The sequence below is a fragment of the Streptomyces sp. ATCC 21386 genome (assembly GCF_018728545.1).
Taxonomy (GTDB): Bacteria; Actinomycetota; Actinomycetes; order Streptomycetales; family Streptomycetaceae; genus Streptomyces.
In genome coordinates, this window is sequence record NZ_JAAVVL010000001.1 from 8,014,579 (window position 1) to 8,063,997 (window position 49,419).

44 protein-coding genes and 7 pseudogenes (1 of these 51 only partly in view) are annotated in these 49,419 nt (G+C 69.9%); 25 read left to right on the plus strand and 26 right to left on the minus strand.

Translation table 11 applies throughout. The annotated features are described in order from the left end of the window. On the plus strand, nt 1–872 hold the end of the coding sequence (locus GWK25_RS34330) for a serine protease (RefSeq protein WP_215455431.1). It extends 3,931 nt beyond the left edge of the window; the window shows 872 of its 4,803 coding nt (coding positions 3,932–4,803); the start codon falls outside the window, past its left edge; the stop codon is at nt 870–872. A gap of 195 nt (nt 873–1,067) precedes the next feature. Here the strand turns inward: GWK25_RS34330 and GWK25_RS34335 are convergent, their stop codons facing one another. After that, nucleotides 1,068–2,006 (minus strand): LysR substrate-binding domain-containing protein, encoded by a 939-nt coding sequence (locus tag GWK25_RS34335; protein ID WP_251829164.1) that lies wholly within the window; start codon nt 2,004–2,006, stop codon nt 1,068–1,070. A gap of 71 nt (nt 2,007–2,077) precedes the next feature. Here GWK25_RS34335 and GWK25_RS34340 point away from each other — a divergent pair, with 71 nt between their 5' ends. From GWK25_RS34340 to GWK25_RS34350, 3 genes are read left to right on the plus strand one after another with little or no spacing between them, the layout of a single operon-like run. Beyond that, the gene (locus GWK25_RS34340; RefSeq protein WP_215455432.1) at nt 2,078–3,283 is read left to right on the plus strand and encodes a thiolase family protein; all 1,206 of its coding nucleotides are present in this window, start codon (nt 2,078–2,080) and stop codon (nt 3,281–3,283) included. Beyond that, nucleotides 3,280–3,975 (plus strand): 3-oxoacid CoA-transferase subunit A, encoded by a 696-nt coding sequence (locus GWK25_RS34345; protein ID WP_215455433.1) that lies wholly within the window; start codon nt 3,280–3,282, stop codon nt 3,973–3,975. Before GWK25_RS34340 ends, GWK25_RS34345 begins: the two co-directional genes overlap by 4 nt. Further along, nucleotides 3,972–4,643 (plus strand): 3-oxoacid CoA-transferase subunit B, encoded by a 672-nt coding sequence (locus GWK25_RS34350; protein WP_215455434.1) that lies wholly within the window; start codon nt 3,972–3,974, stop codon nt 4,641–4,643. The genes GWK25_RS34345 and GWK25_RS34350 overlap by 4 nt, the downstream gene beginning before the upstream one ends. 131 nt (nt 4,644–4,774) lie before the next feature. Here GWK25_RS34350 and GWK25_RS44900 read toward each other — a convergent pair whose 3' ends face one another. The 4 genes from GWK25_RS44900 to GWK25_RS34370 all read right to left on the minus strand — a co-directional run bounded on the left by GWK25_RS44900 (nt 4,775) and on the right by GWK25_RS34370 (nt 7,326). After that, complete coding sequence (locus tag GWK25_RS44900; protein WP_374200659.1) at nt 4,775–5,434, minus strand: peptidoglycan-binding protein; 660 nt, start codon at nt 5,432–5,434, stop codon at nt 4,775–4,777. A 14-nt stretch (nt 5,435–5,448) separates the two neighbouring features. After that, a complete protein-coding gene (locus GWK25_RS34360) occupies nt 5,449–5,625 on the minus strand; it encodes a hypothetical protein (protein WP_215455436.1) in 177 nt (58 codons plus the stop codon). Nucleotides 5,626–5,933: 308 nt separating this feature from the next. Continuing rightward, entirely contained in the window at nt 5,934–6,374 is a 441-nt protein-coding gene (locus tag GWK25_RS34365; RefSeq protein ID WP_215457802.1) for a VOC family protein, read from the minus strand. A 469-nt stretch (nt 6,375–6,843) separates the two neighbouring features. After that, nucleotides 6,844–7,326 carry a hypothetical protein gene (locus GWK25_RS34370; protein WP_215455437.1) on the minus strand — a complete coding sequence of 161 codons (483 nt, stop codon included), beginning with the start codon at nt 7,324–7,326 and terminating at the stop codon, nt 6,844–6,846. A 428-nt stretch (nt 7,327–7,754) separates the two neighbouring features. Here GWK25_RS34370 and GWK25_RS34375 point away from each other — a divergent pair, with 428 nt between their 5' ends. The 5 genes from GWK25_RS34375 to GWK25_RS34395 all read left to right on the plus strand — a co-directional run bounded on the left by GWK25_RS34375 (nt 7,755) and on the right by GWK25_RS34395 (nt 13,133). After that, complete coding sequence (locus tag GWK25_RS34375) at nt 7,755–8,312, plus strand: PadR family transcriptional regulator (RefSeq protein ID WP_215455438.1); 558 nt, start codon at nt 7,755–7,757, stop codon at nt 8,310–8,312. 151 nt (nt 8,313–8,463) lie between these two features. Beyond that, nucleotides 8,464–10,188 carry an acyl-CoA dehydrogenase family protein gene (locus tag GWK25_RS34380; protein WP_215455439.1) on the plus strand — a complete coding sequence of 575 codons (1,725 nt, stop codon included), beginning with the start codon at nt 8,464–8,466 and terminating at the stop codon, nt 10,186–10,188. A gap of 179 nt (nt 10,189–10,367) precedes the next feature. Beyond that, nucleotides 10,368–11,726 (plus strand): radical SAM protein, encoded by a 1,359-nt coding sequence (locus GWK25_RS34385; protein ID WP_215455440.1) that lies wholly within the window; start codon nt 10,368–10,370, stop codon nt 11,724–11,726. Further along, nucleotides 11,723–12,754, plus strand: a complete 1,032-nt coding sequence (locus GWK25_RS34390; protein ID WP_215455441.1) for an aspartate aminotransferase — start codon at nt 11,723–11,725, stop codon at nt 12,752–12,754. The genes GWK25_RS34385 and GWK25_RS34390 overlap by 4 nt, the downstream gene beginning before the upstream one ends. Before the next feature lie 223 nt (nt 12,755–12,977). After that, nucleotides 12,978–13,133, plus strand: a complete 156-nt coding sequence (locus GWK25_RS34395; RefSeq protein ID WP_251829165.1) for a hypothetical protein — start codon at nt 12,978–12,980, stop codon at nt 13,131–13,133. A gap of 147 nt (nt 13,134–13,280) precedes the next feature. Here GWK25_RS34395 and GWK25_RS34400 read toward each other — a convergent pair whose 3' ends face one another. From GWK25_RS34400 to GWK25_RS34410, 3 genes and pseudogenes are all read right to left on the minus strand, one after another. Continuing rightward, nucleotides 13,281–13,733 carry a hypothetical protein gene (locus GWK25_RS34400; RefSeq protein WP_251829166.1) on the minus strand — a complete coding sequence of 151 codons (453 nt, stop codon included), beginning with the start codon at nt 13,731–13,733 and terminating at the stop codon, nt 13,281–13,283. Nucleotides 13,734–14,132: 399 nt separating this feature from the next. Then, nucleotides 14,133–14,453 (minus strand): annotated as a pseudogene (locus tag GWK25_RS34405) (LysE family translocator); the annotation flags it as partial. Between the two features lie 72 nt (nt 14,454–14,525). After that, nucleotides 14,526–15,221, minus strand: a complete 696-nt coding sequence (locus tag GWK25_RS34410) for an alpha/beta fold hydrolase (RefSeq protein WP_215457803.1) — start codon at nt 15,219–15,221, stop codon at nt 14,526–14,528. Between the two features lie 227 nt (nt 15,222–15,448). Between GWK25_RS34410 and GWK25_RS34415 the strand changes: the two genes are divergently transcribed. Together GWK25_RS34415 and GWK25_RS34420 are read left to right on the plus strand one after the other, a co-directional pair. After that, the gene (locus GWK25_RS34415; RefSeq protein ID WP_215455443.1) at nt 15,449–16,453 is read left to right on the plus strand and encodes a YafY family protein; all 1,005 of its coding nucleotides are present in this window, start codon (nt 15,449–15,451) and stop codon (nt 16,451–16,453) included. A 59-nt stretch (nt 16,454–16,512) separates the two neighbouring features. Beyond that, the gene (locus tag GWK25_RS34420; RefSeq protein ID WP_215455444.1) at nt 16,513–16,776 is read left to right on the plus strand and encodes a hypothetical protein; all 264 of its coding nucleotides are present in this window, start codon (nt 16,513–16,515) and stop codon (nt 16,774–16,776) included. A 14-nt stretch (nt 16,777–16,790) separates the two neighbouring features. Here GWK25_RS34420 and GWK25_RS34425 read toward each other — a convergent pair. Then, nucleotides 16,791–17,725 (minus strand): IS5 family transposase gene (locus GWK25_RS34425; protein WP_374200707.1). Its coding sequence is split into 2 segments (ribosomal slippage): nt 16,791–17,350 and nt 17,350–17,725, totalling 936 coding nucleotides; the frame shifts between segments, so codons are not numbered across the junction. 138 nt (nt 17,726–17,863) lie between these two features. Between GWK25_RS34425 and murJ the strand changes: the two genes are divergently transcribed. The 4 genes and pseudogenes from murJ to GWK25_RS34445 all read left to right on the plus strand — a co-directional run. After that, nucleotides 17,864–19,546 (plus strand): murein biosynthesis integral membrane protein MurJ, encoded by a 1,683-nt coding sequence (gene murJ, locus GWK25_RS34430; RefSeq protein ID WP_215455445.1) that lies wholly within the window; start codon nt 17,864–17,866, stop codon nt 19,544–19,546. Nucleotides 19,547–19,895: 349 nt separating this feature from the next. Beyond that, a pseudogene (locus GWK25_RS34435) lies at nt 19,896–20,378 on the plus strand (DUF3626 domain-containing protein); the annotation flags it as partial. A gap of 132 nt (nt 20,379–20,510) precedes the next feature. Continuing rightward, complete coding sequence (locus GWK25_RS34440) at nt 20,511–21,749, plus strand: IS256 family transposase (protein ID WP_215451739.1); 1,239 nt, start codon at nt 20,511–20,513, stop codon at nt 21,747–21,749. A gap of 56 nt (nt 21,750–21,805) precedes the next feature. Beyond that, nucleotides 21,806–22,084 (plus strand): annotated as a pseudogene (locus GWK25_RS34445) (DUF3626 domain-containing protein); the annotation flags it as partial. A gap of 490 nt (nt 22,085–22,574) precedes the next feature. Here the strand turns inward: GWK25_RS34445 and GWK25_RS34450 are convergent. The 6 genes from GWK25_RS34450 to GWK25_RS44905 form a co-directional block, all read right to left on the minus strand. After that, a complete protein-coding gene (locus tag GWK25_RS34450) occupies nt 22,575–23,351 on the minus strand; it encodes a hypothetical protein (protein ID WP_308404384.1) in 777 nt (258 codons plus the stop codon). Continuing rightward, on the minus strand, nt 23,348–23,968 hold the full coding sequence (locus tag GWK25_RS34455) for a hypothetical protein (RefSeq protein WP_215457806.1): 621 nt from the start codon (nt 23,966–23,968) through the stop codon (nt 23,348–23,350). Before GWK25_RS34455 ends, GWK25_RS34450 begins: the two co-directional genes overlap by 4 nt. A gap of 219 nt (nt 23,969–24,187) precedes the next feature. Beyond that, on the minus strand, nt 24,188–24,850 hold the full coding sequence (locus tag GWK25_RS34460) for an alpha/beta fold hydrolase (protein ID WP_251829167.1): 663 nt from the start codon (nt 24,848–24,850) through the stop codon (nt 24,188–24,190). A gap of 175 nt (nt 24,851–25,025) precedes the next feature. Beyond that, nucleotides 25,026–25,220, minus strand: coding sequence for a hypothetical protein (locus GWK25_RS43980; RefSeq protein ID WP_251829168.1), 195 nt, complete (start codon nt 25,218–25,220; stop codon nt 25,026–25,028). A 293-nt stretch (nt 25,221–25,513) separates the two neighbouring features. Beyond that, entirely contained in the window at nt 25,514–26,830 is a 1,317-nt protein-coding gene (locus tag GWK25_RS34470) for a cytochrome P450 (protein WP_215455446.1), read from the minus strand. Between the two features lie 97 nt (nt 26,831–26,927). Then, nucleotides 26,928–27,011 (minus strand): cittilin family RiPP precursor, encoded by an 84-nt coding sequence (locus tag GWK25_RS44905; protein WP_215457808.1) that lies wholly within the window; start codon nt 27,009–27,011, stop codon nt 26,928–26,930. Nucleotides 27,012–27,493: 482 nt separating this feature from the next. Here GWK25_RS44905 and GWK25_RS34480 point away from each other — a divergent pair, with 482 nt between their 5' ends. Then, nucleotides 27,494–28,930 carry an FG-GAP repeat protein gene (locus GWK25_RS34480; RefSeq protein WP_215455447.1) on the plus strand — a complete coding sequence of 479 codons (1,437 nt, stop codon included), beginning with the start codon at nt 27,494–27,496 and terminating at the stop codon, nt 28,928–28,930. A gap of 123 nt (nt 28,931–29,053) precedes the next feature. Here GWK25_RS34480 and GWK25_RS43985 read toward each other — a convergent pair. After that, a pseudogene (locus tag GWK25_RS43985) lies at nt 29,054–29,167 on the minus strand (GNAT family N-acetyltransferase); the annotation flags it as partial. A gap of 60 nt (nt 29,168–29,227) precedes the next feature. Further along, nucleotides 29,228–30,067: a hypothetical protein gene (locus GWK25_RS34485; RefSeq protein ID WP_308404385.1), complete on the minus strand. Its 840-nt coding sequence runs from the start codon at nt 30,065–30,067 to the stop codon at nt 29,228–29,230. 283 nt (nt 30,068–30,350) lie between these two features. On the opposite strand from GWK25_RS34485, the gene GWK25_RS34490 reads away from it, so the two are divergent. Beyond that, nucleotides 30,351–31,304: an aminoglycoside phosphotransferase family protein gene (locus GWK25_RS34490; RefSeq protein ID WP_215455448.1), complete on the plus strand. Its 954-nt coding sequence runs from the start codon at nt 30,351–30,353 to the stop codon at nt 31,302–31,304. 31 nt (nt 31,305–31,335) lie between these two features. Here GWK25_RS34490 and GWK25_RS34495 read toward each other — a convergent pair whose 3' ends face one another. Next, complete coding sequence (locus tag GWK25_RS34495) at nt 31,336–32,061, minus strand: FadR/GntR family transcriptional regulator (RefSeq protein ID WP_215455449.1); 726 nt, start codon at nt 32,059–32,061, stop codon at nt 31,336–31,338. Between the two features lie 302 nt (nt 32,062–32,363). Here GWK25_RS34495 and GWK25_RS34500 point away from each other — a divergent pair. Beyond that, nucleotides 32,364–32,680 (plus strand): annotated as a pseudogene (locus tag GWK25_RS34500) (aldehyde dehydrogenase family protein); the annotation flags it as partial. On the opposite strand, the pseudogene GWK25_RS34505 reads toward GWK25_RS34500, so the two are convergent. Next, nucleotides 32,668–33,348, minus strand: a pseudogene (locus GWK25_RS34505) (helix-turn-helix domain-containing protein); the annotation flags it as partial. The pseudogenes GWK25_RS34500 and GWK25_RS34505 sit on opposite strands and share 13 nt — an antisense overlap. Nucleotides 33,349–33,350: 2 nt before the next feature. On the opposite strand from GWK25_RS34505, the pseudogene GWK25_RS34510 reads away from it, so the two are divergent. Then, a pseudogene (locus GWK25_RS34510) lies at nt 33,351–33,881 on the plus strand (SDR family NAD(P)-dependent oxidoreductase); the annotation flags it as partial. Nucleotides 33,882–34,344: 463 nt separating this feature from the next. On the opposite strand, the gene GWK25_RS34515 reads toward GWK25_RS34510, so the two are convergent. Continuing rightward, nucleotides 34,345–34,878 (minus strand): AAA family ATPase, encoded by a 534-nt coding sequence (locus tag GWK25_RS34515; protein WP_215457810.1) that lies wholly within the window; start codon nt 34,876–34,878, stop codon nt 34,345–34,347. A gap of 497 nt (nt 34,879–35,375) precedes the next feature. Continuing rightward, nucleotides 35,376–36,776 (minus strand): M1 family metallopeptidase, encoded by a 1,401-nt coding sequence (locus GWK25_RS34520; protein WP_215455450.1) that lies wholly within the window; start codon nt 36,774–36,776, stop codon nt 35,376–35,378. A gap of 340 nt (nt 36,777–37,116) precedes the next feature. Here GWK25_RS34520 and GWK25_RS34525 point away from each other — a divergent pair, with 340 nt between their 5' ends. Continuing rightward, nucleotides 37,117–37,923, plus strand: a complete 807-nt coding sequence (locus GWK25_RS34525; protein WP_251829169.1) for a hypothetical protein — start codon at nt 37,117–37,119, stop codon at nt 37,921–37,923. Nucleotides 37,924–37,990: 67 nt separating this feature from the next. Here the strand turns inward: GWK25_RS34525 and GWK25_RS34530 are convergent, their stop codons facing one another. After that, nucleotides 37,991–38,461: a MarR family winged helix-turn-helix transcriptional regulator gene (locus tag GWK25_RS34530; protein ID WP_215455452.1), complete on the minus strand. Its 471-nt coding sequence runs from the start codon at nt 38,459–38,461 to the stop codon at nt 37,991–37,993. A 35-nt stretch (nt 38,462–38,496) separates the two neighbouring features. On the opposite strand from GWK25_RS34530, the gene GWK25_RS34535 reads away from it, so the two are divergent. Further along, a complete protein-coding gene (locus tag GWK25_RS34535; protein ID WP_215455453.1) occupies nt 38,497–39,747 on the plus strand; it encodes a multidrug effflux MFS transporter in 1,251 nt (416 codons plus the stop codon). Nucleotides 39,748–39,875: 128 nt separating this feature from the next. On the opposite strand, the gene GWK25_RS34540 is transcribed toward GWK25_RS34535, so the two are convergent. Further along, nucleotides 39,876–40,684, minus strand: a protein-coding gene (locus tag GWK25_RS34540; protein ID WP_215455454.1) for an IS5 family transposase whose coding sequence is annotated in 2 segments (ribosomal slippage) — nt 39,876–40,345 and nt 40,345–40,684 — 810 coding nt in all. Because the reading frame shifts where the segments join, the coding sequence is not laid out codon by codon here. A gap of 160 nt (nt 40,685–40,844) precedes the next feature. On the opposite strand from GWK25_RS34540, the gene GWK25_RS34545 reads away from it, so the two are divergent. After that, nucleotides 40,845–42,425, plus strand: a complete 1,581-nt coding sequence (locus GWK25_RS34545) for a TIGR03086 family metal-binding protein (RefSeq protein WP_251830510.1) — start codon at nt 40,845–40,847, stop codon at nt 42,423–42,425. A gap of 18 nt (nt 42,426–42,443) precedes the next feature. On the opposite strand, the gene GWK25_RS34550 is transcribed toward GWK25_RS34545, so the two are convergent. Further along, nucleotides 42,444–43,343, minus strand: coding sequence for an aminoglycoside phosphotransferase family protein (locus GWK25_RS34550; RefSeq protein WP_215457811.1), 900 nt, complete (start codon nt 43,341–43,343; stop codon nt 42,444–42,446). 92 nt (nt 43,344–43,435) lie between these two features. On the opposite strand from GWK25_RS34550, the gene GWK25_RS34555 reads away from it, so the two are divergent. The 3 genes from GWK25_RS34555 to GWK25_RS34565 all read left to right on the plus strand — a co-directional run bounded on the left by GWK25_RS34555 (nt 43,436) and on the right by GWK25_RS34565 (nt 46,938). Continuing rightward, nucleotides 43,436–44,188, plus strand: a complete 753-nt coding sequence (locus GWK25_RS34555; RefSeq protein WP_215455456.1) for a GntR family transcriptional regulator — start codon at nt 43,436–43,438, stop codon at nt 44,186–44,188. A 34-nt stretch (nt 44,189–44,222) separates the two neighbouring features. Beyond that, nucleotides 44,223–45,389, plus strand: coding sequence for an FAD-binding oxidoreductase (locus GWK25_RS34560; protein WP_215455457.1), 1,167 nt, complete (start codon nt 44,223–44,225; stop codon nt 45,387–45,389). A gap of 106 nt (nt 45,390–45,495) precedes the next feature. Continuing rightward, nucleotides 45,496–46,938: an FG-GAP and VCBS repeat-containing protein gene (locus GWK25_RS34565; protein ID WP_251829171.1), complete on the plus strand. Its 1,443-nt coding sequence runs from the start codon at nt 45,496–45,498 to the stop codon at nt 46,936–46,938. 25 nt (nt 46,939–46,963) lie between these two features. Here GWK25_RS34565 and GWK25_RS34570 read toward each other — a convergent pair whose 3' ends face one another. After that, nucleotides 46,964–47,593: a class I SAM-dependent methyltransferase gene (locus tag GWK25_RS34570; RefSeq protein WP_215455458.1), complete on the minus strand. Its 630-nt coding sequence runs from the start codon at nt 47,591–47,593 to the stop codon at nt 46,964–46,966. 411 nt (nt 47,594–48,004) lie between these two features. Then, nucleotides 48,005–49,419: tryptophanase (locus GWK25_RS34575; protein ID WP_251829172.1), on the minus strand; the 1,415-nt coding region annotated here is incomplete at its 5' end.

Genomic DNA, 49,419 nt, shown 5'->3' on the forward strand with positions numbered 1-49,419 from the left:
TAGAGGGCGAGGCCGAGATCGACGAGGAGGTGAGCGAGGGCGCACTGCTCGTCCAGCTGGCCGCGGCGCTGCAGCGGGCGGGCGACACAGGGGCACCGGCCGCCGCTGTGGAGGCTCTTCGTCACCACGAGGATCCAGCAGGTCTGCCCATGCAGGGGCGCGAGGACGGCTACTGCCAGGCACTGCACCTGTACGCCGCCGCACAGTCGGCCGCCGGGCACTTCGAAGCGGCGGTGGACGCCTGCCAGCACCTGGTCGTGCTGCGCGCCCAGGAAACGGCCGGTGCGGCGGCCTCCGGTCTGGAAGGCAGCCGTCTGGATCTGGACGAGGCCCTGACCTCGCTGGCCTGGGCACTGCTGGACGCCGGCTCGTGGCCCCGGGCGCTGAGCCTGTCCCGCGGCGTACTCAGGTCACTCACCGCGCCCGAGGCTCGACCTGCGGACACCACACCGCAACACCGCGTCGCACTCGGCGGCGCCCTGCACGTCCTGGCCCTGGCCCTCACCGCGGCGGGCCACCACCGCGAGGCCGTGCGCACTGCACGGCGGGCGCTCGCCGTCCGTCGCCGCCTGGCTGCCCGGTTCCCCGGAACACACATGCCCGAGCTGGCGGAGACGATGGGCGTTCTCGCGCTCACTCTCCACGCCGCCGGCCTCGCCACAGAGGCCACGACCGTGATCCGTCGGGCCGTCGCCCTTGGCACCCGCCTCGCGACCACCGCCCCAGCCGCCCACCGGGACGGCCTCCGCCAACTGCTCCGACATCAGGCACGCATCGAGTCACCACCCCCTCGAAACCGCTCGGCCGGAGCGGATTCCACGGGCACGTGTCCCAAGGCCGCCGGTGAGGGTCCGGAGAACGCCCTGGAGTGATCGAGTCGGTCAGCACCGAGATCTCGGCGTTCACCTCCCCCCAGCGCATGCTCGGCGTTCGTTTGAGGAGGAGGGTGCGGGATCGTTCCAGGCGCCATGGCACGACGGGCGTCTGTCGATGGCGGGTGTCATCCGATGGCGGGTGTCAACGAATCTCCAAGCCAAGCGGCGGCGCGCAGCAGGCCCGGGTCTCCGCTACGAAGATCGTGGCTTAGGCGACACGACTCCCCCCGCATCAGAGGAACGGACCTCCCTCGTCGTCGCCCGGATGACCCCCACCGTGCGCGCCAGATGCGGCTCGGCGCGGTCGGCGCGATGGGCGACCGCCAGCTCCACTCGCGCGGCGGACCCGGCCAGTGGCAGGTAGGCCACGCCGTCGAGGGCCAGCGCGGTGACCGGCTCCGGTACGACGGCGACGCCGAGGCCTCCGGCCACGAGTGTGACGAGGGTCGAGGTCTCGCCGACCTCGTGGCGGATGTGCGGCTCGATGCCGGCGTCGCGCAGCAGGCCCAGGACCACGTCGTACATCACCGACCTGCGGTCGGCCGAGTGCACGATCAGGTCGGCGCCGGCGAGGTCCGTGACCCGCAGCCGTTTCCGGCGGGCGAGCGGGTGGTCGACCGGCACGGCGACGACGAGCGGGTCGCGGCGCAGGGTGTGCACCGTGAGGGAGAGGTCGGCCGCGGGCGGGCGCAGCAGCGCCACGTCGATCGCGCCGGCGCGCAGTGCCTCGACCTGGTCGGGCGCGAGCATCTCGCCGCGGAAGGAGAAGTCCACGCCCGGGAGCTCCTCCGTGAGCCGGCGCGAGAGCGCGGGCAGGAGACTGTACGTCGCCGAGCCGACACACCCGATCGCGAGGTGGCCCACCGAGCCGGCCGCGACCAGCCGTGCGTGCTGGGCGGCCTCGTCGACCTGGGCGAGGATCGCGCGCGCCCGCTCCAGGTAGGCCAGACCCGCCTCGGTCAGGTCGACGCGCCGGGTGGTGCGGTACAGCAGTTCCACGCCGAGTTCCGTCTCCAGTTGACGGATCTGCTGGGACAGCGGCGGCTGCGCCATGTGCAGCCGCTCGGCGGCGCGGCCGAAATGGCGCTCCTCGGCCACCGCGACGAAGTACCGCAGGTGCCGTAGATCCATATCCTGTCCATATCAATCGGCTGCCATATGCGTACTTCAGAATATCGCGGCCGACATTTAACGTCGTTGCCATGAGCGCTTTCCTCTATGCCGCGACACGGACACCGTTCGGCCGCTTCAACGGCGCGCTGGCCGGCGTCCGCCCCGATGACCTCGCCGCCGCCGCGATCACCTCGACGCTCGCGGCGGTGCCGGGCCTCGACCCCACCGCCATCGACGACGTGGTGTGGGGCAACGCCAACGGCGCCGGGGAGGAGAACCGCAACGTCGGCCGTATGGCGGCGCTGCTCGCCGGCCTCCCGGTGAGCGTGCCCGGCACCACGGTGAACCGCCTGTGCGGCTCCAGCCTCGACGCGGCGATGACGGCCAGCCGGACCATCGAGTCCGGCGACGCGGAGGTGGTGCTGACCGGCGGCGTCGAGTCGATGACACGGGCGCCGTGGGTGCTGCCCAAGCCGGCGAAGCCGTTCCCGGCCGGCGACGTCACCGCGGTCTCCACGACCCTGGGCTGGCGGCTGGTCAACCCGAGGATGCCGAAGGAGTGGACGGTCAGCCTCGGCGAGGCCAACGAGCAGTTGCAGGAGCGCTTCGGCATCTCCCGGGAGCGGCAGGACGAGTTCGCCGCCCGCTCCCACCGACTCGCCCACGCCGCCTGGGAGTCGGGCTTCTACGACGACCTGGTGGCGCCGGTCGAAGGAGTCGACCTGACCCGCGACGAGGGCATCCGGCCCGGATCCACACCGGAGGTGCTGGCCGGCCTCAAGCCGGTCTTCCGTACCCCGGAGCAGGGCGGCACCATCACCGCGGGCAACGCCAGCCCGCTCAACGACGGTGCCTCCGCAGTGCTGTTGGGCAGTGAGGCGGCCGCCGCCACGATCGGGGCCGACCCGATCGCCCGTATCGCCGGCCGCGGCGTGATGGCCCTGGAGCCGCAGGCTTTCGGCTACGCCCCCGTGGAGGCGGCGAACCGGGCGCTGGCCCGGGCCGGGATCGGCTGGGACCAGGTGGGCGCGGTCGAGCTCAACGAGGCCTTCGCAGTGCAGTCGCTCGCCTGCGTCGACGCGTGGAAGATCGACCCCAACCTCGTCAATCAGAAGGGCGGCGCCATCGCGATCGGTCACCCGCTCGGCGCCTCGGGCGGACGCGTCCTCGCCACGCTGGCCAAGGTGCTGCGCGAGACGAGGCAGCGGTACGGCGTCGCCGCGATCTGCATCGGCGTCGGCCAGGGGCTGGCCGTCGTACTGGAGAACTGCGACACCACGGAGGCGTCCCGATGAGCCGGGCGGAGATCGTCGAGAGCGCCGATGCCGCGGTCGCCGGGATCGAGGACGGCTCCACCGTCCTGGTCGGCGGGTTCGGCCTGGCCGGAATGCCGTTCGACCTGATCGACGCGCTCATCCGGCAGGGCGCCAAGGACCTCACCATCGTGTCGAACAACGCCGGCAACGGCGACGTCGGGCTGGCGGCGCTGCTGGCCGCCGGCCGCGTGCGCAAGGTGCTGTGCTCCTTTCCGCGCCAGGCCGACTCCTGGGTCTTCGACGACCTCTACCGCGCGGGCAAGATCGAACTGGAGGTCGTGCCGCAGGGCAACCTCGCCGAGCGGATGCGCGCGGCAGGTGCCGGCATCGGCGCCTTCTACTGCCCGACGGCGGTCGGCACACCGCTGGCCGAGGGCAAGGAGGTCCGGGAGATCGACGGCCGCACGTACCTGCTGGAGTACCCGATCAAGGGTGACTACGCGTTGATCGGCGCCCATGTCGCGGACACGCTGGGCAACCTGGTCTACCGCAAGACGGCACGCAACTTCGGACCGGTCATGGCCACGGCCGCGACGACGACCATCGTCCAGGTCGACCAGGTCGTCGAGGCCGGCAAGCTGGACCCCGAGGCCGTTGTCACCCCGTCCATCTACGTCGACCGGATCGTCCAGGTGACGGCCCGTCACTACACCGTGCAGGGGGCACGATGACCACGACCTCAAGCGCCCAGCCGTCCGCCGACCACCGGCTCTCCATGGACGAGCTGGCCGCCGTCATCGCCCGCGACATCCCGGCCGGCTCCTTCGTCAACCTCGGTATCGGGCAGCCCACCAAGATCGCCGACCATCTGCCGGCCGACTCCGGAGTGGTGCTGCACACCGAGAACGGCATGCTCAACATGGGCCCGAAGGCGGAGGCCGACGCGATCGACCCCGACCTCACCAACGCCGGCAAGGTCCCGGTGACCGAACTGCCGGGGGCGGCGTACTTCCACCACGCCGACTCCTTCGCGATGATGCGCGGCGGCCATCTCGACGTCTGTGTCCTCGGCGCCTACCAGGTCGCCTTCGACGGCGACCTCGCCAACTGGCACACCGGCAGACCTGACGACATCCCCGCGGTGGGCGGCGCCATGGACCTCGCCATCGGTGCCAAGGACGTCTACGTGATGATGACCCTCTTCACCCGCTCCGGCGAACCCAAGCTCGTGCCGCGGTGCACCTACCCGCTCACCGGGGTCGGCTGTGTCAGCCGCGTGTACACGGACCACGGCGTCTTCGACGTCGGCCCACAGGGGGTACGGATCCGGGAGACGTACGGCATCGACGCCGTCGAACTCGCCCAGCTCCTCGGCACAGGCGTCGGCATCACGCCGTAGGAGGATGTGCGGCGACCCCGACCATGTCGTCGCGCCTGGATGGCCGACTGCTCGGCCATCCAGGCGGCGACGGAGGGATGGCTGCAACGGGACGCCGTCGTCCACGAGTTGCAGGTCGGCGGCTCCGCCGACTACCAGGTGGGGTTCACGTCCGATCCGAAGCCGCCTCCAGCCGGACGCTCCTCGAAGTGCAGATGAGGGCCGGTGGCATTTCCGGTGGAGCCGACCTCTCCGATCTTGTCGCCGGCTTTCACGGAACCCCTGGTCACCGTCCGTTCGGAGAGGTGGCAGTACCAGAAGTCGAATCCTCCGACGCGTAGCACGAGGAAGAGACCGAAACTGCCGTCGTTCCCGCTGCGGACAATGGAACCGCTGCGCACCGCGACGCATGGTGCGCCCTTTGGAGCGGCGTAGTCCGCGCCGGTGTGGTAGCCAAGGCTCCAATGGGGCCCTTTCTTCCGGTAGGCGGTGGTGACGCCCTTTCCCGGCACGGGGGATGCGACGCGGCCACCGGAAGCTGCGGGCGTTGGAGCCGCTGGAGCCTTCGGGACGCGGAACCGGTCCCAGGAGGTCTTTCCTGGAATGCCGTTGGCATCGGCACCTGCGAATTTGAGCTTGCGCTGCCAGGCAGCGTACGACTGTTGATCGACCTCGGTCCACACGGGACCAGGGCCCTCCCGGTATTTCCCGCACCCTTCCGCTACCAGGCGTTTACCCATCGCGCTGATCACGGGACTGCGTTGTCCCTTGTGGAAGAATGCCGTTCCTGGGAAGGGCGCCAACGCAGACATGGCGCTCCCTCCTTTCAGAGAGAGACCGGCTCGGTGCCATGGGTCGCGTCGCATGCCTGCTCGGCAGGCGCGCGGGTCGCGGCTTCGCCGACGGGCAGTCCCGAACCAAAGTCAACTCGGGGTTTTTCGTTGCGGCTGCTATCAGCGCCGTCTGAGGCGTCCTCGATTTCGAAATCGATGGAGGCCGTCAAGGAGTGATCCTGCCGGGAAGATGCACGGGCTCTGGGGTGTGCGCTGCTTTCCGACACACTCGCTCTGTCTCCATCATGGGCCCCCTAGGAAGCGTGCGCAATCTGGTGAAGTGCAGCTCCTGTCGTCATCGTCGTCGCCGAACGCGAGGCCCGGGGGCAGCAATTGCGGGGGGTTTCTCGTGCAGTGCTTCGAGTTCGTCGTAGACGCGGTACCGGTCGGCAGTCTCGAAGAGCTCGGCAGTGCCCACGTGCGCCTCCACACTGACGACGCCGAGGATCGTCCGACCTCCCGGCTCGGTTCCGCCATCTCAGCCCTGCTGCTCGGCGAGTCCGACGATGATGCCTTCCGGGCCGCGGACGTAGCAGAGCAGATAGCTGTCCTCGAACCGGGCGATCTCACCCACGAGTTCGGCGCCGTGAGGGCGCAGGCGGGCAACCGTGTCCTCGATGTCGTCGACGGCGAACATGACGCGGTGCGTGCCCAGAACGTTGTGCGGCCGGTCGCGCGGCTCGGCGCCGATGGCTTCCGGGCTGCGGTACTTCGCCAGCTCAAGTCGACCGTGGCCGTCCGGGGTCCGGACCATCGCGATGTCACAGCGAACGCCGTCGAGTCCGGTGCACTGGTCTGCCACCGGGCCCTCGACCTGCGCCCTGCCTTCCAGCTCCATACCGAGTTCCAGGAAGAACGCGATGGCGGCATCCAAGTCCTCGACGACGATGCCGACGTTGTCCATCCGCTGAATGGCCATGCTGGTTGCTCCGTCTTCCACGTGCGGCCGGCGGTGGCTGGTGATGTGTACCCGGGACGGCGCCGTTTGCGCCCCCTCGACATCTTCAGACCGGCCGACGCCGAAAGCGTCCACTGACACGCGCCCTTCAGCACCTGCACGCTGATGGAGAACTAGTGGTGCGGTTCGCCGATCCACTCGCTGCCGTCAGAGGGGCGAGCGGAGCCGTTGATCGATGACCGCGCCGGTTGCCGGATTCGCTGCTGTCGTCCGGTTGCCGGGGTTCGCAATGGCTGAACGTCGGGTCGCCCGAGCCGCGCAACTGCAGTCTGCCGCAATCCGCCCCATGGCACAGGAACTGCCGCTTCGGCGCCTCGACCCGGGTCCGGAGGCGGAGCGGGCTCCCCGGTGGCGGTGTTTTCGGCTCCGAGGGCGCGGACCAGCTGCCCGCGCCCTCGGATCACCGCCTACGGCACCGCTCCGGGCTGTTTCAGACCTGGACGAGAACGGTGCACCAGACCTCGTTGTTGTCACCGATGCCGCAGTCGGCGATCTCCCCGCTGCGGATCTTCGTCCAGACACCCTTCTTTCGCCAGTGCCACGTCCCGACACGGGAGAACCGCTCGTGGTAGCCGTGGGAGGCGAAGGTGAAGGCATCGACGTCCCGGCCGGTGCCGTTGCCGCCTATCGTCCCCCTGTTGAACGTCTGGTGCTCGCACTCGGTCTGGTCCCACTTGCTCGTGGTGCCCCCGTCGATGTTCCACACGTCGCACAGGTGCGGGCCGCTCCCCAGCCTCATCGTGTAGTGCATCGGCTTGCCGGTCCTGTTCTTCACCGCACCACAGAGGTACTTGCCGGGACCTCCGCACGCGTCGGCGGAGGCGGTCGTAGCCCCCGCGACGACCATGCCGGCCGCCATGAGGACGGCGGTGCCGAAGGCCAAAGCGGTCCGGTTCGTTCGGGACTTCATCATGCGTATGCAGTTCCATTCCTGTGTACGTGCCGACGCGGTCCGCCCCCGGCGTGACCGTCGGCAGGGAGCGGGAGCGGCACCGCGCCGCTCCCCGACTGCCCTACGCGGGTCAGCATCGGGGTCCACTCCGAAGGACGGCAAGCGCACCGGCGTCTCCTGGGACGCTGAGATGCGCCACCCACTGCGACCTGGGCGTTTCTCCGCCCAATGGGACGCTGCCGGCATGCGGGCGAGCGGGCAGGCGGACTTTCCTCGGGCCGGGCCCGCCGCCGCGGCAGCCTCCGCGGCCACCGTCAGACCACAACGAGGCGGACGCGTGACGTCACGGACGCCCTTTCGAAAGTGACGGTCACACGCCCCGCACGGGTGAGCGGTGTCTCACCGACACGACGTTGCTATGCAACGAGGTGCATAGCAGGATCATGGACATGGCGCTCGAGCACGCGATTCTCGTCTCCCTGCTGGAGAAGCCGGGCTCCGGCTATGAGCTGGCCCGGCGGTTCGAGCGGTCCATCGGGTACTTCTGGACCGCCACCCACCAGCAGATCTACCGCGTACTGAAGCGGATGGAGAGCGACGGCTGGGTCGACGTCCGGGAGGTCCCGCAGTACGGGCGTCCGGACAAGAAGGAGTACTCCGTCGCGGAGCCCGGCCGGGACGCGCTCTCCGGGTGGCTCCACGAACCGACCGAGCCCGACAGCGTCCGCCACGACCTCGCGGTGAAGATCCGCGGCGCCGCCTTCGACGATCCGGCCGCCCTGATCAGCGAGGTCGAGCGGCACCGGCAGGCACACACGGACCGCCTGGACCACTACCTCGCGGGCGCGGCCCGCGACTTCGCAGACCCCCCGGAGGACGGCCCGCTCGACGCCGAACGGGAACTCCAGCACGTCGTGCTGCGCGGCGGCATCGCGTACGAGCGCATGATGATCGCCTGGCTCGACGACGTACTCGCCACACTCGCCGGCTTCGCCTCCGGTCACTGACCGGCCGGCCCGAGCGAACCGGCCGCCAGGACGCAGCCCAATGACTCGACCCAGGACACGACCCGAGCTCATGGCCCCGGACATGACCGGGGCCATGAGCCGGAAATCGTGTCCGAATCCACCCTCACCTCTCAGCCGAAAGGCGGCATCCATGGCCGACGCGCTGCTCTTCAACCCGCGGACCTACGACCCCGCGCACTTCGACCCGGAGACCCGCAGGCTGCTGCGCGCCACCGTCGACTGGTTCGAGGAACGGGGCAAGCGCCGACTGATCGAGGACTACCGGACCCGTGCCTGGCTCGGCGACTTCCTCGCCTTCGCCGCCAAGGAAGGGCTCTTCGCGACGTTCCTCACGCCCGCCTCCGCCGCCGCGGCGGGCGAGGACGACAAGCGCTGGGACACCGCCCGCATCGCCGCCCTCAACGAGATACTCGGCTTCTACGGCCTCGACTACTGGTACGCCTGGCAGGTCACCATCCTCGGGCTCGGCCCGGTCTGGCAGAGCGACAACCCCGCCGCCCGTGCCCGCGCCGCCGAACTGCTCTCCCAGGGCGAGGTGTTCGCGTTCGGCCTGTCCGAGAAGGCGCACGGCGCCGACATCTACTCCACCGACATGCTCCTGGAGTCCGACGGCTCGGGCGGTTTCCGGGCCACCGGCTCCAAGTACTACATCGGCAACGGCAACGCCGCCGGGCTCGTCTCGGTCTTCGGCCGCCGTACCGACATCGAGGGCGCCGACGGTTACGTCTTCTTCGCCGCCGACAGCCGTCACCCGGCGTACCACCTGGTCAAGAACGTCGTCGACTCGTCGAAGTTCGTCAGCGAGTTCCGCCTGGAGGACTACCCCGTAGCCCCGGACGACGTCCTGCACACCGGCCGCGCCGCCTTCGACGCCGCCCTCAACACCGTCAACGTGGGCAAGTTCAACCTCTGCACCGCCTCGATCGGCATCTGCGAGCACGCGATGTACGAGGCCGTCACCCACGCGCAGAACCGCATCCTGTACGGCCGCCCCGTCACCGCCTTCCCGCACGTGCGGCGGAAGTTGACCGACGCGTACGTCCGGCTCGTCGGGATGAAGCTGTTCAGCGACCGCGCCGTCGACTACTTCCGCACCGCCGGCCCCGACGACCGCCGCTACCTCCTCTTCAACCCGATGACGAAGATGAAGGTGACCACCGAGGGCGAGAAGGTCATCGACCTGATGTGGGACGTCATCGCCGCCAAGGGTTTCGAGAAGGACAACTACTTCGCCCAGGCCGCCGTCGAGATCCGCGGCCTGCCGAAGCTGGAGGGCACCGTCCACGTCAATCTGGCGCTGATCCTCAAGTTCATGCGCAACCACCTCCTCGACCCGGTGGCGTACGAGCCCGTCCCGACCCGCCTCGACTCGGCCGACGACGTCTTCCTCTTCCGGCAGGGTCCGGCCCGTGGTCTCGGCTCGGTGCGCTTCCACGACTGGCGGCCGGCCTTCGACACCTACGCCCACCTGCCCAACGTCGCCCGATTCCGCGAACAGGCCGACGCGCTCTGCGAGTTCGTCCTCACGGCCGCGCCCGACGAGAAGCAGAGCCGCGATCTCGACCTGCTCCTCGCCGTCGGACACCTCTTCGCGCTCGTCGTGCACGGGCAGCTGGTCCTGGAGCAGGCGGCCCTGTCGGATCTCGACACGGACGTACTCGACGAGCTGTTCGCCGTCCTCGTGCGGGACTTCTCCGCCCACGCCGTCGAACTGCACGGCAAGGACTCCGCGACCGAGGAGCAGCAGCGCTGGGCGCTCGGCGCGGTCCGACGACCGGTCGTCGACGGGGCGCGTTCGGACCGGGTCTGGCAGCGCGTGGAGGCTCTGTCGGCGGCTTACGAGATGATGCCGTGACGCCTTGACGGACATGCCGGCGGAGGACGGGGTGGCCGCACCCCTCCTCCGCGACGCGTGCGCGTGACCGAACTGACGTGGCGCCGCGCGAGCTGGTCCCCGAACGCGGCGCGGGCCCTGCGTCGACCGCCGGATCAACCCGCTTTCGGGCAATGTAGGTCGTCAAGCATGATGACGGGATGAACCACAGCGACCAGCGCTTCCACGTCATCGTGCTGTCGAACTTCGCGAAGGGCTTCGACAAGTACGCGTTCGCCTACGGCAAGGCGGGGATCCCGGAAAGTACCTATCCCGACCGGTTTCATCTGCTGACGCGTACGGAGTTGGGAATCGGCATAAGCAAGGCGCGACGCCTGCTGGACCGTCTGGCCATCCCCGGTGACCGGCTGCTGGTGCTGGAAACCATGGTGGACCCCGACGAGCTGGTGCCCAACGCCTCGACCGGCCTCGGCATGGAACTGCACGAGGCTCGTATCCGGCTGTCGGCGGTCCACGAACTCGACGAGGCCGGCGACGCAGGCGCGGCAAGCGACGAGTTCGCCCTGCGCCCGACCACCGTCGAGGATGCGATGGCCGCCTCCCTGCACCTACAGGGAGCGGCGCTGCATCGCTATGTCGACACGCGACCTCGCTCGGTGTCGATTCTGCCGGTCGCCTCCGCATGCCAGGCACGGTGTTCGTTCTGCTTCTCCTCCGCCTCGATCTCCAGCGACCAGGCGCCGGCGCGGGTCCCGTGGGACGCGGTCGCCCTCTGGCTGGAGCGCGCCCGTGCGGCAGGTGCCGAGCGCGCGGTGATCACCGGTGGCGGGGAGCCCACGCTCATACCGTTCGAACAGCAGGTGCGGCTGGTGTCCGCCTGTTCGGCGGCCTTCCCGAAGGTCGTCCTGATCACCAACGCTCACACCCTCGCGAAAGCCGAGGACGCCGACCGGGCCGGCCGCCTCGCAGCCCTGAGCAGCGCGGGGCTGAGCGTGCTCGCCGTCTCCCGGCACCATCACGACGACACCGCCAACGAGCGGCTCATGATGCTGCGCACGCCGGTGAGCTCCGTCATCGACGCCTGGCGCGTGGAACGGGGCCGCTGGCCGGGGCTGCGAATGAGACTGATCTGTGTGCTCCAGCACGGCGGCGTCGCCGACGAGGCCGGGGTCGCCGACTACCTTTCGTGGGCCGCGGCTCTCGGTGTGGAGGAAGTCTGCTTCAAGGAACTCTACGTATCCACCAGCACCGAGTCGCTGTACTTCGACCGTACGGCCAACGTCTGGAGCCGAGACCACCAGGTTTCGCTGTCCGTCGTCACCGGGTTCGCCGAGCGGCACGGCTTCGAACTGGCGAGCCGCCTGCCCTGGGGCGCGCCGGTCTACCAGGGCAGCTGGGACGGACGGCCGATTCGGATCGCCGCCTACACCGAGCCCAGCCTGCTCTGGGAACGCACCCACGGCATCGCACGAAGCTGGAACGTCATGGCAGACGGACGCTGCTACGCCTCCCTGGAGGACCGTGCGAGCGAGATCGTGCGGGAAGGTGCGGCGGCGTGAGGTTCGATGCATTCCAGGAGTTCCGGCAGCGGCAGCTCGGTGCCTCTTCGGCGCTGCTGGACGCCGCCGAGACCAACGTGTACCGGGCGCTCGCTCCCTTGCGGCCGGAGGCGCCGACCGACGAGCGCACGGTGCACCGGTGTGATCTCGCCCGTGCCTGGCTGCGGCGCTTCGAACTGCCGGAAGAGTGGTCCGGCCACGCCATGGTCTGCCGAGGGGTCCGGCACGGCCTCGGTGTGGTGTTCCCCTGGCTGCGCGCCGTGCGAGCGCGGTTGTGGCTGCCCGGCGACGTGTACCCGGTCTACTTCGAGCTGGCTCGCGCCGCCGGCCTCGCCCCCCTGTCCTACCCGACGCTGCCGACGCCGATCCTGCCGACGTCGCCGCCGCCGGACCACCACCCCGAGTACCTGCTGATCGCCAACCCCAGTAAGCCGCTGGGCCGTTACCTGTCCGATGCGGAGTGCGCGGCGGTGACCTCGTGGTTGCAGGAATCACCGAACCGCCGCTTGCTGATCGACGGCGTCTACGATCTGGGAGTCCCGTTCGCCGCCGGCACACGACGGCTGCTGGACACCGGTCGTGCGGTCCTGCTGCATTCGGTGACCAAGGGATGGCTGTGGCCGCGCACGTTCGGCGTGGTCCTGCTGGGCAGGGGGCGGACCGAACTGGCGGAGGCGTTTCGGGCGGATCCGCCGACGCCGGCGCAGCTGAGGCTCGCCGACCGTCTGCTGACCGAACACGGCGACGTGCCCCGGCAGGTCGCCGACGAACTGACCGCACGGGCGGAGCAGTTGTTCGAACGGCTGCCGGACGTGGTGCTCGGTGCGATTCCCGAGACGAGCCGGGCCTGTCCCGGCAACTACTTCTTCCCCGTCGAGATCCCCGCGGAGACGCTCCGGCGCGAGTACGGCGTGCTCGCCGTGCCGGTCAGCGTGTTCGGGGAGAGCGACTGGTCCGGCTCGATCCTGACCAGCCTCGCCGACGCCTTCGCTGCCAGGCGAGGCCGGGCCAACTCCCCCTCCAGCTGACGAGGTTGACCTCGGCACGCCATCACGCGTGACCGCGTGCCCAGCCCTGGCCGGTGAACGTACGTAGGGGATTACGTAGTTCTACTGGCGCCTCCGGAATGCAGCGTTGGGAGACTCGACCGTGGTCGGCGGTCCAACCGGTAGCGAACGCTGTCCAGTCAATGAGCCCAGCTGAACAGGGGAGAGTCCTGCGTTGGTTTCCAAGCTTCGGGTACTTGTAGGCATGCTCGTGCTCCTGGTGCTGGCCGTCGGCGCCATCGCCCTGCTCGCGGCCGCGAAGGCCGACGCCACCTGGTTCACGATCGTTCCGCTCGGCATCCTCTTCATCGGCGCGTCCGTCGTCCAGTCGCTCGGTTGGTTCAACAAGAAGGGCCAGTGACTGGCCTGCTGCCACGGCGACTCGCTGTACGGCAGGGCTCGTCCTTCGGGACAAGAGCTGAGACGCAGCGCCAAGCGTCGCGCGTGTGGGGTTCCCACCACCGTCGGAACCCCACACCGCGAGCCGTACATCAGGGGACTCCCGCGGTCATGCGAGTTGCCGCGACTCCCCATGGGACACCACTCGGGGCTCCCTCCCTACCACCTCGGACGCCACGGTTGACTCGGGCGCCTCGGACGACTCGGACGCCTCGGACACGAGCGGTTCCGCCGCCCGGCCCTCCGCCGCCCGGCCCTCCGCCTCCCGCTCTCTGGCTGCCAGCGCCCTCGCCAACATCTTCGCCCGGTAGGGGTTCGACGTATCGAGGGCCTTAGCCACCTCCACGGCCTCGTCCAACAGGGCCAGACGTCGCTCAGGCAACTCCCGCAGCAGCGGCGACGCGCTTGCCTCCACGAGGACGTACGCCAGCTTCGACCCGTACGTCTCCGGCTCGACCTGCGTCAGCAGGCGGTAGATCCACAGCCCCTGTGCCCCACGCACCACCCGCCGGTTGGCGCTCAGCAGCTTGACCCTCGCCAGCACGACCATGTCCTGATCCATCGATCCCCCTCCATCACGCCACCCCCCTGCCCATGCACGTCCCGCGGTGGGACAGCACGCCGACCGCGCCGACAACCGAGCATGGTTGCCGACACGTTGGCCGGTGAGTGGATGACGACGAGTCTGACGCGCGGCACCGACTGCGACAAGAACAAACGGACGTGCGCTGTGTCCTACCGAAAACCACCTCCGTACAGGCATGATGGACCTGACACTCACTCAAGATCCGTCTCGACGTAGCCGTATGCGTTGCGTGAAGGGCTACCACCACAGCCCCCGGACCTCAGCGCCTGCTCTGTCGCCTCGTACATGCGACTGCGCGTGAACGACGGTCGGCCCCTCCCCCACCGGGCTCCGTGTCCCGCCGGACCGACCAGCGGCTGGCGTTCACCGCGCCACCCCGGTGACGGCCGCCCGCAGCGCCCCACGCTCACGCCAAGCCTTGGCGCCGAGGAAGACCAAGTAAGCGGCACCCGTCAGCTTGAGCAGCGTAAAAACGAGAACCGAGCGTTCCACGACCGCCCCGACTCCCAGAGCCACGGCCACGATCAGCACGTAGGCGCCGACCGTGTTTCCCACGACCGTGGTCAGCGCGGCGCGACGTCCCTGCGCCAGCGCCCGCCCGATCACGAACAGCACGCTCGGTCCGGGAATGACGATCAGCAGGAACGACATGGCCGCGAAGACGAGCAGACGGTCAGCAGACACCCTGAGGGTCATGGAAGCACGGGGAGGCTCACCCTTTCAGCCGTATTCTCCGTACGGGCCAGTGCACGTGCGGGCCGGGCCACTTCACGTTCCGTCGGCCGCGTCGGCTGCCGTGGCCAGGATCCGGGCCAGCTCGGCAGGCTGGGTGATCATGGGCCAGTGGCCCGAGTCGATGTCGGCGAAGTCGACGTGTTTGGCCCGGGCCAGCTCCGGGACGTCGCCGGCGTCGATGCACTCCTGAGCCTGAGCGGGCGTGAACTCCGGGCATACGACCACGACCGGGACGTCGAACCGCCGTTCGTCCGCCAGCCGCACCACGCCCTGGGCCACGCCTCGGGGTACGGGAATCGCGGCAGCCGCCAGCTCCCGCCGGGCCTCGTCGTCGAGGTCGGCGGCGTCCGGTCCCTCGAACGGGCCCCAGCCCGGGAAGGGCATGACGCCATCCCGAACCTCGAAGAAGTCGGCGTACAACTGGCCGTGGGAGGACGGGAAACCGCCGATCAGGACGACCTTGGCCAGCCGCCCCGGTCGTCGGTCGGCAGCCAGCCAGGCCAGCGAGCAGGCGGCGGAATGCCCCACCACCATGAGCCTGCCGGGCACGGCGTCCACCGCAGCGAGCAGCGACTCCAGCTGGTCGTCGAGCGTGGCGGACGTGGAGCCGTCCCCCTGGCCCGGGAGGGTGAGGGACACCGGGCGATGGCCGAGCGCCTCCAGCGCGGAGGCGACACGGCTCCACACGGTTCCGTCCAGCCACAGGCCGCCGATGAGCAGGATGTTCATGGTCAGTTCCCCTTCTTCCGCCGCACTCCTGTGCCGCACGAAGGTCACCGTAGGGGGAGATCCGGACGATCCACTGCCGGTTTGTACGGCGATCACCCGAGCGCCCGGCGAAGTCCCGGGCGAGCCAAGGGGGAACGAACCGTCCTGGGCGCGCGCCCTCGCCCACGGGCCGGGGATTCCCACGGACTCTTCCGCCCGGGCTCAGCGGAGCGGACTAGCCTGCCTGCGTGCCGAACGATCTCAGCCCCACCGCACGAGCCCTGCGCGCCCTGGAGATCATCCAGACCCGACCCGGTACGACGGCCGGTGAACTCGCCGAACGGCTGGGCGTCACGGAGCGGGCCGCGCGCCGCTACGTCGGGATCCTCCGGGAGGCCGACATCCCCGTGGAGTCGTCCCGGGGGCCGCACGGCGGCTACCGGCTGGGGCGCGGAACTCGGTTGCCCCCCGTGCATTTCACGCAGGCGGAGGCCCTCGGCCTGGTGATGGCCGTACTCAGCGGCCAGCCGGGCGCGGCCGACGCCGACGACCTGGTCAGCACCGCCCTGGGCAAGGTCGTCAAGGCACTGCCGGAGAGCGTCGGCCACCACGCGGCGATGCTGCGGGAGTACGCGTCGGCCGCACCGGACCCGTACTCGGCCCGCCCGGATCCGGCCGTCACCGGCGAGCTCGTCGATGCCGTCGCCGCCCGGGAACGCGTGTCGGTCACGTACCGCAGCGAGGCGGGCGACGAGTGGGAGGCGGAGGTCGATCCCTGGTCCCTCGTCGTCCGTTACGGACGCTGGTACCTGCTGTGCCACTCCCACCGCGCGAACGCGATCCGCACGTACCGGGTCGACCGGGTCCACGCCGTCCGGAGGACGGGGCACCCGTTCGAACCACCAGAAGGGCTCGATCCGGTGGCGGTGTTGGAGGAGAACCTGGGCCTCGGATGGGAGTTCTCCACGCGGGTGCGGTTCGACCTCCCCGTGACCGAGGTGGCCCCCTGGATCCAGCCGCCGATGGGCCGGCTCGAACCCTTGGGGGACGGCTGTGTGCTGGTCGGCAGCACGCGCAACCCGGCCATGTACGCGCAGGAATGGCTCGCGAGGCTGCCGTTCGCGTTCCGGGTCGAGGGCGGCGAAGAACTGCGTGCGGCGGTCGCGGCGCTCGTGACGCGGTTCACGGCAGCCGTTGCCGACCCTTCACGGCCCGCAACGTGCCGGAGCCAACCTCACACGGACTGCTCATGAGGTCGTCCATGCCTCCTAGGAGCTGTCCGGCCGATCCTGCTGCTCGTTAGGGTGCTCGCGTGGCGAAGACGAGCGTGAGTAACGAGACGGACAGCATGCTCTGCCTGTGGGTCGAGCCGTGGGGAACCGATCACTGGATGCGTCCGGGTGAGGAGTTCACCGTCGTGACACAGACAGCACCCGAGGAGTCCCCGTTCAATGTCGTCGTTCACAGCCAGGGCATCACGGTGTGGGTGAATTCGGCCAACGAGTCCGAGGTCTTCGACAAGAAAGGCAATCCGGCTCCATGTGGGCACCAGCGTCCCGCCGATGCAGGCTTCTGAGGATCCACTCCGGCTCAGGCACGAAGCCAGATGCCAAGGGCTGCCGCTGTGGCCGTGCCGAGGTAGACGTACCCGCGCTTGTCGTAACGGGTGGCGACCGCTCGAGACTGCTTCAGCCGGTTGATGGCCCGCTCGACAGTGTTGCGCTTCTTGTAGCGCTCCTCGTCGAAGGCTGGTGTCCGCCCGCCACGTGAGCCTTTGCGCAGGCGGGCGGCCTGGCTGTCGACTTTCTCCGGGATCGTGTGCCGGATGCCCCGCCGTCGCAGGTAACCGCGGCAGGGGCCGTTGCTGTAAGCCTTGTCCGCCGCCAGGCTGTCCGGCTTCCTGCGGGGCCTGCCCGACCCGACGCGGGGAACGCGGATCTTCTCCAGGACGGGAATGAACTGGGTGCAGTCCGCCCATTGACCTGCAGTGACGATCAAAGACAGCGGGCGACAGCGGCCGTCCGCGCTCAGATGGAGGTTGCTGGTGAACCCGCCCCGCGAGCGGCCCAGGCCCTCGCCTCCCGCACCACCTCCACCAGGCGGGCGACCAAGCTCTGCCACGACGTCTCGTCCTGGCGTTCTACCTCTGAGGCCCCCTTTGATCCAGGGGCCGGAGGTGGGTCGGTGCGGGCGCCAGCCGCATGCTGATGCGCGCGGACGATGGTGGAGTCGACAGAGATGTCCCAGTCGATCTCACCGGCTGCGTCGGCTGCGGCCTGGACCTGCTGCAGCAGACGCTCCCACGTGCCGTCGGCCGACCACAGGCGGTGCCGCTCATAGACGGTCTTCCACGGCCCGAAACGTTCGGGTAGATCACGCCACTGCACGCCGGTCCCCACCCGATGTAGGATCCCGTCGATCACCTGTCGGTGATCCCGCCACCTGCCACAACGCCCGTTACTGACTGGCAGGAACGGCCGCAGCCGTTCTACTGGTGAAGAGGCAGTGTCCCGATCCTGCGCTATTCGGTGTCCTGCGGCGCGCACTTGTTCCGTTGCTGTCGTATTTCTGTGGCCAACGGTCACGGCCAGACAGGGTTCGCTGAACTGCTAGGCCAGGTAAGCAAATTGGGGCCCTGGGACCTTGGGGCATAGGTTGACGGCATGGTGGAGGGGGCGAACTCCGCGGCGCAGACCATGCCGCAGGAGCAGCATACGAGGGGGCGGCATGCCGCCCGGCGGAAGAAGGACAAGGGCGGGCTGGCTCGTTCGTCTTTGCTGATGGCTGTTGGCACGGTGGTGTCACGGGCGACGGGGCTGATCCGTCAGGTGCTGCAGGCCGCGGCGCTGGGAACGGGCCTGCTGGCCAGTACATACAACACTGCGAACACCGTGCCGACGAGCCTGTACACGCTGCTGATCGGGGGTGCGCTTAATGCTGTGCTGGTGCCACAGCTGGTGCGGGCTCGGACGACGGAGCCCGACGGCGGACGGGCCTACGAGCAGCGTCTGGTCACGCTCGTGGTGTGCGTGCTGGGCGTGGGGACGGCGCTGGCAGTGTGGGCGGCGCCGCAGATCGTGGGCCTGTATATGCGGGACACTCCTGACAGTCATGAGGCGTTTCAACTGACGGTGACGTTCGCCCGGTTCCTGCTTCCGCAGATCTTCTTCTACGGCCTGTTCAGCATCTATGGGCAGGTGTTGAACGCCCGCGAGAGGTTCGGCGCGATGATGTGGACGCCAGTGCTGAACAATGTGGTGCTGGTCGGCATGTTCGCCGCCTACCTGGGGCTGATGGCGGTGCCCGACCGGGTTGAGGACATCACCGCCAGCCAGGTGCGGCTGCTGGGGATCGGGACGACGGCCGGCATCGCCGTGCAGGCCCTGGCTCTGATCCCATTCGCGCGGGCGGCGGGTTTCCGGTTCCGGCCGCGGTTCGACTGGCGGGGCACCGGCCTGGGCAAGAGCGTGCACGCGGCGAAGTGGACGCTGCTGTTCGTCCTGGCCAACCAGGTCTCCCTGACCGTGGTCACGAACTACGCCAACGCTGCCGACCAGGAACTGCCCCAGGCCGGCGCGGGCTACTCGGCGTACACCTACGCGCAGACCATTTGGATGCTGCCGCAGTCGATCGTGACCGTGTCCCTGGTTACGGCCCTGTTGCCACGCATGAGCCGGGCTGTCGCCGAGGGACGTATCCCGGATCTGCGCGCGGATTTGTCCCGAGCGCTGCGGATCAGCGGGGTGGTCATCGTGCCTGCTGCCTTCCTCTTCCTCGCCCTGGGCCCGCAGATCTCCTCGCTGCTGTTCGCCCACGGTGCGGCCGACGCCGCCTCGGTCCGCCCGCTGGGCTACATGCTGCAGGCTTTCGGGCTCGGGCTTATCCCGTTCTCTGCCCAGTACCTTCTGCTGCGCGGCTTCTACGCCTTCGAGGACACACGCACGCCGTTCTTCATGGCGGCGTGGATCGCGGCCGTGAACATCGCCCTGGCCACGGCCTGTCATCTGCTGCTGCCTGCCCGCTGGGCGGTGGTGGGCATGGCCGGGGCCTACACCCTCTCCTATGTGGCCGGCCTCGCACTCACCGCGTTTTTGCTACGCAGGCGGCTCGGGGGCCGTATCGACGACGAGGGCCTGCGCCGCACTTACCTGAAACTGTTTTGCGCTGCGGGTCTGGCTGCTGGGCTGGGCTGGGCCGCAGCGCGTGCATGCGCTGGACTGGGAGGTGGAACGTGGCCTACTGCTGCCGCATTGGCTGCCGGGGCGCTCGCGACAGCCCTGGCATACCTCCTTCTTGCCCGTCTGATGAAGGTCAACGAGCTGCGTCGCCTGCCCGGGATGCGTTGAGTCCAGGCAAGCGACGCAAGGGAGCGTGTCTAATGGACGGCCCTGCGCGCGGCTGGCGATGTAGTCGGTCCAGTTGCGCTTGACGAAGTTCCTCCACTCCGGCAAGAGCCCCAGTCCGAGAAACCGAGCTTTCCGGCGAACAGCCATGGGATTGTGCGTGGTTGCTACTGAGACCCATGGACTTGGGCAAGGCAGCCGCGTCTCACAAACTGACGTGCGTTGCACATTGCCGTCCGTGCACACTCCACGCATGGGTGCTGACATCGTCGTATCGCTTCAGGAGAAGGCTCTGCTGCATGTCGCGGCTTCATGTGGAGGAGGGCCGCTCGCTGGGGATCTCCGGGTGACGATGCATTTTCATCCCGATCGTCCCGCAGGAGATCGTCCGATCCTGGCCCAGATGGTGGAAGACGGTGTTTACCGGTCGCAGTTCGTGACAGGCACAAGCAACGGTGGTCTGACCGCTCACCCTGGTGGAGACCGGTGGCGTTGGGAGAGTCGTATCTTCGGCGGTGCGTACGACGAGGCCCCGGCTGACCAGCGCCCCGTATACGGGGCGCTGAACTACCGCCGCGATCCGGTCGGTGGTGCTCCGCGGTTCGGCTCTTCGTACTTCAGACTCAACACCGAGACCCTGAGACGCACCACGTTCTGCTATCCCGACAGTTCGACCGAGCCTTCCGACTTCGGCATAGCAGACCGCTGCTCGCTCATCGAGCTGGCACAGGCGGGCAAGTTGGATGCCCTGGACTGTCACATTGAGGCGCAGATTCACGGACGGGTCAGGTTCGACTGTGACGTCGAGGCGCTGGTGTTGGACCCGAGCTATCGGTTGCGTCCAGGGAAGTGGTGTACGGGTTCGACCTGATCCGGGGGTTTGCTCCGGCATCGGGGTGGTGCCCGCATAGACGAACGGCCACCGGCTGATCTTCGAAGTGTCGAAGCCTCGAAGGAGATCAGCACGATGACCGCACCTGACAGTGTGCCCTTGCACGCCCTCGCCGAGGACAACCTCGCCGCGGCGAGTCCCGATCTGCTGCGCGCGATGGTCAAGACGTTTGCCGACGCGCTCATGTCCGCAGAGGCCGATGCCCTCTGCAACGCCGAATACGGGCAGGTCAGCGACGAACGCGTCAACCACCGCAACGGATACCGCCCACGCGAGTGGGACACCAGGGCCGGCACCGTCGAACTCGCCGTCCCCAAGCTGCGCCAGGGCAGTTACTTCCCGCACTGGCTCCTGGAACGCAGGCGGCGGGCCGAGCAGGCCCTCATCTCGGTCGTCGCCACTGCCTACCTGCTGGGCGTCTCCACCCGCAGGGTCGAGAAACTCGCCGAGTCTCTCGGTGTCACCCAGCTGTCGAAGTCCCAGGTCAGCGCGATGGCCAAGCACCTGGACGAGCAGGTCGCCGCGTTCCGCAACCGGCCTCTGGACGCTGACCCCTATACGTTCGTCTGGGTCGACGCACTGACCCAGAAGATCCGCGAGGGCGGCCGCATCATCAACGTCCACGCGCTGATCGCGGTCGGCGTCAATGCGGACGGACACCGCGAGATCCTCGGCATCGACGTCGCCACGGCCGAGGACGGTGCGGGCTGGCTCGCCTTCCTGCGCTCGCTCGTCGCCCGCGGCCTGTCCGGCGTCCAACTGGTCGTCTCCGACGCCCACGCCGGCCTGGTGAACGCGATCGGCGCGGTCCTGCCGGGCGCATCATGGCAGCGATGTCGCACGCATTACGCCCGGAATCTGCTGAGCCAGGTCCCCAAGTCCGCCCAGCCATGGGTGGCCACCCTGCTGCGAACCGTCTTCGAACAGCCCGACACCGACGCCGTGAGGGCCCAGATGCGACACGTCCTGGACGCCCTGGAAGCCAAGTTCCCCAAGGCAGCAGCCCACTTGGACGCCGCTCAGCACGACCTGCTGGCCTTCACCGCGTTCCCGCGCGAGTTCTGGCGGCAGATCTGGTCGAACAACCCGCAGGAGCGACTGAACAAGGAGATCCGCCGCCGCACCGACGTGGTCGGCATCTTCCCCGACCGCACAGCAGTCATCCGGCTCGTCGGCGCGGTCCTGGCCGAGCAGAACGACGAGTGGACCGAGGCCCGCCGTTACATGGGCCGTGAACTCCTCGCCAAGGCCCGCCTCCACCCGATCGAGTCAGAAAACGACGAGACCACCCTGCCCACCGAACTCACCGCATAGCCTCAAAACGAGATCACCGAGTGGCCGTCGATACACCACTCCAGCGGACGTGACCGAGCTATCGCGGCACAGAGGTTGAAGTTGCAGCTCATCGCCTCCCGTGCCCAATCGAATGGCATCCAGGTTTCCGGCTCAGCGTGGCTCGACTACGGCGTCACTCAAGCTACCGAGGACAGGAATACGTTGACCTGGGTGCTGAGATCGCCGTCGATGGCCTGCTCAACCCGAAGGTCATCGGGGATGCCGCCCGCACTGGCCGATACGGCCTTCAGGACCTCAAGAAGGTCTGGCACTGCCTGGCGCGCTTCGGAGTACGCACACCGCCTGCTGAGTAGTAGCGCCCCCTCGGAGCTGGCCAAACAGGCTCGTTGCCGCGGGATTACCTGATAGAGCGTTACTCGGTAGCTCTGAGGGCCGCGAGGTAGCCGGCCCAGCTGTCCTGGGCCAGGGCTGCCCACTGAGTGGCAGTGTTCCTGTGTATCCCGAACAGGTCGCACATGATGATCGGCGGAAGTTCACCGGCCATGCCGAACAAGGCCGTGTTGCGGGCCGCTAGGGTGGGCAGACCGTGCTTCGCGTGTCTCGCACGCGGTCGACCTTGCCACCCTTGTGACAAGAGTGACATATCGCCCCGCGCGCAACCCTGGACAGCGATGCGCGACAGCCGCGAAGCAGCTGATCAAGGCGAGGGCTGGCAAACTCATCACCGCACTGGTCGATCAGGACCGGGGCCGAGGGACAGTCGTATGGCTGCCGCATGCCGAGGTGCCCCAGAACTCGGATGTCCTGGGGCACCTCGGGGATCGCGGGTGCCCGATGATGCCTTCACCGGCGCCGCCCTGGAAGAGCTGGCGGCGCGAGTGCATCCGAACGGGGTCGCGGTCGTGCCCGGACCTGGTAGTCCGACACCTGGGCCTCCCCACTGCCCGCCGCGCCGTGCTCGACCGGTTGGCCCGCGGGCCAACGGGGGTTCGGAGTGCCGTCATCGTTCATGTGCGCCCGCCGCCACAGTGCCTTCCAGCTGTACGGGGTCTCCGGCACGAGCTGGTGCCGGCGCCCGCACGGACACTGCGTCGGCGCCCACGCGCAGCGGCCGCACAGCTCCACCCATCCGTGCCCGGTCGAATGCGGCTCCAGCGGTTCCTCGTCCCCGCACGCAGGGCAGCCCGGCAGCTCGGCGCCGTCGAGAAGCGCGTTCTGCCGCCGGACGTACTCGGGCAGCCGCAGAGGCGGGTGGCGGAACGGCTCGTCGTACCAGGCGCGCTCCGATCCCTCCCACCAGCTCCGCAGCCACCACGGCCGAGGGTCCGGCACAGCCCGCCGCCCGGAACCCTTCTCCGCCCGGCACTGCCCGGCATACTCCCTGGCCCGTACGAGCCACAGCACCCGCGCCTCGTGCAGTTCCTCCACGGCCCGCACCAGCGCGTCCGGATCGGCTTCCAGCCGCCGGGGAATCGCGGCGCTGAGCGTGAGGTGGTGGTACGTGGCCCGCAGGCCGTAGGGCGCGAAGACGGTGAGGCAGGTCCGCAGCGCGCTGTGCCTGCGGTGCAGGGGGACGTCGGCGTCGTGCACGCGCGCCCGGTGGGTCAGGAAGCTGGTCACTGGGTGAGTTCCAGGTCCAATGCCCGGGCCAGGGCTGCGGTGACGGCGTTGGCGTGCGGTGGCAGATGGTCCGCGGCCCAGCTTCCGGCGAGGTCGTGGAAGTCCCGCAAGTCCTGCTGAGCACCGATGACCAGTGCGCGCACCTCGTCCACCGGCAGCTCGATCACCGGGCTGCCGTCCCCCGCGTGGACGTCGAGCGTCAACCGGACGGTGTCGCCGACGCGTTCGGCCATCGAGGACGGGTCGTGGCCGAAGGAGGCCCAGCCGGTGCCGTCGCACACCTCCAGCAATTCCCGCCAGGTCTCCAGGCCGTTGCAGCAGCCCGGGTCGATGAAGACGGTACCGGTGGCGTCGTCGGTCACCCGGAATCCGCCGGCGGCGAACAGGTCGGGCATGGTGAGCATCCCGTGCAGGAACGCGCCGATCGGGTCGCTGGGGCACGGCCCGTGCCCCTCCTCCGGCTCGAAGTCGTTGCACTCGGCGATCCGCATGATCGCCGTCCCGACCTGCTCCGGAGTCAGCTGCCCGTGCAGCGCGAGACAGCCGTACGACTCGTGCTCGCCGGTCGGCCAGAGCGCGAAGCCGTCGGCGGCGACGATCTCCAGGACGGGCTGCATCACGATCACACGGCGATGATGCCGGACCCACTGCCGCACCGCCACGGGCTTTCGCTGCGGCACCGGGCTCACGGCGGGCTCTGACCCCACGGGGCCCAGGGGTCGTTCAGGCTGTGGCGGCGGGGCGTACGCCCTCAGCGGATGCCCTTCTTGCTTCGGGATGCGGGCACGTTCTCTGCCCTGGGAGGACCATCCTGCGCTCCCTGTTTTTCTTCGCCCTCAGGATCGACCGGTCAGGAATTCGCGGATGGCGGGAGCCGTGGCGCGGGCGAGGTCTTCGGCGGTGATGAGGTCGTCGCCGATCGGGATCATGGCCGGCCGTCCGTTGGGGAGGGGCTCGGCGGCTCCTTCGGCGAGAGCGGTGGGGTGGCGCGGGTCGGTGCCCGGGAAGACGAGGGTCGGTGCGGTGATCGTCGCGAGTTCGTCCATGCTCCGGAAGGAACGGTCGTGGCCGATGGCAGCCGCGGCCACGATGCTGGCGGGGTCCGACCGGGGGATGGCGTCGCGCACCATGGCACCGACCACGGGAGGGAATCCGGCGAGGATGAGCTCCCAGCCCGCCTCGATGCCGTCAGCCTCGACGCGGGCGGCGAACTCGTCGAGGAAGCGGATCTCGGCCTGCTCGGCCTCGTCGTCCTCGATGTCCTCAACCCCGATGAGCACGGCCGCCAGGACCCGCTCCGGGTACCCGGCGGCCGTCCGAAGCGTGATCGTGGAGCCCAGGCCCGCGCCGGCCAGTGCGGCACGGGCGATGCCGAGGTGGTCCAGGAGCCGCATGACGTCGTCGACGTACCGGGCCCAGGTATGGCGGGCCGGGTCCGTGCAGACCGACCAGCCGTAGCCTCGCAGGGTCGGGCCGTACCACCGTGCAGCGATCGGCAAGACGTTCGGCCAGCGGGAGCATGCTCTTGTGGGCAGGGCCGCCGGCATGCAGGAGAACCAGGGCCTGCCCTTTTCCGGTGACGGTGGCGTACAGGGTGCAGTCGTCGACCGCCTGGTAGCTGATCTCTTCCATGAGGTGAATCCAGAGCGGCCACAACAGTGTTCGGTACGGCCGTCAGTTGAAGGCGTCGGTCATGCAGTCCGCACGACAGTCGGCGGCCTCATACCGCTGACGGAGGGCGGCGGCCACCTCTTCGCGCTCCTCGAAGAGATACCCGTAGTGCTGGTACGCCACCCTGGTCACGTCTCCGACCGTGACGATGGCCGGTTCGCCGCGGGCGGCCCGGCGGCGCGCTTCAGCGATGGCCATGTCCGCAGAACACAGCAGATTCCTCGAACGGTCCCGGCGCACGGCCGCCTGGGCCCGCTTGGCCGAGAGGGGGCGCAGGACACCTCCCCTCCAGACGCAACCGACAGCGACAAGGACGAGACCGAGCACTATGAACAGGAGTCCGCCGAGGTCGAATTGCATCTGTCCAGTCTTCACCATGCGCGTGAGAATCGTCATGCCCGCGTCGGCGTGACCTCGCCGATTTTCGCGGCACCTCGGTGTCCGTGGGGCTGAATGTCGTCGATCGCCGCAGGACACACCGCCTGGCGGCCCTACCAGCGCTCAAGGACGAAGCGCGCATTCATCGGCTGGAGTGCGAGAGCCGGTCGCGGACGAACGGCGGCGGGATCGTTCAGGCGCAACCGGTATGCGGACCAGATGGCGGCCAGCAGGAGTACGCTCTCCACGGTCGACAGGGCGGCCCCCACGCAGGTACGTGGACCGAGCCCGAAAGGAAAGTAAGAGCCCCGGGGGACTTCGGACGTCTCTTTCCCGAGCCAGCGTTCAGGAATGAAGGAATCGGCATCGCGCCAGTACCGCGAGTCGCGGTGATTGATCCACTGACTCACGGTGACCGTAGTGCCTGCGGGGATGAGGTAATCAGCGAAGTCGACATCCACCCGGGCGTCCCGGCTGGTGATCCAGACGGGCGAATACAGGCGGAGAGATTCCCTCAGCACCGCGTCAGTGAAAGGTAGAGCATTCAGCATTGCCATTCCGTCGGCATCTCCCGCGTACGCCTTTTCCGCTTCACTGTGCACGCGTTCCGCCGCTTCCGGATGCCGGGCGAGCAGAACACTGGCCCACACGACGGCGTCGTTGGTGGTTTCGAATCCAGCCATCAGCAGGGTGGCCAGTTCGTCACGGATCTCGGCCTCGCTCGGCGCCGGGGTGTCGTGCAGCAGCGCGTGCAGGACGGGCGCCGCCTCGGGGTCCGCGGCCTTCGGGGAGGCCGCGACTCGCTCCAAGGTCCGCAGGACACGCTTGAGGTGACGGCGGATCCGTAGCTTGGGCGGTGTGGGCACCCACTCCGGCAGGACCACCGGGGATGTGGACAGGTCCATGATGGGGGCGACGAGTCCGGCGACATCGGCGATCTCCTCGTCCGTGTACTCCTCGCCGAACATCAGCCGCGTGACCAGGCGCAACGTGACCACGGAGACGTCCTGCTGGAGATCGCGCACCTGACCGGGGCGCCACGGCGCGAGCATCCGGTCGGCCTGCTCGCGCATCGCGGCAGCGGCGTCGGCCGACAGTTCGCGACCGAAGGCGCCGTGGATGCGCCTGCGGCGCACCTTCCATTCCTCGCCGTCGCTGCTCATGGTGGACAGCGGCAGTGACTGTCGGCGTCCCGCGCTCCGCGTCCCCGGACCTTGCTTGACGAAATCCGATCCTCGGTCGACCAGCATGCGCACGGCGTGCTCGGGCGACACCAGGAGGACGTTCTTGGGGCTGATCCGGACCACGTCGCCGTACTCGTCGGCGCAGTGGGTGAGAAATCCCAGCGGGTCCTCCGAGAAATCCGTCAGATTCCCGAGAACCCGGCCGCCGTCCGGTCCCGGCATCTCGGCCGTCGTGCGCACCGCCATACGCTCCCGCCCATGAGGAAATCACCCCGCCGCCATCACAGAGAAATACCGGGGTGCGAGCTTCTCCGCACCCCGGCCGCTCACATCGTCGTGATGGTCAGTAGTAGTTGTACGGAGCGGTGAGTCGGTCCTTGCGAGCAAGTCGCGCGAACACCGCGCCCGCGAGAAGCAGCTTACGCATGATGATGCACCTCCTGGTTTACCGCCCAGCGAAGTGGAACTCAGACACGGCGAGACTATGTATCGTGCACGCATCGGTCAAGGGTGCTAAATCGCCACAAACAGGGGAATCGGCCGGTGAATCGAAGGTTCCCTTTATGGAAATCAATAGCTTTACTGCACACCATCGCTGTCGCTGTATATGAGGTGATGCGCTGACACACACTGGTGGATCACGACGCCGCGAGGCACCCTCGGGCCGGCCCCAGCCCCGGCCCCTCCGCCAACCCCAACCCCAACCCCAACCCCAACCCCGGCCCCGGGGAGGGGCGGCCTGGCTCGTGCGCGGTCCTGTGGTCGTACGGGCACACGGGACGAAACTCGCGGTGCGTCAGGTCGCGTTGACCTGGCGGTCATCCGCACACAACCCTTCGTCCACCTCACGAGTCACATCCGCGTACACCATCGCCCTCCTTTCTCCTCCTTCGACTCCGGGAGTTCACCGTGCGCGCTCGCACCCTGGCCGCCACCGCCGTCGTGGCGGCACTCACCGCAGCCGGCCTCACCCTGCCGCTCGCCGGGAGCGCCGCGGCCGCGTCGGCCGCGCGGTTCGACTTCAACGGTGACGGATACACCGACATCGCGGTCGGCATGCCTGACGCCACGGTGGGCGGGAAGGCCAAGGCCGGTTACGTCAGCGTCATCTACGGCGGCCCGCAGAGCCCGAGTCAGTCCACCGGGGTCATCAGCCAGGCCGAGACCGGTGTACCCGGTACGCCCGAGGCGGGCGACCGCTTCGGTTCCTCCGTGGTACCCGTCGATGTCAACGGCGACGGCGTCTTCGAGCTCGCCGTCGGCGCGAGCGGCGAATCACTCACCTCCGACCAGCTCAAGGACGAGGGCACCATCACCGTCCTGGACGGCTCGGGGTGGAACGTCCAGGGCACCACGGTGGCCAGGGGGACCTCGGAGTACAGCAGCATCGGCCGCACCATCGCCACGGGCGACTACGACGGCGACGGCGACGCCGACCTCGCGTACGGCGAGAACAGCGAGGAGGACGGCGCGCTCCGCTTCCGCCCGGGCCCACTCACCGGCGCCCCCGTGACCACCACGACCTTGCGCCGGTACAGCATGGGCGGCCGCACCCTCGACCTGGCCACCGGCGACTTCGACGGCGACGGCCGGGACGACCTCGCCACGACCTGGCGGGCGCTGGAGGACTCCGGCACCTTCATCACGCGCTGGGACGACCAGGCCGAACCCCGCCAGTGGTGGACCGACGCCGACCGCGGCAGCGCGCTCGCCGCCGCGGACTTCGACCAGGACGGCACCGACGACCTCGCGGTCGGCCTCGTGCAGCCCAATCCCGAGTCCGGGACGACGCATTGCCAGGACCGTCTCGGCGGTGCGCTGCTGCTCTTCAACGGCTCGAAGACCGCGGCCTTCGGTACCGAGAGCGACTGCGTCACCCAGTCGAGCCCCGAGGTCGGCGGCAGTGCGGAGGACGGCGACGACTTCGGCGCCGCGCTCTCCGCCGGCGATCTGGACGGCGACCACCGCCCGGAACTGGTGGTCGGCGTCCCCGGTGAGGACGTGGGCACCGTGAAGGACGCGGGCGGATACGTCGTCATGAACGGCGCGGAGAACGGCCTCCACGGTGGTCTGGCCCGCAGCCAGAGCACGCCGAACATGCCCGGCGCTGCCGAGGCCGGCGATCGCTTCGGCGCCCAGGTCACCGTCGGCGACTACAACCGCGACGGCCTGTGGGACACGGCGGTGAGCGCGCCCGGGGAGAACGCCGGTGAGCCGAAGTCGGGTGGCGTCTGGTTCGTGCCGACCAGTGCCGAGGAGACCTACCCGCCGGGCAAGTCACTCACCCCGTTCGGCTTCGCGCTGCCCAACGGTGCCATCAAGTACGGCGAAGTGCTGGGGCACTAGGCCATCACGTGCGATGCCCGGTCCCTGCCCGAACACGGTCAGGGACCGCACGACCACGGAGTCACGCATCAGGAGCCACTCGCCCGGGCGAGGCGGGAGGGCACGGACCGGTCGATCCGCAAACGGCTTCCGGTGACGGACGTACTCGTTCTGCCGCCGTAACCCCACGCTCCCGTACAGACCGTACGACCGGTGTGGATCTGCCGTGCCCGTGAACAGTCGGGCGGTCGTCGCTCCCCGCCTCCCCTGGACTGCTTGGTCCAGTACGTGGTGACTCGCTGCACGACGATCATCCGGTCAGTGTCGCTGCCGGGGCGGGAGATCGCCGAACGGATTCCGATCGGAACGCAGCCGACTCCGGGACGGCCGTCCCGGCCGCAGAGGGAGAGGGTCACGCAGCCTGGCCACGTACCGCCGGTACGCACGCGCCTCGGGCGAGGTGTCCGCTACGGCCGCGAGGCGGTCGGGGAACAGGGGGCCTCCCGCGTGCGGTTGGGCGGGCTTGCCGAACTGGTTGCCATGCAAGCGGCCGGTGACCAGGCGGGCCCGGTTCCAGACCGACCGGGACCGTCCGGTCGGCAACCGGGTGCCTGGACCTCCGCGGAACCAGTCATTGCGGTGGTTACTGACCTGGAACCAGACCTCCCGGTTGTTCCCGAACAGCACGACACTCTCGCGCAGATCACGCACATCGGTGAACACGTCGAAGTCCCAGTCCCCCGGCATTCCTCCCCAGGCGTGCCGCCCACGGAGATGGCCCAAGAAGCGGGGTAGGTCGATCGTCGCGCCGAAGGGGACCAGCGCGTCGGCGTAAGGCTCGCCCGCGACGAAGTGGATCCTGAACTCCAAGCCGTACAGCCGCCCGCTGACCTTGTTCCTGATGTGGATCGAGAACGTGTGCGCGTCGCCATGGCTGGAGCGATGCGCGGCAGGGACGCGCCGACTCAGGTGTTCGAACGTCAGCGTTTCCCGGTCAGCGCACAGACCTGGGATCCGGTCGACCGATCCGTGCAGCAGATAGAGACACATCAGGTCCACCGGATGCGCCTCGTGCGCCAGCCGCGTGAAGAATCCCTCGGAAAAACCGTCCCGCACAGGTGTCTCCAGCCGTTCCGTCCTCTGCCACGTCGAGGACACGGGGCAAATCTACGGTCCGCACGGAGGTGACCCCCAGGCGGGCGTCGATCTGTGCGGCCTGACTGACATCATCGACCTGCGAGAGGCCACGGTGAGGCGCGCTCGGCCCTTCGACAACCGCGAACTGCGTTGCCACGGGGAGCTGTTCGAAGGTCTGATCGCCGGCGCATCTGTCCGGCCGGGGTACGCGGCCACGGAGCCGGGACCGCGGAAGCCGCTGGGATCCGACGAGGCCGGGCTTGCTGATCTCATAGAGGTCCGGGCTTGCTGATCTCATACTCGGATGGAGAAGATCCTGGACGTGGAAGCCTCACTCTCCGACCCATGGCTCGCGTACTTCGCCGACCGCGGGCACACCGGTGTCCGCCGTATCGGTGCTGGTGTCGAGGGAGTCGTCTACGCGCTGGGCCAGGGCCGGGCGGCCAAGGTGTGGATCGGTCGGCCAAAGGTCGACCTCGACCTGACCCGCCAGGTGTACGCGGACATCGCGCGGCACTCCCTGCCGTTCGCCACCCCGGAGATCTTCGGCGTCGAGGACCACGAGGGTGTCCTGGTGACGTACGAGCGTGAACTGCCCGGGGGCCCGTTGCGGGTCGACTCCGCGCACGCCGTCTACGAGCGCGGCCTGCCCACCCGGCACAAGGACGCACTCCTCGCCGTGCTTCGAGGCCTGGCCTCCGTGCCCGGCACCGACGCCATGCGTGCGTTGACGGTCCAGGGTGACGACCGTCCGCTATGGCAGGGCCACGACAGTTTCCGCGACGCCCTCGCGGCTTTGGTCGCCCGGGCCGCGGCCCGGCACGATGCTGCCCTGGCCGCCCACGTGCCGGACTTCGACAGGGGACTCGAACGCACACTGGAGGCGCTGCTCTCGCTCCCCGACGCCCCGGTGACAGTGATCCACGGCGACCTCGTCCCGCCCAACATCCACGTCGACGCGACCGGGCGGCCCGTCGCCCTGCTCGACTTCGGCTTCTGCACGACCGCAGGCGACCCAGCCTTCGAGGCCGGCGTAACCGCCGCCGTCCATGACATGTACGGGCCGTACGCCGCAGAGCACACCGCTGAGCTGACGGCGCTCTTCGCCCACGAGCTGGGCTATCCGTCGGCGACGCTCACCACCTATCAGGCCGCGTACGCGCTCATCACCTATGACCTCTTCGGCCTGGACGACCGCGACGGGCACTTCCGGTGGTGCGCACGTCAGCTCCACCGCAACACCGTGTTCAGCGCCTGAAGCGGACCTCTGTCACCGCTGATGGACCTGCTCAAGCGGAGTTCGCGGTGGTGGCCGAGCGAGCAGCGCCTTCGGATTCTAGGTGTTCGCGCAGCCACTGTTCCGTGCTGCTCACATGCAGGAGCGCGGCCGCCTGGCTGAGTGTGGCGTCTCGGGCGGCCAGCGCCTCGTAGATCGCCTCGTGCTCCATGACGGTCCTGGCCGCGACCTGCGCGTCGACCCGGCCTCGCCAGATGCGGGCGCGCAGCGTGCGGCCGGAGACGCCTTCGAGCAGTGCCAGCAGGGACTCGTTGCCCGTGGCCTCGACGACGGCGCGGTGGAAAGCCGCGTCGTGCGCGTTGAGCAGTTCGACGTCGTCGCGGGCCTCCCGCATCGCGTCGAGATGGGTCTTGACACCTGCCAGTTGCTCGCCGGTGATGCGGGTGGCGGCGACCCCGGTGGCGGCGGGTTCGAGCAGCCGCCGTACTTCCATCAGGTCCAGCAGCGCGCCTGCGTCGGCCTGGAGCAGTTCCACGGCACCGCCGAGGCCCTCCAGCAGGACGCTCGCCTGCAGACTGGTGACATAGGTGCCGTCGCCCCGCTTGACCTCCAGCACACGGGCGACCGCCAGCGCCTTGACCGCCTCGCGCGCCAGGTTGCGGGACAGCCCCAGCTGAGCCGCGAGATCCGGCTCGGGAGGGAGCTTCGACCCGGGCGGCAGCTCGCCGGTCCGGATCAGCTCACGAATCCGCTCGATGGCCTTGTCCGTGAGGGACACCGTGCCCCCTCTTGGTGCGTGTACGTTCCGGTACCTCTGGTCCGGTGAGACCCTCGAGGACGCGTCGACTGTGCGGTCCGGCCGCTCCGAGGGACCTGGTCACCGTCACGCCTGCCGAGCGCGCAGTTGATGATACTGGGACATGTGAACGGGAACCCCTCCCTGACGTGGGCAGGGGCCGACTCGACCTCGCCGGTGCCGCGCGGCGTGCTGAGCCGGACCGCAGCCGGCAGAGCGCGCCTGCGGGGGCCCGCTCGGCAGGCGGATCTGTCGTTCCGACCAGGAGTGGTCGCTGTCCAGCGGAGGCCTTCGGGCCGGTCTGCGTGGTGGAGACGTTCGGCGACGACGCGGACGCCGTGGCCGTCGCCAACGACACCGACAACGGTCTGAGCTGCGGCGTCATCACCGAGAACGCCACACATGGTCTGGCTGTCGCCCGCCGGATCCGTACCGGCATCGTGCACGTGAACGACCAGTCGGTGGCGGACGAGCCGATGGCCCCCTTCGGCGAGGTCAAGGCCTCAGGCTACGGGCGCTTCGGCGGCCGCCGGGGCATTGAGGCGTTCTCCACACCCGCTGGGTGACCATCGCGACCCAGCAGGCCCACTATCCGTTCTGATCCGTCCGCCCGTCGACGCCCCGGCCGGGGGCCGTCGACGGCTCCGAGCCCGCGGCACGCCCCCGTACCCCGATGCGAAAGTCGATCGGGGTACGGCCCGTGCGCTGTGTGAAGAACTTGCTGAACTGGGAGGGCGTGACAAAGCCGAGGCGGTCCGAGATCTGCGCCGCACTCTCGTCACTGTGCGCCAGCAGACGCTTCGCCTCCAGTACGACCCTGCGGTCGATGAACTCCTTCGCGCTGAGCCCGGCGCCCGACAGGGTCGCCCGGGCCAGCGTGCGCCCCGAGTAGCCGAGCATCTGGGCGTAGTCCTCCACCCGCCGGGTGACGGTGAAGTGCCGCTCGACCGTGTCCCGGAAGCGCACATAGGTCTCGTCGGGCTCCGGAGCGGGACCGTCGACCGGGCCGGTGAGGTGGGCCAGCCGCAGCAGGAGGACGGCGAGCAGGTGCCGCAGAGCCGCGATGTGCATGTCGAGAGGCAGGCGGCCGAGGGACCGGAACTCGTGGCTCAGGTGGTCCGCGGCCATGGCCACCGCCTCGGCGTCGGCCGCGCCGGGAGTGGTGACGACCGGTGCGTGCGGATCGTCGACCCTCGCCGCCGTCGCCGTGGCCGGGTCCAGCACGTCCTGCTGGAAAAGGATGAGGGTGCCCTCGGCGTGAGCGAGGTCGCGCGGCGCCCGACGCCACCTTCACCCTTGCGCGCGACCACTTCCACACCGAGCGGCACATCCGCGCGAGCGGGCTGGCTCACACCTTCCTCCGGGACAACCTCTACGCAGAGTTCGTCCCCGACCTCGTCGGCGCGGACGGTGCGATCCGCGGCCCGGCCGGCAGCGGGCGCGCCGCGTTCGTCGCCCAGGACGACATCGCCGACGCGGCCGCCGCGGTACTGTCCCGGCCGGACGACCACGCGGGCGTGACGTACGACCTGACCGGACCCGAGTCGCTCTCGCTGGACGACGCGGCGGCCGTCCTGTCCGAGCAACTCCGACGCGCCGTCACCTACCGGGAGGAGACCGTCGAGGAGGCCTACGCCTCCCGTGCCTCCTCCGGTGCTCCGGGCTGGCAGCTGGACGCCTGGGTGTCCACCTACACGGCCATCGCCTCCGGCGAACTGGACGGCGTCAGTGATGCCGTACCCCGCCTCACCGGCCGTCCCGCCACTCCCCTCGCCGACGTGGTCCGCGCCATGGCCCGCTGACGCACACAGCCACGATCATGTCGTGTTTTGAACATCAATGGTCGCCATAGTTCCGGGGACACCCCATGCCGTCGGCATAGTTTGAACACATCCCCCGCCGGGCCTTCGAACCGTCCCGGCCAGGTCCCCGGGGTGCTGGTGGTAGGTCTCGGTGGAGATGTGGTCGGTGAGTACCGAGGAGCGGCCGGAGACGGTGTTCTCGACCAGCGGGGTCAGGGCGTCCCGGTGCTGCAAGGAAGCCAGTCATGAGCAACGCGAAGAACACCGTCCCGCAGGCCGCCACCGAGCTCTTCGGGCCAAGGAACCTCGACCGTGGACCGCTGGGTAGCCGCGGACTACAGACAACATCGACGCCGCCGACGGCCTCGACGGCTTCGGGGCGGCCGCGGCAAGTGGGCCGAGCAGGGCAAGAACCTCGTCGACAAAAAGGTCCACCGACAAGGCTGCCGCGGCCGAGTCCCGGTCAGCGGTCCACCGCGGGCAGGTGGGCCAGGCCGGTGTCGGTCATGATGCGGTCGACGGTCTGCCCCAGGGCGCTGTCCGCGCCGATGACGGTCTCGATCCCGCCGGGCAGCAGGTCCCGGGGCCGGTACCACTCCCGCAACCGGGCTTCCTCGACGACATCGGCGATCGGTTTGGTGGCGTGCCGGGCGAGGGTCTCGTCGTACGGGACGTCCAGGTAGTAGCCGTGAGTCGGTCCCCGATGGTCGGCCCGGAGACGGGCGAGCATGTCGCCGTAACGGTCGGCGTACAGAATGCCCTCGACGACGACGTGGAAGCCCGCGTCGAGGGCGTAACGAGCCGTCAGGTCGATCAGGCCGATGTTCGCCGCGCCCGGCCGGTCGTGTTCGCGGAGCACGGTGCGACGGAGGTTGTCCTGGCCGACCAGCGCCAGGCCGCGACCGAACCTCTCCCGCAGGGCCTCCGCCACGGACGACTTCCCCGAGGCGCTGTTGCCGCGCAGCACGACCAGCCGGGTTTCCTCAGTGCCCACCATCACGACGATCACGCTACCGACGGCCGGCGACTCGGTGGAGACGATTTCCCACGCCGCTTCATCAGCCGCCATCCGGAGGGATCGCCACCGCACTCGAACAGTTTGCGCGCCCGGTGAGTTGACGCCTTGTCCGGCGTCCGCGTAGTCCGTCACACGGCACTGCCCGTCACCGCCGTCGTCGCGGTGGTGCCGACACCGGGGGCGGTGAGCCCTTCGGCCGGCAGTGCGGCCACGCTGTCCGCCGGGCGAGGCAGCCGGTGACGTCGGCTTCGGGGACGGGTGGGACGAGGGGGCGGGAGTCGGTGGCGAGGCGCGGGTGGTCGTAGTCGATGATGCGGCCGGTGGCCGTGGTGACGTGGCGCCGGCGGCGGTCGATCGCGACGGCGGGGTCCCGGGGCGGATACGGAGCCCGCGCGGTCGGCGAAGCCGTGCTCGTCGAGGAGCAGACCCGGGGGCTCGGTCCGGACGGCTGCGGGCTCCCGCTGTGTGAGGCCTCGTCACCGGATGCGGTGGCTCTCCCAGAACGGGCCGAGGTCCGCGTCCGTCGCCGCCTGGGCGGCCTTCTTGAAGGCGGCCGTGGTGGAGACGCCGTACCAGTGGTCCTCGGCGTACCGCTTGAGGAGCCGGGCCATGGTGTCGGCGCCGAGCGTGCGTTCCAGGTCTGCCAGGGCGCAGGATCCGGCGAAGTAGACGAGGTGGTACTCACCACGGTGCTCGGACCAGTACGCCATCGAGTTGGTCAACGCGGCCGTGTCGCTCGGCCAGGAGACCTCCGACCAGCAGTCACGGGTCTCCCACCCGTAGAAGCGGGCGTTGGCGTACTGGGCGAAGCTCTCGTCCAGCCAAGGTGAGGTGTACTCGTCGTTGCCGACGATGCCGTACCACCACTGGTGCGCCACCTCGTGGACGACGGCGCCGCCCTCCTCGGTGGTGCCGACCAGGACCAGGCCCGGGTACTCCATGCCGCCCCCGAAACCGCTGGTCATCACGAGGTCGATCTCGCCGTACGGGTAGCGGCCGAACTCCCCGCCGAAGCGGTCGATCGCGGCGACCGCGTCCGCGCGGTTGAGGCGTACTCCCTCGGCCGGGGTGTCGCCGGCCCAGTACGACTTCACGCGTACGCCCCCGGGCGTGGTCTCGGTGGCCGTGCGGAAAGGGCCCGCCGCCCACGCGAAGTCCCGCACCCGGTGTGCGACGCTCAGCGTGACCGTACGGCCGCTGCCGCCGGGGAGGGCCCGGGTGCGGCCGGTCGCGGGCACCTTCAGGGCCGTGGGGTGGTCGAGCCGGACCCGGAAGTCGCTCGCCAGGGCGTAGAAGCTTTCGCCGAGGGCCACGTACGGGTCGAGGTGCCATCCCCGCGCGTCGCGTACGGCGAGCACCGGGAGGGCGTTGCCGAGGAAGCGGTGGGCGCCCTCGCGGCCGAAGCGGGCGTTGCGGTCGGGCACGGTGAGGGAGACGTCGAAGGCCACCGAGGTGCGCTGCCCGTGCCCGAGCGGCCTGGGGAGGGCGATGCGCAGGGCCGTGCACCGCACGGTGAGCCGGCCCGGCGTGCCGCCGACGACGTTCGACACGGTGACGGGCGGTGGCGTTCCGGGCGTCCCGCACTGGTCCTCGCCGTTGCCCCACAGACGGAGGTACACCTCCCGCAGCGGCTGCCGGGCGGCGTTCCGGAACGACACCCGCTGCCGCCCCTTCCAGTGACTGCCGTCGCTGTCGGAGCGCAGGGACACGTCGTAGCGGGCGCGATCCGGCGTCGCGGCTGCGCCCGCCCCCGACCCGGCGGCCGCGCCGGCGTCCCGCGCACCGGGACCGACCACGAAGAGTTGCACCAGCAGAACGAGCAGGACACTCAACAGGCGGCGACCGGACGTGTCCGACCATGTGATCGACGGCGACATGCCATCGGATCCTGCCACAACTCGGCCTGAGGGGAAGCGACTTGGAGGCCGTGTCCGCGGCGCGTGTCAGTGCCGGATGCTTCCATGACCCCATGACCCCATGACCCCATGACCGCAAGATCTGGAAGAGGAGAAAGTCATGACACGTACGACGCCGCCGCGCCCCTTGGATGTGACCACGCTCTTTCCCGAGTTGGCCACCCTGTCCAGGAACGTCACTCGGCTGCATCCGCGTTCGGGTTCGCCGACGGTCGAGGACAGTTCGGTGGGCGGTCCGTTGCTGTGGCCTCGGGAGGAGCCGTGGCCGACGTGCACGCGGTCGCACGAGGTGTACGAGGTGGTGGAGCTGGAGGCGGTCCGCGCCGCCCATCACGTCACGGTCGCCTGGTGGTCCCGTCCGGAGGACGTGCCCCACACGCCCGAGGAGCAAGCGATCTTCGACCGGAACAGACCGAAGAAGGCCGACGGTCCCCATACGGATCCGGTGCCCCTGCTGCCGATCGCCCAGCTCTACACGCGGGACGTCCCCGGTCTGGACGGCCCCGACGGCACGGATCTGCTTCAGATCCTGTGGTGCCCGTTCATGGATCACGACGACGACATTCCGGCCGTCCATGTGCGCTGGCGCCGCGCCGACCAGGTCACCGCGGTTCTGTCGCCACCGCCGGAGCCGGCCGTGATCGAAATGGAGGACTACTGGCCCGCGCCTTGCGTCCTGCATCCGGAACAGGTGATCGAGTATCCGGCATTCGCCCAGCTCCCCGACGACGTACGCGCTCGGGTGCGCGCCTGGCAGGAGGAAACCGGGCACGACTACACCGAGTTCGCGGTGGCTCCGGGATGGAAAACGGGCGGCTGGGGGGCCGTCCACTCGGACGAGCGCGACGGTGGCCGGCCGGAACGCTGCGTGTGCGGGGCGACGGCCGAACCCCTGCTCACCGTAGGTCTCAGCGAATGGAACGGGAACAACAGGGGCGGCTGGCGCCCGATCGAGGACACCGATGCCGCCGACCGGCCGTGCTACCCGCCGGTGGGCGATCCGACCACGATCGACCTCGGCGACGAGCAACTGCAGATCTACCGTTGCCCGGAATCCTCCGAACACCCGCCTGTGACAGCTCGGGTGTACCAGACGCTGTATTACTGATGGTTTCAGAATGAGCCACAGTCGTCTGAACTGGTGGAGCCAGGCCAGGCCCGCTCGACGACCCTGGTCATGGACCGCCTTGGTCGTCGGCGGTGAGCCGCTGTTCCAGGTGGCTGAGCAGGTGGGTGCATTTCCGGACCGTGTCGAGGTCGTCGCCCAGGATAACGGCGAGCTCCTGTGCCCAGGCGGCGCGCAGCACCCGGAGGTTGGCCGCCGCGCGCTCGGTCGGGCGCACGGCGATGCCGCGGCCGTTGGTGGCGGCGCGGGAAACCATCCCCTTGCCCTCGAGGCTGCGCAGCGCCGTGCTGACGTTGGTGCGCTGCAGCCGGGTGCGGCGGGCGATCTCGCTCGGCGCGGCCCCGGGGTACAGGTCGACGACCCGCATCACCTGCCGCTCGGTCTCGGTCAGCGTCACCACCTGCGGGCCTTCCGGGGTCCGGGCACGCACCAGCCGGCCGACGTTGAGGATCAGGTCGGCGAGGTCGGCGAGCGGGCCACCGGCGTCCGCGCCGACGGCGTCTTTTGTGTCGCGGGGCATGGCACCATCCTACTGAGTTATGTCACCATAATTATATGCCCATAACTCATGATGATGCGCAAGATCGGCAGACGGTCGCGACGGCGGAGAGCACCGACGTCCCGAAGCCGGTGAACCTGGGGCGCCGGGCGCGGCTGGCACTGCTGCTCGGCTCGCTGAGCGCCTTCGGTGCGCTCACGATCGACATGTACCTACCCGCCATGCCGAGCATGGCCCACCAGCTGCACACCAGCGCGCCGCTGGTTCAGATGACCCTCACGGCGTTCGTCGTCGGCCTGGCCCTCTTCCAAGTAATCGTCGGTCCACTGTCGGACGCATGGGGCCGGCGCCGCCCGCTGCTTGCCGGTATGGCGCTGTACCTGGCGGGGTCGCTGTGGTGCGCGCTGGCGCCCACCGTCGGCTACCTGATCGCCGGCCGGATACTGCAGTCGCTGGGTGCGGCCGCGGGCACGGTCCTGGCGCGGGCCATCGTGCGGGACCTGTTCTCCGGCACCGCCATGACCCGGTTCTTCTCCACCCTCATGGTCGTCAACGGCGTCGCCCCGGTCGTGGCGCCCGTCATCGGCGGCCAACTGCTGACGCTCACCACCTGGCGCGCGGTGTTCCTGGTGCTCGCCGCCGTCGGCGCCGTCCTGCTGCTTGCGGTCGTCTTCGCGCTGCCCGAGTCGCTGCCGGACGCTAAGCGGGCGCCGGCCCACCTGCGCGCGACGCTGCGGACCTTCCGGACGCTGGTCACCGACCTCCATTACCTGCGGTACGTGCTCGCCGCGGCACTGATGTTCGCCGCCGTGTTCGCTTACATCTCCGGATCGTCGTTCGTCCTGCAAGACGCCTACGGGCTCACGGCCCAGCAGTTCAGCCTCGTCTTCGGCCTCAACGGTCTGGGCATCGTGCTGCTCGGGCAGGTCAGCGGCTGGCTCGTCGGCCGCGCCGCCGACGAGCACACCCTGCTGCGCGTCAGTCTGACCGTGGCAACCCTCGGCTCCGCCGGCGTCCTGACCTGCGCCGTGCTAGGCCTCCCGCTACCGCTGCTGCTGACCTGCCTTTTCCTGGTGGTGTCCATGCTCGGCATCGTGCTGGCCAACGCCACATCCCTGGCACTGAGCGGCCACGGCTCCGCCGCCGGAGCCGCCTCCTCCCTGCAAGGACTACTGCAATTCCTCGTCGGCGGCCTCGCCGCCTCCGCCATGAGCCTGCCCGGCCAGGTCACCGCAGTCGCCATGGGCACCACCATGGCCATCTGCGCCGCAGCCGCGCTGGCCGTTCTCAATGCCCGCCGTACGTGAAACACATGCTCATTTCCGGAGTTCCGGGGCTAGATGTCGGTGCGTTCGGGACCAGCGAGCGCGGGCTGATCTCGACATTCGTGAGTTCCGGTGCCGCCGGAATCAGCACGGACAGCCAACTGATCATTTCAGGATGAGGCACGTAGGCGGCGCAGGCATATGAGGCTGCAGGCCAGTTCGAGCAGGCCCTGGTGGAGATCGGCGCGTCGTTCGTATCGGGTGCGGAGCCGTTTGAACTGGTGCAGCCAGGCGAAGGCACGCTCGACCACCCAGCGCACCTTGCCCAGTCCGGAACCGTGGGCGACGCCGCGTCGTGCGATCAACGGCTTGATGCCGCGCCTCCACAGCAGGCGGCGGTACCTGTCGAAGTCGTAGCCCCGGTCGGCATACAGGCGCCGGGGCCTGCGGCGGGGGCGGCCCCGCAGTCCCCGAATCGGCGGAACGGCGTCCAGCAGCGGCAGGAGCTGGGTGATGTCGTGCCGGTTGCCGCCGGTGAGCGTGACAGCAAGCGGGGTTCCGTGGCGGTCGACGATCAGGTGGTGCTTGGAGCCGGGGCGGGCGCGGTCGACGGGTGAGGGGCCGATGTGGTCCCCCCTTTGAGTGCCCGGACGTGCGACCCGTCTACGGAGCAGTCATCCAGGTCCAGCAGGCCGGCACGGCGCAGCTCGGTCAGCAGGGCCGCGTGCAGGCGCGGCCATACACCCGCCTCGGTCCAGTCCCGCAGCCGGCGCCAGGCCGTCACCCCGGAGCAGCCCACCGTCTCCGCGGGGACGTCACGCCATGCGACACCGGTCCGCAGCACATACATCACACCAGCGAGTGCCACTCGGTCGGGAATGCGCAACCGCCCGGGGTAGCGATGGCGCCGCTCGGGAGCGGGCGGCAGGAGCGGGGCCACCCGTTCCCACAGGTCGTCAGGAACAAGATCAGCACGCACTCCGGACACCCTGCCGACCAAGATCGGCGAGCACAAGACCCGCGACTCAACTCATTCTGAAACGACCAGTTAGCCGGGCCCGGCGTGCAGGGACCGACTTCCGGCCCCGCCCGGCGGATTGCTTGACTCTCCCACGGAGGGAGAGTCAAGAGTGGAGCACATGCACAGGGACGTCGCCTCGCGGCCCACGTGGAGCATCGGGGCCGTGGCACGGCAGGTCGGTCTGCCCGTGAAAGTGGTACGGCACTGGTCGGACGTGGGCGTCGTGACACCGGTCGGCCGGACCGGCGGCGGCTACCGCCGCTACGACACCGCCGGCGTGGCCAGGCTGCACCTGGCCCGCACACTGCGGTACTTGGGGATGGGACTCGGGGACATCCGGGCCGCCCTCGACCGCGAGGACGGGCTCACGGAGGTGGCCGCCGCACACGTCGAGGCACTGGAGGCTCAGATCCGCCGCCTGCGGACCCACCAGGCCGTCCTGCGCACCGTCACCCGACGTACGACCCACGAAGGACTCGCTCTGATGACGCGCACCGCCCACCTGTCCCCCGACGAACGCCGCGCGCTGGTCCACGACTTCCTCACCGACACCCTCGGCGATCTCGAGGTGCCCGAGTTCCGCGAGGGGCTCCTCGCAGCCGGGTCCGGCATCCCGGACGATCCCACCGACGAGCAGGTGGAAGCGTGGCTGGAGCTGGGCGAACTCATCGCCGACGGGGACCTGCGTCCCGCCGTGCGGCGCATGGCCGAGTACGCCTCCCGTCAGAAGCAGGGAGTGCGGGACACCTCCGTCGCGGAGGAGATGCGCGCCCTCACCGACACCTGGACCGCGCGCGTCCGCGAGGCGATGCTGGCCGGCACCGCGGCGGACTCACCGGCCGCGGACCCGGTCGTCGCCGACGTCGTCGCCGCCTGGCTGCCCAGCCGCGCGAACACCGATAGAGCCGTGCACGCCGACGGTACCGAGGCCCGCGCACGGTTGTGCGAGCAGCTCACCGCCGCGGCCGAACCCGCCGTCGAGCGTCTCTGGCAACTGCTGTGCGTCCTGGGCGGCCGACCCGCACCCGCCGGCATCGCGGAGGAGGGCCGGTGGCTCGTCACCGCGCTGCGCGCCAACCCCGCGCCCGGTGCCCGCGACGCCGCACTCGAAGCCCTCTACGCGGACGACACCGACCCTTGGCCGGGCGGTGTCCTGAACGCCTTCACGCGTGTCCAGGACACCGTGCACACGCTCGTGCGCGCGGCGACGCCGGACCGGTTCGACCGGCCGACCCCCTGCGAGGCGTGGACCGTACGGGACCTGCTCGGACACCTCGTGTGGGAGAACATCATCTGGGGCGGCCTGGCCCAGGGCACGCCCCCCACCGCCGGTCACACCGAGGACCACCTCGGCGACGACCACATCGCGGCCTTCGAGACGGCCGCCGCCGGGGCCCGCGAGGCGTTCCTGCGACCGGGCCTGCTGGGCCGCTCCTTCGGACCCGCTCCCGGCCGTCGCGTGGTCGAGCAACTCCTCGTCGAACTGCTCGTCCACGGCTGGGACCTCGCGACCGCGCTCGGCCTCGACCGTGACCTGGAGCCCGACATCGCGCGCGCCGCCCTCCCGGTCGTCCGGGAGATCTACGGCGCCCTGCCCCGCACGGCAGGCGGCTCCATCGCCCCGGCGCGGCCCACCCCCGAGCACGCCCCGGCCCTCGACCGGGTGGCCGCTTTCCTCGGCCGCAGGATCCCCGGGTAGCGGCACGCCGGCGGTGGTCTAAACCAGGCCGGAGGTGACCCTGTCGAGGGCCGCCCGGCCTGCGGGACCCCAGGTCGGCTTGCCGCCGGGAAGCCCCCGGTCTCCGTTCAGGCCCATGAGCATGAGGAACAGGCACTTCATGGCGGCGAGTCCGCGGGCGCGGCGGATCGTCGCCTCGTCCGCACGCGCGTACACGTCGAAGAACCGTGCGGCGGCGCCCTCGGGAAGGACGACCCACGCGGCCGCGAGGTCCCATGCCGGATCGCCGGCGAACATGTCACCGAAGTCGACGACGCCCGCCAGCGTGCCGTCCTCGACGACGACGTTCGCGGGATGCAGGTCACCGTGCACCCACAGCGGCGGCCCCTCCCAGCCTGGGGCCGCGACGGCGTCGTTCCAGACTGCCCGGACCTCATCGGCCGTGTCGCCGAGGTCTACGGCGTGGAAGAAGTGGTCGAAGCCGCCGGTGTGCTCCCCGGGGTGACCACCGCGGTCCGTACTGATCGGCGCATCGGCGGGCGCCTCCGCGTGAAGCGCCCTGAGGAAGTGCGCCAACTCGTCAGCCGCGTGGTCCCCGCGGCTGATGGCGCTGTGGTCCAAGGGCTCGCCCCGGACCCAGGTCATGACGGTCCAGGGTCTGGGAAAGCGCGCGGACGGTTCGCCGGTGCGTACGGGCCTCGGCACCGGGAGCGGCAGGCGCGGGGCCAGGACGGGGAGCCAACGACGCTCCCGGCGCTGGACATCCGGTGCTCGTTGCGTGCGCGGCATGCGCGCGGCCAACTCGTCCCCGAGACGCCACATCTGGTTGTCCCAGCCGCCCGCCACCTCACGGATGGGCAGCTCCGCGAGGTCCGGATGCTGGTCCTGGAGAAGATCGCGCACCAGCTCCGCGGTGATCTCGATCTCGACATCGGTCATGCGGAGCCACGGTACGAGATCCGTCAACTCCACCAATTGACCGGTCAATTGATGGATTGTATGGTCAATGTGTCGGGGTATGGCTGGGCACCATGTCGCCAGCCGGCGGATTCGAGGAACGGACTGGTCAGTTGGCCGCGCCGCTCTACGTTCAGATCAGACGACAGATCGAAGCAAGGATCCGGGCCGGGGAACTGCCGCCCGGCACCCGGTTGCCGACCGAGAAGGATCTCTCCGTCGAACACGGCGTCAGTCGTGCCACGGCACAGCGGGTCCTCAACGACCTCGCGGAGGCGGGGTTGGCGATCCGCCGACGGCGGCACGGTACGTTCGTCGCGGACGTGGCGCGGCAGATCAACCTGCTCAACTTCGTCACCCCGGCGGCAGCCGCCAAGGGCACACCGGGCCGCCACGAGGTCGTCTCCGCACGGATCGTCCGGGCCGCCGACGCGGTCCTGACCCTCCCCGGCGCCACCGCGGACACGGCCGTGGTGGAGCTGGTCCGCCGCAAGCTGAACGTGCGCGAGGAGCCGCAGTCGGTCGAACGGCACGTGGTGCTCTTCGCGGCCGCCCCCGACCTGCTGAACGAGAACCTCGAAGACCTCGTCACCCTCCCCTATCTGCGGCGCAGGGGTGTGCCGGTCGACGCGATCCGGCTCTACCTCGACCCCGTGGTCCTCGGAGAGCGGGACGCCGCGCTGCTGAACAGCGAGGTCGGGACACCGGCGTTGATGCGGCGCAGGGAACTGCGCGCCGAGGACGCCACCACCGTCGAGGTCGTCACGACCCTCGTCCGTCCGGGAACCGCCGAGTTCTTCCTGGAGCTGCCGGTCCCGGCCATGTGAGCACCAGTCGCCTCGGAAAGGGGATGCGCGAACCATGAAGGTCATCATCATCGGTGCCGGCGTCCTGGGTGTGAGCGTCGCGAGGCAGCTCGCCGTCGCCGGCCAGGACGTTCTCCTCCTCGATCAGCGGGGAGCGGGCACGGGGACGAGCGCGACCACCTTCGCCTGGACCAATTCCAGCAGGAAGCCCGACCCGGCCTACCACCGGCTGAACCTCGCGGGCATGGAGGAGCACGCCAGGCTCGCCGAGCGACTGCCCGGTGCGCCGTCCTACTTCCCCAGCGGGGCACTGCAGTGGGCGGACGCCGCGAACGAGCAGCGGCTCGCCGACAACGTGGCACGACTGCGGTCCCTCGGCTACCCCGTGCGCTGGGTCACGGCCGACGAGGCCACACGGACGGCGGGCGAACTCCGCGTCCCGGCGACGATCACCTCCATCGCGCACTTCCCCGGCGAGGGGTACGTCCTGCCGGAGCTCTTCGTACGAAACCTGTTGACGGACGCGGAGCGGCACGGCGCCCGGTACCTGATCGGTGAGGTCGAGGCCGTCGACGACGGGCCGGACGCGGTCGCCGTCACCCTGGTCGGGGGCCGGGTCCACACGGGCGATCGCGTCGTCCTGGCGGCGGGCCGCTGGACCGGGCGGCTCGCCGCACGGGCCGGCATCGACATCCCGATGGTGACGGACACCGGTCGTGGAGCCCAGACGGTCGGCCTCCTCGGGTACGCCACGTCCCCCGCCCTGGACCTGCGCTGCGTGGTGCACAGCCCGGGTCTCAACCTCCGCCCCGCCGCCGACGGGGGCACCGTCCTGCAAGCCCTGGACCTGAACGCGGACGTCGACCCGGCGCAACCGCCGGCCGTCGACGGGGACCTCGCGCGCATTCTCGCCCGGCGGTTCACCGCGCTGCTGCCCGGCCCCCGCCGGGAGCCGCGGATCGACCTGCGGGTGGGCCTGAGGTCGCTGCCGGCGGACGGCCACACCGTCGCCGGCTACGCCTCCGAGCGGTCCCGCGTCTACTGCCTCGTCTCGCACAGCGGCGTCACTCTGGCACCGATCCTGGGGCGGCTGGTCGCGGCCGAGCTCACCACCGATCACGAGCAGAGCCTGCTCGGGTCCTTCCGGCCCACTCGGTTCCGGGGCGTGGCCCGCTCGGACGTCGAGGTGGATCAGCGGGCCGTCGGGCTGGGCGAGCAGTAGGGGCGCGTGCCGTACGGGTTCTGTCGTGTCCGGCGTCTCCCGCGTACAACCCTTTGCGCACATGGAGGGTCGTACGGTCGTAAGATCATCAGACAGGAGCATCACGTTGCGCGCACGCACCCTGCCGGTGGCCACGGCCGTCGTCCTCGCCCTCGCCGTCACGGTGCTCGGAGCGCCCTCGGCCGGTGCGGCACCCTCCGGCCTGGCGGACGACTTCAACGGCGACGGCTACCGCGATCTCGCCATCGGCACGCCCAAGGCGAGCGGCGGTACGGTCACCGTCCTCCTCGGGTCCTCCTCCGGCGTCAGCCGGACCCGGTTCGTGAACGTCACCCAGAACACCCCCGGCGTGCCAGGCACCTCGGAGAGCGTGGACAGGTTCGGCGAGAACGTCACCAGCGGCGACGTGAACCACGACGGCTATGCCGACCTGATCGTCGGTGCGCCCGGCGAGGAGGTCACCGGCAAGCCGCGCGGCTCGGTGACGATCGTCTGGGGCGGCGCGAACCCCTTCACCTCCGGCGGGATCGCACTCACCGCCCCGACCTCCGAGGCTACCGGGTTCGGCGAGGGGGCGGCCTTCGCCGACCTCGACGGGGACGGCACCGCCCAGCTGGCCGTCGTCGGTGACGACACGTTCTGGTGGTACGGCGACCAGGGCCCCACGCAGGACGGCGCGCTCGCCCCCGAAGTCGATTTCCTTCCGGACGGCGTACGGCTCGACGGCATCGTGGCCGGCCACTTCTCCTCCAAGGACGGCGGCAACGGTTACGAGTACGTCCTGCACGGCACCCGGACCGAGCCCGACGGCTCCCCCGCCCCCGGGTACGTCGGTGTGCTGCGCGGCGGGCCCGGCGACATCGGCTCCGCGCACACGGTCCTGACCGACGACGGGACGACCGGCTCGGTGGCATGGTGGTCGTCGGCGGTCGCGACGGGCGACATCGACGGCAACGGGTACGAGGACCTGGTCGTCGCCGACTCCGCGGGCGTCGAGGGCGGTTCGTTCGTGGTGCGGTACGGGTCGGCGTCCGGTCTGCCGCTCAAGGGCCGCACGTACCACCAGGACAGCCCCGGGGTGCCGGGCACCGACGAGGCGTACGACGCCTTCGGCTCCGCGCTGGCCCTGGGCGACGTGACCGGCGACGGGCACGCGGACCTCGCGATCGGCGCCCCCGGCGAGGACGTCGACGGAAAGCGCGGCGTGGGCAACGTCGTCCTGCTCAAGGGGAGTTCGAGCGGACTGACCACGACCGGCGCCCAGTCCTTCCACCAGGCCACCGCGGGTGTGCCCGGAGCGGCCGAGGCCGGCGACCACTTCGGCTCCTCGCTGCGGCTGCGGGACATCAACGGCAACGGCAAGGCCGACCTCACGATCGGCGCGTACGGCGAGGACGTCGTGCCGAACGGTTACGACGACGGCGCGGCATGGGTACTGCGGGGCGCGGCCGCCGGCCTGACGACCACGTCGGCGACCTCCTTCAACGCGACGGACTTCGGCTATCCGGTGGTGGCGGGCCGGAAGTTCGCGAGCGTCCTCGCCCGCTGAGGCCGTCGGGCACGGCCGGGGCCGCTCAGGTAGTGGAGCGGGAGTGCACGCTGACGGCGTACCCGGAGCCCTCCTCGTAGGGCTCGCCGCTCCACGTGGCGTACCGCTGACGGAGAGTCAGTCCGGCCTCGGCGCACCACTGGTCGAACTCGGTGAGGGTCACCGTCGGTTCCGGCAGCGGAAGATGGGCCGCGTCCAGGCCCATGCCCGTGACCAGCAGCCCGCCGGGGCGCAGTACGGCGGCGAGCTGCCGGACGACCGTCGCCTCGGTGCCGGGGGCCAGGAGAGGGATGACGTTCCCGGCGGCGATCGTCAGGTCGAACCCCGGTTCCAGGCCCAAGGTGTCCAGCCGGGTGAGGTCCCCGAGGAGCCACTCCTGCCCGGGGGCCTCCCGGCGGGCGACGGCGAGCATCGAGGCGTCGATGTCCACGCCGGTGCAGGAGTGCCCCAGTTCGGCGAGCCGGATCGCGATCCGGCCGGTGCCGCAGCCGGCGTCGAGGACCCGGGCGGCAGGCTCTGGCAGCAGCGTCGCGCAGAAATGAGCCTCGCCGTGGACGTCGTGCCCCGACGCGGCGAGCCGCGCGAAACGCCGGGCGTACTCCTCCCCGGCCTGTCCACCGGTCAGCTCGGCCCAACGATCGCGTTCTCCGGTCATGCCGGGATCTTAGCGGTGGGCTCCCGGCCGGGCCGGGGCACGCCGGCGGGCTCCCGGCCGGGCTCAGCTCTGGTCGACCACCGCGCGCAGCCGCTCGGGCGACCCGACCGGGGTGGCGGAGCGCGTGTTCACGGTCTGAGGGGATTGAAGAGCTCGATGCGTACAGCGGTGCAGGTCGGTGTGGCGAGCGTGGCGTTGGGGGCGGCGGCCTCATCACCATGGACTACACGTCCACCGCGAGGACGTTCCTGGACGGCCAGGGCGGGGACGACACCGTCTTCGGCGGTGCCGGCATCGACACCGTCCCCGGGCCGGTGCAGCGGCGGGAACCCGGTGCCTCGGACTTTCGGGGCCGAGGGATGGTTCCCGCCGCTTCGTGGTGCCGTTCGAGCGGCAACCGCGGGCTGCGGCTCAGGGGCGCGGGGCCACCGGCGCGAGCTTCGCGCGGAACTGGCGCAGCAGCGGCGGCTGTTCGGTGATGCGGAGGCCGGGGACGAGATGCGCGTCGCGGACCGTGCGGGCCAGCGTGCGGCCGATGTGGTCGAAGTGGCCGCGGGTGTAGGTCCTGCGGGGAATGGCCAGCCGCAGCAGTTCGTACGGGGCGCTGGTCAGAGGGGCGCCGGACTCGTCCTCGGTGCCCAGGTACAGGGAGCCGAGTTCCACGGAACGGATGCCGCCCTCCAGATACAGCCGGCAGGCCAGTGCCTGTCCGGGGAACTGGTGCGGCGGGATGTGCGGCAGCAGCCGGCCGGCGTTGAGGTAGAGCGCGTGCAGCCCGGGCGGCTCGACGATGTCGGCGCCGGCCGACCGCACCACGTCCGCCAGATAGGCGGTGTCCTCGGCCCGGGCCCGGAGGTACCCCGGGTCGGTGACCTCGCGCAGCCCCTGGGCGACCATGTCCAGGTCACGGCCCGCCAGGCCGCCGTAGGTGGGGAACCCCTCCGTCGCGATGAGCAGCAGCTCGCAGCGCCGGGCCAGCTCGCCGTCGTTCAGGCCGAGGAAGCCGCCGATGTGGGCGATGCCGTCCTTCTTCGCGCTCATCGTGCAGCCGTCGGCGAGCCGGAAGGCCTCCTCGGCGACCTGCCGGGGGCTGTGGCCGCGGTAGCCGGGTTCCCGCTGGGTGACCAGCCAGGCGTTCTCCGCGAACCGTGCCGCGTCCAGGATCAGGGGCACGCGGTGTTCCCGGCAGAGTGCTGAGGTGAGGGTCAGGTTGGCCATGGACACCGGCTGCCCGCCGCCGCCGTTGTTGGTGAGCGTCATGATCACCGCCGCGACGCGGCCGCCGTCGGGTCCGTCCAGGACCTCCTTGAGACGGGCGGTGTCGATGTTCCCCTTGAACGGCTCGGCGCTGTCCAGGTCCTCGGCCTCGGGGCAGGGCAGGTCCCAGGCCTCTCCCCCGGCCAGGGCGATGTTGGCCCGCAGGGTGTCGAAGTGCGTGTTGCTCAGGGAGATCCTGCCGGGGCCGAGGAGCGTTGAGGCCAGGAGCCGTTCGGCGGCGCGTCCCTGGTGCACGGGCAGGATGTGCGGGTGGCCGGTGAGTGCGCGGACGGTGTCGTGGAAACGGTGGAAGGAGCGTGAGCCCGCGTAGGACTCGTCGCCGTCCATGGCGGCGGCGAGCTGGGCGGCGGACAGGGCTCCGGTCCCCGAGTCGGTGAGCAGGTCGACGGTGACCTCGTCGGCCCGCAGGTCGAAGAGGTTGTACTGGACACGGGCGAGGGCGGCCTGACGCTGTTCGCGGGTGGTGACGGCGATCGGCTCCACTACCTTGATCCGGTACGGCTCCATGGTCGGTCTTCCCTTCGGTGTGCTGTCGGACGGGTGGGCGG

What these genes read in the sequence shown, in the direction of transcription:
- GWK25_RS34335 (WP_251829164.1), bottom strand. Translation starts at nt 2,006, where the DNA reads ATGGATCTACGGCACCTGCGGTACTTCGTCGCGGTGGCCGAGGAGCGC.
- GWK25_RS34340 (WP_215455432.1), top strand. Translation starts at nt 2,078, where the DNA reads ATGAGCGCTTTCCTCTATGCCGCGACACGGACACCGTTCGGCCGCTTC.
- GWK25_RS34345 (WP_215455433.1), top strand. Translation starts at nt 3,280, where the DNA reads ATGAGCCGGGCGGAGATCGTCGAGAGCGCCGATGCCGCGGTCGCCGGG.
- GWK25_RS34350 (WP_215455434.1), top strand. Translation starts at nt 3,972, where the DNA reads ATGACCACGACCTCAAGCGCCCAGCCGTCCGCCGACCACCGGCTCTCC.
- GWK25_RS44900 (WP_374200659.1), bottom strand. Translation starts at nt 5,434, where the DNA reads ATGTCTGCGTTGGCGCCCTTCCCAGGAACGGCATTCTTCCACAAGGGA.
- GWK25_RS34365 (WP_215457802.1), bottom strand. Translation starts at nt 6,374, where the DNA reads ATGGCCATTCAGCGGATGGACAACGTCGGCATCGTCGTCGAGGACTTG.
- GWK25_RS34370 (WP_215455437.1), bottom strand. Translation starts at nt 7,326, where the DNA reads ATGATGAAGTCCCGAACGAACCGGACCGCTTTGGCCTTCGGCACCGCC.
- GWK25_RS34375 (WP_215455438.1), top strand. Translation starts at nt 7,755, where the DNA reads ATGGCGCTCGAGCACGCGATTCTCGTCTCCCTGCTGGAGAAGCCGGGC.
- GWK25_RS34380 (WP_215455439.1), top strand. Translation starts at nt 8,464, where the DNA reads ATGGCCGACGCGCTGCTCTTCAACCCGCGGACCTACGACCCCGCGCAC.
- GWK25_RS34385 (WP_215455440.1), top strand. Translation starts at nt 10,368, where the DNA reads ATGAACCACAGCGACCAGCGCTTCCACGTCATCGTGCTGTCGAACTTC.
- GWK25_RS34395 (WP_251829165.1), top strand. Translation starts at nt 12,978, where the DNA reads ATGCTCGTGCTCCTGGTGCTGGCCGTCGGCGCCATCGCCCTGCTCGCG.
- GWK25_RS34400 (WP_251829166.1), bottom strand. Translation starts at nt 13,733, where the DNA reads ATGGATCAGGACATGGTCGTGCTGGCGAGGGTCAAGCTGCTGAGCGCC.
- GWK25_RS34410 (WP_215457803.1), bottom strand. Translation starts at nt 15,221, where the DNA reads ATGAACATCCTGCTCATCGGCGGCCTGTGGCTGGACGGAACCGTGTGG.
- murJ (WP_215455445.1), top strand. Translation starts at nt 17,864, where the DNA reads ATGGTGGAGGGGGCGAACTCCGCGGCGCAGACCATGCCGCAGGAGCAG.
- GWK25_RS34440 (WP_215451739.1), top strand. Translation starts at nt 20,511, where the DNA reads ATGACCGCACCTGACAGTGTGCCCTTGCACGCCCTCGCCGAGGACAAC.
- GWK25_RS34455 (WP_215457806.1), bottom strand. Translation starts at nt 23,968, where the DNA reads ATGCAGCCCGTCCTGGAGATCGTCGCCGCCGACGGCTTCGCGCTCTGG.
- GWK25_RS43980 (WP_251829168.1), bottom strand. Translation starts at nt 25,220, where the DNA reads ATGGCCATCGCTGAAGCGCGCCGCCGGGCCGCCCGCGGCGAACCGGCC.
- GWK25_RS34470 (WP_215455446.1), bottom strand. Translation starts at nt 26,830, where the DNA reads ATGGCGGTGCGCACGACGGCCGAGATGCCGGGACCGGACGGCGGCCGG.
- GWK25_RS44905 (WP_215457808.1), bottom strand. Translation starts at nt 27,011, where the DNA reads ATGCGTAAGCTGCTTCTCGCGGGCGCGGTGTTCGCGCGACTTGCTCGC.
- GWK25_RS34490 (WP_215455448.1), top strand. Translation starts at nt 30,351, where the DNA reads ATGGAGAAGATCCTGGACGTGGAAGCCTCACTCTCCGACCCATGGCTC.
- GWK25_RS34515 (WP_215457810.1), bottom strand. Translation starts at nt 34,878, where the DNA reads ATGGTGGGCACTGAGGAAACCCGGCTGGTCGTGCTGCGCGGCAACAGC.
- GWK25_RS34520 (WP_215455450.1), bottom strand. Translation starts at nt 36,776, where the DNA reads ATGTCGCCGTCGATCACATGGTCGGACACGTCCGGTCGCCGCCTGTTG.
- GWK25_RS34530 (WP_215455452.1), bottom strand. Translation starts at nt 38,461, where the DNA reads ATGCCCCGCGACACAAAAGACGCCGTCGGCGCGGACGCCGGTGGCCCG.
- GWK25_RS34535 (WP_215455453.1), top strand. Translation starts at nt 38,497, where the DNA reads ATGCCCATAACTCATGATGATGCGCAAGATCGGCAGACGGTCGCGACG.
- GWK25_RS34545 (WP_251830510.1), top strand. Translation starts at nt 40,845, where the DNA reads ATGCACAGGGACGTCGCCTCGCGGCCCACGTGGAGCATCGGGGCCGTG.
- GWK25_RS34550 (WP_215457811.1), bottom strand. Translation starts at nt 43,343, where the DNA reads ATGACCGATGTCGAGATCGAGATCACCGCGGAGCTGGTGCGCGATCTT.
- GWK25_RS34555 (WP_215455456.1), top strand. Translation starts at nt 43,436, where the DNA reads ATGTCGCCAGCCGGCGGATTCGAGGAACGGACTGGTCAGTTGGCCGCG.
- GWK25_RS34560 (WP_215455457.1), top strand. Translation starts at nt 44,223, where the DNA reads ATGAAGGTCATCATCATCGGTGCCGGCGTCCTGGGTGTGAGCGTCGCG.
- GWK25_RS34570 (WP_215455458.1), bottom strand. Translation starts at nt 47,593, where the DNA reads ATGACCGGAGAACGCGATCGTTGGGCCGAGCTGACCGGTGGACAGGCC.